Source organism: Fibrobacter succinogenes, assembly GCF_902779965.1.
GTDB classification, from domain to species: domain Bacteria; phylum Fibrobacterota; class Fibrobacteria; order Fibrobacterales; family Fibrobacteraceae; genus Fibrobacter; species Fibrobacter succinogenes_F.
The window spans coordinates 171,685-213,795 of the sequence record NZ_CACZDK010000001.1; the positions used below are offsets into that span (position 1 = coordinate 171,685).

At 48.1% G+C, this 42,111-nt stretch carries 35 protein-coding genes, 1 tRNA gene and 1 pseudogene (1 of these 37 only partly in view); 23 read left to right on the plus strand and 14 right to left on the minus strand.

Annotated features, from left to right (window positions below; translation table 11 throughout):
- A protein-coding gene (locus HUF13_RS00745; protein WP_304038669.1) for a bifunctional diguanylate cyclase/phosphodiesterase crosses the window boundary here: on the plus strand, positions 1 to 1,207 show its 3' portion. It extends 740 nt beyond the left edge of the window; only the last 1,207 of its 1,947 coding nucleotides appear in the window; the start codon falls outside the window, past its left edge; the stop codon is at positions 1,205 to 1,207.
- On the opposite strand, the gene HUF13_RS00750 is transcribed toward HUF13_RS00745, so the two are convergent.
- A complete protein-coding gene (locus HUF13_RS00750; protein WP_173473348.1) occupies positions 1,204 to 2,037 on the minus strand; it encodes a TatD family hydrolase in 834 nt (277 codons plus the stop codon). The two genes, HUF13_RS00745 and HUF13_RS00750, sit on opposite strands and share 4 nt — an antisense overlap.
- A 172-nt stretch (positions 2,038 to 2,209) precedes the next feature.
- On the minus strand, positions 2,210 to 2,677 hold the full coding sequence (gene greA, locus HUF13_RS00755) for a transcription elongation factor GreA (protein ID WP_173473349.1): 468 nt from the start codon (positions 2,675 to 2,677) through the stop codon (positions 2,210 to 2,212).
- 176 nt (positions 2,678 to 2,853) lie between these two features.
- On the opposite strand from greA, the gene HUF13_RS00760 reads away from it, so the two are divergent.
- The 4 genes and pseudogenes from HUF13_RS00760 (at position 2,854) to HUF13_RS00770 (ending at position 6,151) form a co-directional block, all read left to right on the plus strand.
- Complete coding sequence (locus HUF13_RS00760) at positions 2,854 to 3,843, plus strand: fibrobacter succinogenes major paralogous domain-containing protein (protein ID WP_173473350.1); 990 nt, start codon at positions 2,854 to 2,856, stop codon at positions 3,841 to 3,843.
- A gap of 177 nt (positions 3,844 to 4,020) precedes the next feature.
- Positions 4,021 to 4,194, plus strand: coding sequence for a hypothetical protein (locus HUF13_RS00765; protein ID WP_173473351.1), 174 nt, complete (start codon positions 4,021 to 4,023; stop codon positions 4,192 to 4,194).
- 130 nt (positions 4,195 to 4,324) lie between these two features.
- Positions 4,325 to 4,807: pseudogene (locus HUF13_RS17525) on the plus strand (DUF2062 domain-containing protein); the annotation flags it as partial.
- Positions 4,808 to 4,906: 99 nt separating this feature from the next.
- Positions 4,907 to 6,151 (plus strand): DUF1015 domain-containing protein, encoded by a 1,245-nt coding sequence (locus HUF13_RS00770; protein WP_369697068.1) that lies wholly within the window; start codon positions 4,907 to 4,909, stop codon positions 6,149 to 6,151.
- 116 nt (positions 6,152 to 6,267) lie between these two features.
- On the opposite strand, the gene HUF13_RS00775 is transcribed toward HUF13_RS00770, so the two are convergent.
- Genes HUF13_RS00775 through HUF13_RS00785 form a run of 3 tightly spaced genes read right to left on the minus strand, consistent with a single transcriptional unit; the run spans position 6,268 to position 10,864 of the window.
- Positions 6,268 to 7,659 (minus strand): DUF1302 family protein, encoded by a 1,392-nt coding sequence (locus tag HUF13_RS00775; protein ID WP_173473353.1) that lies wholly within the window; start codon positions 7,657 to 7,659, stop codon positions 6,268 to 6,270.
- Positions 7,656 to 10,055, minus strand: coding sequence for an RND family transporter (locus HUF13_RS00780; protein WP_173473354.1), 2,400 nt, complete (start codon positions 10,053 to 10,055; stop codon positions 7,656 to 7,658). Before HUF13_RS00780 ends, HUF13_RS00775 begins: the two co-directional genes overlap by 4 nt.
- A 20-nt stretch (positions 10,056 to 10,075) precedes the next feature.
- The gene (locus HUF13_RS00785; RefSeq protein ID WP_173473355.1) at positions 10,076 to 10,864 is read right to left on the minus strand and encodes an outer membrane lipoprotein-sorting protein; all 789 of its coding nucleotides are present in this window, start codon (positions 10,862 to 10,864) and stop codon (positions 10,076 to 10,078) included.
- Between the two features lie 352 nt (positions 10,865 to 11,216).
- Between HUF13_RS00785 and HUF13_RS00790 the strand changes: the two genes are divergently transcribed.
- The 4 genes from HUF13_RS00790 to HUF13_RS00805 all read left to right on the plus strand — a co-directional run bounded on the left by HUF13_RS00790 (position 11,217) and on the right by HUF13_RS00805 (position 14,524).
- Positions 11,217 to 12,200, plus strand: a complete 984-nt coding sequence (locus tag HUF13_RS00790) for a diaminopimelate dehydrogenase (RefSeq protein WP_173473356.1) — start codon at positions 11,217 to 11,219, stop codon at positions 12,198 to 12,200.
- 181 nt (positions 12,201 to 12,381) lie between these two features.
- Entirely contained in the window at positions 12,382 to 13,158 is a 777-nt protein-coding gene (locus HUF13_RS00795) for a hypothetical protein (protein ID WP_173473357.1), read from the plus strand.
- Positions 13,159 to 13,265: 107 nt separating this feature from the next.
- A complete protein-coding gene (locus HUF13_RS00800; protein WP_173473358.1) occupies positions 13,266 to 13,763 on the plus strand; it encodes a hypothetical protein in 498 nt (165 codons plus the stop codon).
- Between the two features lie 140 nt (positions 13,764 to 13,903).
- Positions 13,904 to 14,524: a hypothetical protein gene (locus HUF13_RS00805; RefSeq protein ID WP_173473359.1), complete on the plus strand. Its 621-nt coding sequence runs from the start codon at positions 13,904 to 13,906 to the stop codon at positions 14,522 to 14,524.
- Here the strand turns inward: HUF13_RS00805 and HUF13_RS00810 are convergent, their stop codons facing one another.
- Together HUF13_RS00810 and dnaA are read right to left on the minus strand one after the other, a co-directional pair.
- Positions 14,525 to 15,700, minus strand: a complete 1,176-nt coding sequence (locus HUF13_RS00810) for a tyrosine-protein phosphatase (protein ID WP_173473360.1) — start codon at positions 15,698 to 15,700, stop codon at positions 14,525 to 14,527.
- A 27-nt stretch (positions 15,701 to 15,727) separates the two neighbouring features.
- Complete coding sequence (dnaA, locus tag HUF13_RS00815; protein WP_072830510.1) at positions 15,728 to 17,053, minus strand: chromosomal replication initiator protein DnaA; 1,326 nt, start codon at positions 17,051 to 17,053, stop codon at positions 15,728 to 15,730.
- A gap of 307 nt (positions 17,054 to 17,360) precedes the next feature.
- Between dnaA and HUF13_RS00820 the strand changes: the two genes are divergently transcribed.
- From HUF13_RS00820 to HUF13_RS00845, 6 genes are all read left to right on the plus strand, one after another.
- Entirely contained in the window at positions 17,361 to 17,837 is a 477-nt protein-coding gene (locus HUF13_RS00820) for a hypothetical protein (RefSeq protein ID WP_304038671.1), read from the plus strand.
- Positions 17,838 to 17,989: 152 nt separating this feature from the next.
- Positions 17,990 to 19,078, plus strand: a complete 1,089-nt coding sequence (locus HUF13_RS00825) for a squalene/phytoene synthase family protein (protein WP_173473362.1) — start codon at positions 17,990 to 17,992, stop codon at positions 19,076 to 19,078.
- 194 nt (positions 19,079 to 19,272) lie between these two features.
- Positions 19,273 to 19,833, plus strand: a complete 561-nt coding sequence (lspA, locus tag HUF13_RS00830; protein ID WP_173473363.1) for a signal peptidase II — start codon at positions 19,273 to 19,275, stop codon at positions 19,831 to 19,833.
- 210 nt (positions 19,834 to 20,043) lie between these two features.
- Complete coding sequence (locus HUF13_RS00835) at positions 20,044 to 21,324, plus strand: RluA family pseudouridine synthase (protein ID WP_173473364.1); 1,281 nt, start codon at positions 20,044 to 20,046, stop codon at positions 21,322 to 21,324.
- Positions 21,325 to 21,468: 144 nt separating this feature from the next.
- Positions 21,469 to 22,896 (plus strand): UDP-N-acetylmuramate--L-alanine ligase, encoded by a 1,428-nt coding sequence (gene murC / locus HUF13_RS00840; RefSeq protein WP_173473365.1) that lies wholly within the window; start codon positions 21,469 to 21,471, stop codon positions 22,894 to 22,896.
- Positions 22,897 to 23,013: 117 nt separating this feature from the next.
- Positions 23,014 to 24,270 (plus strand): amidohydrolase, encoded by a 1,257-nt coding sequence (locus HUF13_RS00845; protein ID WP_173473366.1) that lies wholly within the window; start codon positions 23,014 to 23,016, stop codon positions 24,268 to 24,270.
- Positions 24,271 to 24,313: 43 nt separating this feature from the next.
- Here HUF13_RS00845 and HUF13_RS00850 read toward each other — a convergent pair whose 3' ends face one another.
- From HUF13_RS00850 to nadB, 3 genes are read right to left on the minus strand one after another with little or no spacing between them, the layout of a single operon-like run.
- The gene (locus HUF13_RS00850) at positions 24,314 to 25,051 is read right to left on the minus strand and encodes a CvpA family protein (RefSeq protein WP_173473367.1); all 738 of its coding nucleotides are present in this window, start codon (positions 25,049 to 25,051) and stop codon (positions 24,314 to 24,316) included.
- A 12-nt stretch (positions 25,052 to 25,063) separates the two neighbouring features.
- A complete protein-coding gene (locus HUF13_RS00855; protein ID WP_173473368.1) occupies positions 25,064 to 26,113 on the minus strand; it encodes a serine/threonine-protein kinase in 1,050 nt (349 codons plus the stop codon).
- Between the two features lie 22 nt (positions 26,114 to 26,135).
- A complete protein-coding gene (nadB, locus tag HUF13_RS00860; RefSeq protein WP_173473369.1) occupies positions 26,136 to 27,716 on the minus strand; it encodes an L-aspartate oxidase in 1,581 nt (526 codons plus the stop codon).
- A 158-nt stretch (positions 27,717 to 27,874) separates the two neighbouring features.
- Here nadB and HUF13_RS00865 point away from each other — a divergent pair, with 158 nt between their 5' ends.
- Entirely contained in the window at positions 27,875 to 29,806 is a 1,932-nt protein-coding gene (locus HUF13_RS00865) for a peptidylprolyl isomerase (RefSeq protein ID WP_173473370.1), read from the plus strand.
- Between the two features lie 138 nt (positions 29,807 to 29,944).
- Positions 29,945 to 30,017: transfer RNA gene (locus HUF13_RS00870), tRNA-Glu, on the plus strand.
- Between the two features lie 463 nt (positions 30,018 to 30,480).
- On the opposite strand, the gene HUF13_RS00875 is transcribed toward HUF13_RS00870, so the two are convergent.
- A complete protein-coding gene (locus HUF13_RS00875) occupies positions 30,481 to 31,530 on the minus strand; it encodes a hypothetical protein (RefSeq protein WP_173473371.1) in 1,050 nt (349 codons plus the stop codon).
- A 133-nt stretch (positions 31,531 to 31,663) separates the two neighbouring features.
- Here HUF13_RS00875 and HUF13_RS00880 point away from each other — a divergent pair, with 133 nt between their 5' ends.
- Entirely contained in the window at positions 31,664 to 32,362 is a 699-nt protein-coding gene (locus tag HUF13_RS00880) for an OmpA family protein (protein WP_173473372.1), read from the plus strand.
- Between the two features lie 410 nt (positions 32,363 to 32,772).
- Here the strand turns inward: HUF13_RS00880 and HUF13_RS00885 are convergent, their stop codons facing one another.
- The 3 genes from HUF13_RS00885 to HUF13_RS00895 form a co-directional block, all read right to left on the minus strand.
- A complete protein-coding gene (locus tag HUF13_RS00885) occupies positions 32,773 to 33,606 on the minus strand; it encodes a S1 RNA-binding domain-containing protein (RefSeq protein WP_173473373.1) in 834 nt (277 codons plus the stop codon).
- A gap of 108 nt (positions 33,607 to 33,714) precedes the next feature.
- Positions 33,715 to 34,248, minus strand: a complete 534-nt coding sequence (locus HUF13_RS00890; protein ID WP_173473374.1) for a DUF5662 family protein — start codon at positions 34,246 to 34,248, stop codon at positions 33,715 to 33,717.
- Between the two features lie 28 nt (positions 34,249 to 34,276).
- A complete protein-coding gene (locus HUF13_RS00895) occupies positions 34,277 to 35,872 on the minus strand; it encodes an ABC-F family ATP-binding cassette domain-containing protein (RefSeq protein WP_173473375.1) in 1,596 nt (531 codons plus the stop codon).
- Between the two features lie 131 nt (positions 35,873 to 36,003).
- On the opposite strand from HUF13_RS00895, the gene HUF13_RS00900 reads away from it, so the two are divergent.
- From HUF13_RS00900 to HUF13_RS00920, 5 genes are all read left to right on the plus strand, one after another.
- A complete protein-coding gene (locus HUF13_RS00900) occupies positions 36,004 to 36,870 on the plus strand; it encodes a CAP domain-containing protein (protein ID WP_173473376.1) in 867 nt (288 codons plus the stop codon).
- Positions 36,871 to 37,033: 163 nt separating this feature from the next.
- On the plus strand, positions 37,034 to 37,810 hold the full coding sequence (locus HUF13_RS00905; protein ID WP_173473377.1) for a hypothetical protein: 777 nt from the start codon (positions 37,034 to 37,036) through the stop codon (positions 37,808 to 37,810).
- Between the two features lie 9 nt (positions 37,811 to 37,819).
- Positions 37,820 to 39,616 carry a PCMD domain-containing protein gene (locus HUF13_RS00910; protein WP_173473378.1) on the plus strand — a complete coding sequence of 599 codons (1,797 nt, stop codon included), beginning with the start codon at positions 37,820 to 37,822 and terminating at the stop codon, positions 39,614 to 39,616.
- A gap of 63 nt (positions 39,617 to 39,679) precedes the next feature.
- On the plus strand, positions 39,680 to 41,170 hold the full coding sequence (locus tag HUF13_RS00915; protein WP_173473379.1) for an ABC transporter substrate-binding protein/permease: 1,491 nt from the start codon (positions 39,680 to 39,682) through the stop codon (positions 41,168 to 41,170).
- Positions 41,160 to 41,906: an amino acid ABC transporter ATP-binding protein gene (locus HUF13_RS00920; protein ID WP_173473380.1), complete on the plus strand. Its 747-nt coding sequence runs from the start codon at positions 41,160 to 41,162 to the stop codon at positions 41,904 to 41,906. The genes HUF13_RS00915 and HUF13_RS00920 overlap by 11 nt, the downstream gene beginning before the upstream one ends.
- Positions 41,907 to 42,111 lie beyond the last annotated feature (205 nt).

Sequence of the window (42,111 nt, forward strand, 5' to 3'; positions counted from 1 at the left end):
TTCTTATTCTATCAATATTGGTGATAATGTTCTTCGTACGATTGCAGACCGTTTAAAATCGATTGCTCGCCCGGATGATTGCGTGGCTCGTATTGGACCTGATGTTTTTGCTCTTATTTTACACAATATCGAAAGCCGCGATCCTAATGATGATTTGATTCCGCTTGTTCGTAATATTCATAATAAAGTCAAAGCTCCAATTCTTTTAGAAGGCAAGGATCTTTATATTAGCGTCTCGATGTCTATTGTGATAAATCAAGATGTCGATTGCGTTGAAGATATTCTTGCCAATGCAAACGCAAGCCTTCGCGATATGAAGAAAGGTATTAACCACGGCGGTATCCAATTCTTTAGCGGTGGTATTCGCGAAAAGGCGATGAAGCTTTATAAGCTTGAGTTCGAAATTCGCAGAGCAATTCAGGCTCAAGAATTTGTTCTCATGTACCAGCCAATTGTCGATATTCGTGCCGGAAATAAAATTGTCGGATTCGAAGCGCTTGTGCGTTGGAACCAGTCTGAACGTGGTATTATTTCTCCTGCTGAATTTATTCCGATTGCCGAAGAAACGGGGCTTATTGTGCCGATGGGCGCGCTGATTTTGCGCATGGCATGCCGCCAGACAAAGCTTTGGGTCGATATGGGCTATAAGGATATTCAAGTTGCGGTGAACTTCTCGGCAAAGCAGTTCTCGATGGACTCGATGGTTGATGATGTGCGTCGTGTTTTGACCGAAACGAACTTGAATCCGCGTAATTTGAAGCTTGAGATTACGGAATATACGGCAATGTGCGAAGCCGATAAGACAATTGAAATTATGCGTGCTCTTTCGAACATGGGCATCCAGATTTCGATTGATGACTTTGGTACCGGTTATAGTTCGCTTTCGTACTTGAAACGTTATCCGGTGCATACGCTCAAGATGGACAAGTACTTTGTGGACCATGTGGCCGATAACGAAGAAGATGCCGCTTTTGCCCGCATGGTGATTGGTATTGCAAAGTCCTTGAATTTAGACCTTATTGCAGAAGGTGTGGAAACTAAGGAACAGTTGGACTTCCTTTATTGCGAAGGATGCCGCTTGATTCAGGGATTCTACTTTAGCAGACCGCTTAATACGGAGATGGCGCTAGAGTATATGAAGAATCATTATAATGTTCCGGTGCAGGGTTCCACCTTCGAAACGGAACAGGAAGCCGTTAAGGTTTAAATCCCATAACACTTTCTTGTGTTTTCACGACAGTGCTTGTAGAGATCTTCTACGGGCACGTTTTTTATTTCGGCGAGTTTGTCGGCAATGAACGGAATGTAGCCGGAATGGCAGGGCTTTCCGCGGAAGGGGACGGGCGCCATGTAAGGGGCGTCGGTCTCCAAAAGCATTTGACCGAGCGGTACGAGCGCTGCTGCGTCTCGGACGTTTTGTGCGTTGTTGAACGTGACGATTCCCGTGAATCCGACGAAGATGTTTGCGTCTAGCTGAAGGAGTTGTTCGACGAATTCTGGCGTGCCTGTAAAGCAGTGGACGTGAATGTTGCGGTTGTGGAGGCTCGCGGCGCGGAGCACGGCGAGGGCGTCGTCATCGGCTTCGCGGAGGTGGAGTACGAGTGGCTTGCTGCTTTCGATGCCGAGTTGCAAATGGCGTTCGAAGAGCTTGACTTGAGCGGCCTTTGTTTCGGCGCCGTAATGGTAATCGAGGCCGAATTCTCCGCAGGCGACGCATTTGGGGTGGGCGAGGTATTCGAGAAGTCGAGTTTCGTCTTCGGCGGTCTCTGTTTCTACATACTCGGGATGGATGCCGTAAGCGGTGTAGACGAATGGATATTTTTCGCTGAGTTCGCAGGCGCGGTCAAAGTCAGCCGGGTCGCAGGCGACGTGGATAAATGCTTCGGGTTGTGCAATCTTGGAGGCTGCCGCTTTTTCTTTGGCGGAGCTGCGTTCGGTCGTGAATCTGGCGGTTTGGAAACGTTCGAGAAGCGCGTCAAAGGATTCGCCCGCATGGCGCTCGTAAGAGTCGATGTGACAATGAGTATCGATGAACATGATTTAGTAGACAGTAGGAAGTAGACAGTTGGAAGTGGTTGGTGGTTAGGGGCGTCATCCTTGGCCGAGAGGCCGAGGATCCATACAGTTTTTATTACAATGTATGATTCTCCTTCGGAGAATGACTGCTAAAAACTCATGCTCAAAGCGACCGTAGGGAGCGAGCTCATAGCTAGTAGTTTACTTCCAGAATCTCGTAAACAATTTTTCCGCGGGGGGCTTGGACTTCGATGGTGTCGCCGGCTTTTTTGCCTTGGAGCGCTTCACCGATGGGGGACTTCATGCTGATGCGTCCCTGGAGCGGGTCGATTTCCTTGTCGCCAACGATGCTGTAGACCTTTTCGCGCTTGGTTTTCTTGTCAAGCATCTTGACTGTTGCGCCAAAGCGGATGGAACCGTCCTTGGTAGCGGCGTTTTCGACAATCTGTGCACCATCCAGAATGCGGTCGAGTTCACGCAAGCGGCGGTCAATTTCGCGCACGCGCATACGCCCGTAAGTGTAGGCGGCGTTTTCGCTGCGGTCGCCTTCGGCAGCAGCGGCTTGCACCTGGTTGATCATTGCCGGGCGTTCGACATATTTGAGATGTTCCCATTCTGCCTTGAACTTTTCAAAGCCTTCTTTCGAAATCAAGTGTTTCATGGGGGAAAATTTAGAAAAAGTGTATAGTGATTAGTGGTTGGTGGTTAAGGAACAGTAGGAAGTAGTCGGTAGGAAGTAGGAAGATTTTATAATCGCGGCAAAGCCGCCTAACTATTACTGTTTACTAATCACTAATAAAAACTATATTTGGTAAAAACTTTGTTTGAGAGTGTTTTATGTTGTTGAAGAATTTGTGGTGTGGAAAGACGTCTTTGCGTAGGTGCGTGGCTGTTGCTGCTGTTTCTAGTTTGCTTGTGCTTGCGGCCTGCGGTGGCGATAGCGGTACTAGCGCTTCAAACAACGATGGAACGTCTGATTCTGAAGAGATTCAGAGTTCTTCTAGCAGCACAAAAGTTGAATCATCGTCCAGCGTCATTCTGAGTGGCGATAGCCATGAAGAATCTAGTAGCAGTTCATCATCGAGTTTGAAGTCTGTTTCATCTTCTAGCAAGCAGTTGAGTTCCTCTTCGAGCGGGAAAAATGGTGATGGCTGGAGCTGGGACGTGCCGAAGGAAGATCGTTTGAATCCTGAAATAGCCTACGACTCAATGACGGATTCCCGCGATGGTCAAATCTATAAGACTGTGAAAATTGGTAATCAGGTCTGGATGGCTGAAAATTTGAACTATGCCGATAGTGTCAAAACTCCGAGCTTAATAGGTAAAAATTGGTGCTATGCCAATAAGGCTGAAAATTGTGCCGTGACTGGCCGCCTTTACACCTGGGCGGCGGCGATTGACTCGGTGAAGCTCGCGACTGATGCCGGCAATCCGCAGGACTGCGGTTTGGACAAAAGCTGTACTCTGCCTGATACGGTGCAGGGCATTTGTCCGCCGGGCTGGCATTTACCGGAGAAAAAAGAGTGGGATACTTTGCTTACCAAAGTCGGTGGGGAAGCAACGGCACTCAATGTTCTCAAGTCGCAGACGGGGTGGTTTCGTAAAGGCAACGGCTCGGATGATGTGGGCTTTTCCGCACTGCCTGCTGGCGACAGGATCAACAATGGCAATTTCTTCGACATTGGCAAACTCGCCGGCTTCTGGAGTGCTTCTGAGACAGATTACAACTACGCCAATGCCTTGGACTTGGGCTACTGCAGCAACTATGCGGCCCTGGGTTACTACAACAAGAGCTTCGGTTTTTCTGTTCGTTGCCTGAAGGACTAGTCGGGGCGTTACGGGGCTGGCGATTGAAGCCCCGTTCGAGGGGGTGATGGAAGACTTGCCCTTAGAAGGAGGTGCCCGCTCGGTGGCGGGCATGACAATAGGGCTAGGCTGCAATCAGGGGGAGACTTCCCCCTTTTATAGAACAAGACATTACTAGATTGCTTCGCTTCGCTCGCAATGACGTGCGAGGCGAATGCTGCAGAACCGCTTGCGTGTTCTATTGCTGAGCCGATACCGTCATGCGCACTGCGCAATGATGTGCAAGGTTATACAGCACGAACGCTTGCATTCGTATTGGATAACCGCAGCAGTCATGCGCTCTGCGCAATGACGTTTCCTGCTGCCAACTAAGTTCTGTCTACTTCCTACTTCCTACTTCTTACATCCTACTTCCTACAACCTTCATTCGATTGTGATTTCTACCACTTTCGTTTAATCTTGTAATTTACTATCTTTGGCGCAAATAATTAAAAGAGGTGATATGGTAAGAAAAAAACGGTCCGAATCAAAGTATAAGCGATTGAGCCGTATTTATTATAATCGAATGTTTCCGCGTAGGCAAGATGCGATTCAGGTGGCATGGTCGGTTGCAGCTGGGGTGTTTATTGGCATTTGGCCGACGATTGGTGTCGCCATTATTTTGACGGTTGCGTTTTGTGCGCTTTTCCGGTTGCCGAAGGTGCCGGGGATTGTTTCGTCGTTTGTGGCAAACCCGCTGACTCAGTTCGGTTTTTTCTATCCGACGGGTTACATGCTCGGGTGCAAAATTGTCCATCCCGAAGCGATTAAGTTTGACTTTTTGGAAGAATTTCAGGGGCTTTCCTTCAAAAATTTCACGACGGTTATCGGTCATTTGTGGAATGATGCTGCAGACCACCTGTTGGCGTTCATGATTGGCATCACAATTGTTGCTGCGATTGGCGGAGTTATCTTCTTTTTTCTAGCTTATTTCATCGTAAGTTACAGAAAGAAAAAATGGATTGCGGCAAAGACGGGTTATATCCATAACTTGATTGCCGAAGATGAAGTTTTAATCAAAGAAGCACACAAAGGAAAGAAACCTATGATGCACATCTATCCGTTCAAGGCTTTGCGTCCGGTGAACCCGGCTGAAGCTGAGACCATCTCTGCGCTCCCTTACGACGTGATGAACCGCGCCGAAGCCAAGGCTATGGCTGAAGGACTCCCGCATTCTTATTTGCGCGTGACCCGTGCCGAACTTGAACTTCCGGATTCCGTTGACGCTTACGATCCGAAGGTTTACGCTCATGCTCGTGAAAATCTTGACAAGATGATTGAAGACGGTGTTATTGCCTTCGACAAGAAGCCTTGCCTTTATGTTTATCGTCAGACCATGAACGGTCGTGAACAGTACGGCCTTGTTTGCTGCGTTCCGGCTGCAGATTATTTCAATGGCACGATCAAGAAGCACGAACTTACCCGCGCAGACAAGGAAGAAGATCGCTTGCGCCATGTGCTTGCTACGAATGCCAACACGGGTCCGGTGTTCCTCACTTATCGCGATAACGGCCAGTTCGATATTTTCGGTGCCGTGACCAAGCGCAAGCCTGTTTACGACTTCGTGAGCAAGGGCGATGGCTTTGGCCACACGGTTTGGGTCATCGATGATGACGCTGAAATCGAAGCTATTCGCAAGTCCTTTGAATCTGTGCCGGTGAGCTATATTGCTGACGGTCACCACCGCAGTGCTGCTGGTGCCCGTGCAGCCAGCTACCGTGCCGAACAGAATCCGAACAACACGGGCAACGAAGAATACAACCGTTACCTCGCCATCCTCTTCCCGAGCACCCAGCTCAAGATTCTCGATTACAACCGCGTCTTGAAGGACTTGAACGGTCGTACTCCGGAACAGCTCATGGAAGAAATGAAGCTTGTGTTCGACATTGAAGAACTCGATTCTATGCAGAGCCCGGCCAAGCAGAACCAGGTGAACTTCTACATGGGCGGCAAGTGGTATGCTTGCACGTTTAAGGACAAGTTCCTCAAGAACTTGGGCCCGGTCGATAGCCTTGATGTGGCTCTCCTCCAGAAGCTCGTGTTGAAGCCGCTTTTTGACATTGACGATCCGCGTACATCGAAGCGCATCGACTTTGTCGGTGGCATCCGTGGTCTTGGCGAACTGGTGAAGCGCGTCGATAGCGGTGAATGCGCCTGCGCCTTTGCTATGTACCCGACCACGCTCGATCAGCTCATGAGCATTGCTGACGCTGGTGAAATCATGCCGCCGAAGAGCACGTGGTTCGAACCGAAGCTCCGCGACGGTCTCTTGGTCCACACGCTCGACTAATTGCTAGCAGGTCGCGCGGCTTTGTTGCATGAAAATTGCGGCATTGCCATACAAAATGCGCGGCCTTTGCAAAAGCGAAATTGGGAAATCCTCGAATGTATCGGGGATTTTTTTGTTTAGAACGAAACTTTACCTTTGAACGTGACACTACTGAAATCGCGGTATTGGCCGTACATTCCATCCTTGCCGTCAGGGCCTTTCAAGTATAAATCGCCGATAAGGCTGAGGGTTATGGCGTCAGTTAGTTTGTAGTCGAATTCGAATTCGCTTGCTGTAGAGTAGTTACACAAATCAAGTGCCCCAGAAGCTGAAATGGTCAGGGTCTCGTTTAGGAGTGTCTTTTCTATGCTGAGGGTTGCTTGGTGTTCATACTGCTTGCGGTCCAAGTATTTTCTGTACTTGAAAACAACATCTGAAATGTATTGCGCGGTAATCGTCCAGCCGCCGCTCAATGTCCAGTCGAAACCGACAAGGCTTACAAGCTGGTGCCTTTGCTTGCTCGATGTAACCTTTTCTTCGTAGAAAAATTGCTCAATTTGGTAATCTGCGGTTGTCTGGATATGCCGCATAGGGAAGAACGCCGTTTCTAGACGGAATACAAAATCACCTGCTGGGATTGCTGCATCGGCGCCAATCATGGACATGCGTTTGTACTTGCCCGTAACATCAATCATGCCGACATCCTCTGCGGATTCCGGGGATTCATAAAAGTAGGGCGAGTATTTGATAAATGGCGTGTCATCCCATCCGTAAAACCCATACAAAGATAAGTCTGCTACAGATGTGTAGAAGCTTGCACGAAGTGCATATTCGCCATTGTTAATGTCTTTGTGGGGAAGTTCAAAATCGTCATAGAAAAAGGGGCAAAAAAATTGAATTCCGTCCATTTGGTCTGGGAACGAGTGTGCACGGAGCGGATTTTTGGCGGCGATCGGTAAAATGCTCGGCGTAAAGAAAGGAATGTAATAGGCATCGACTTGAGCTTTGTCAGTCAAGAGCGATAAACGCACTGCATCGATTCCGAGTTTAGATTCGTTATAATCGTTTGCGACAACTCTTGATTCATCAAAGGGACTTACGACATCTGCAATTTGAATGTCATCGGCTTTTCCCCATGAGACTATCTGGCGACCGATACGGAGCGCGAATATTCCGTTTTTCCAATCGATATAGGCTTCTTTTAGCCTTAGTGCGAAAGATCCGTCTTCGTCGATGAATCCGGACATTCCGTTAGAAGATTGGCTTCCTATGGCGTCGTGGATCAATTGGCCGTTCACATAGATCATGGCATCGTCGTAGAACGCCTTGACGGAGCCATCGAAAATGGTTTGGCCGAGCAAAAAATCGCCTTTCTGCTTGTGGGCGTTTGGGAGGCCTATGCCTGCTTGGGTTGTGAGGCTTCCGCTAAATGCGATTTCTTGCGCGTGAAGCGTTGGGGCTGAAAAGTGAGCCATTGTTGCAAATGCTATGGCTGGGATTGCCGTTGTGAAAAAGGAATGCTTATTCATACTTCCTCCTTTTCTTTGCCAAAGGGGTTTGCTACGTGCAATAGAGCGGGTGTAATTGTGTAGTCCGCAACCAACGCACTTGAAAGACCAACGATAACGAGAACTCCGAGAACCGCCAAGAAGTGCATGGGGCTAAACAGATAAACGCTGAACATGGAACACAAAATAATGGTCGTCAGGAACATCGTTGCTCCGATTTCGCGGAAGGTTGTTTCCATGGCCTTTTCGCTAGAACCCATTTGTTCATGTTTCATTTTCAGGTGTGTTGTTAAATGGATGGTGTCGTCAACGGCAATGCCTAAAACCATGGGCATCACGGTGATGGTGCTGAAGTCAAGGGCGTAATTGAAATACCCCATGACGCCACCCACGAGAATGACCGGAGCCACGTTCGGAATCATGCCGATAAGGCCAAGCTTAAGGCTTGAGAATGCGAATACGAGCATGATGGCGATGATGACAAGCGAAAACCCGAAGGACTTTAAGCCACCAAAGACAATGCGGTTGCTCATTTCGGAATAGCGAATCATGTCGCCAAGCAAGGTGCATTTTGCGCCTGGGAAAAGTTTGGCAAGTTTTGCTTTCAAAGCGTCCATATTGGCAAGGGCTTCTTCCGTTGCAAACTGCGTCATGTCCACGCTGACAACGGTTGTCTTGAAATCGTCATCCATGGCATCGCTAAAGTCGTTATGCATTTCAATCGATGAAAGTTCCATTAACTGTGCAAGAATGTATTCGTCTTCGGGGACAGTGTACATTGAATCTTTGCCCTCGTTGAGGGCGCGGTTCATTTCTTTCAGGATGCTTGTCGCCGAGGCAACGCGAGCCTTTCCGCCCGACCATTTGGTGAGCGAGAGCGTTCCGAGATAATCTTCAAGCTGCAACAGCGCTTTCATGTTTTCGGGTTTCTTGAATGCGCCTTCTTCATCGTAAGAAATCATCACTGAATAGCTGTACTGATTGCCTAGTTTTTTCTTCAGCATTTCCTTGGTTTTTTGGATGTAGGGCATCTTGTCGCCTGTGATGGTCAGGTAATCTAGCTGTGCCGTGATTTTGAACATCCCCGGAATGAATGCGGCGATAACCAATGCGCAAATGACGATGAATGATTTCTTTCTGTTGTAGACAAATTTAGACCATTGTGAAAAGTAAAGATCCAACTTTGTTGCTCCATTAACATCCAATGCTTGGGGCGTGCAGTCCTTACCGAATGAAAGTAAAATTGGAATAAGGACAGTAACGTAGATGTAAATTGCAAGAACGATAAGAGCGGATGTTTTACCCATCCATTCAAGTGGCTTCATGTTCACGAACAGGAAACTGATAAATGATGCCATGGTCGTAAGAACCGTGAACAGCACCGGCCATCCGCATTCCTCGACGCACTTGATGGCTGATTCCTTGCGCTTGCCTGTACGTCTAAAATGCAGCTTGAACATCTTGATGTAGTGTACGGAATAGCCAACCGCAAGAGCCATGCCAAGAACAACCGGCAATGTTACCAGTGCGGAGTCTGCTTTTTCTCCAAAAAACGACATGGCTCCAAAAACTGAGGCGATTGCGCTGATTGTAGCTACAGCCGGAACAATCACGCCAAACACGTTGTGTAGGCAAATTGCCAAGAACAAAAGCATTACGATAACGCTGCAGATGACTCTTACACCGTATTCGGGGACTTCGTAACGGTCTTCGTTCGCGCTGTCGTAAGGCATACCACCACCATAAAGCATGAATCCTTTGTTCTGGAATTCTTCGCTTTCGATAATGTTCATCAGCTTGTAGCCGATGTCTGTTGAAACTTCGTCAATTTCGCCATTGTACTTTTCTTCAAGCTCTTTTCCAGCGAAAGGATGGAGCGAAAGAGAAATCCATGTTTCTTTGCCGTCATCGCTGACAAGCGAATTGATGAGTGCGTTCGTTTTTTCGCTACCGCGCATCACGAGGGCACGCGCTTTTGCAAGCTCAGCGGAATCTGAAGGGATGCCGTTTCCGTAAGGCTTTACAATCGAAAATCCTTCGTCATTGCCGACAGGAATATCTACTTCGACGATAGATGTCAGGCGGTCTGCAAACGGAATTTCATCACGCATGCGGTTGCCTATTTTTTCGATGACCTTCAGTATTTCTTCGCTAAAGACATCGCCTTCGCCTTGCTTTACAATAAGAACGCCGACACCGTTCAGGTTCCCGAATGTTTCTTCGTATTTTTTGGTGTTGATGGTGATTTCGTCTGAGTTGCCGAACCAGCCTTCTTCGCCAAGAGCAAGCGAAAAATTGCTCAAGCCTAAACAGCAAACGACCGTGACGATAAGCAAAGTGGCAAGAATCTTAAAGCGGTTGCGAATTTGCGCCTGTCCGACCTTGCCGAAAAATTCGTTGAACTTTTCGACTTTCATGATTAGCTGTCCTGGTTTGTTTATTTCACCTGTTCGCGTTCGAGTGCGCTTACGGTAAAGTAACTTTCATTGACCTTCTCATCGTATTTGAGGTTCTTGACTTCGTAGACAGTTTTGTGGTTTGTTTGGACGTTCGTCATGGTCATCTTGAGCGTAGACCAGTAACCGTTTACTTGCTGGATATTATCGGCGGTAAGCGTTTTTTGCAAGCGGTTCTGCTTGTCGAAATATTCTCCCTTTTGTACAACATAGGTTTTCTTGTTCACCCAGGAGACGCGGCGGCTTATTTTTGCCTTCGGGTCTTTAGCCTTGGCTTCTAGAATCCAACAGTCGATGCCGTTTATTTTTTCTTCGCCGAGGAGGGCGAAGTTGTCCTTGGAGAGACTGCGGTTGCCAAGGTCGTCGTATGTGAAGTCGGTTCCCTGGAAGTCGTCGTCCTTGCTTGAACCGGAAACGCGGCGCACCTTTTTCATGGCTGGAAGGTAGATCCAGCTGTCGCTATCGACGGTAGAGCCGTCGGCTTTGTCGGGGTAGTCGTAGGTGAGGTAGCTGATGCCCGCCACGTCGCGCGGCGTTTTGAACATGAGAACGGTCTTGTCGGTTGTGCCGTCCTTCATGGTGTAGGAGACGATTTCGCGGTTACGGGTCTTGCCGTTTTTATCAATCAATGTCACGGAAATGAGGCCGGAAGATGTTTTTCCGGAGGGCAAGTCGTGGACTTTTTTGGCGATTTCGCTTGCAGACTGCGCAAAACTGGTTGTGAAAAGCAGAAAACTAGCGCTAAGGGTGCTTAAAAAAAGATTTTTCATTTTTCTCCTTCAAAAAGTCCAAAGGCGGTTTTTGTGAAAATCGCTTGACTCTTTTGTAAGAAAATTATATCAATTTGCGCGGATTTGAAATTTTTTTTGAAAAATTTTATTCCGAGTTGTATTTTTATCTGAAAAACGTTTGCTTTTCTTCTGCGTTGGGGTTTTAGGGGCGGAGCCCCTAGGCGGTGGATTGCTTCGGCCCCTTACTGGGGCTTTTTCTAAGCTCTAAGTTCTAAGTTCTGCCAACTTTTTCATACCTACTAATATTACATGAATTTCCTTCCTACTTCCTACTTCCTACTTCCTACTTTCCTATATTTTCCACGCAAAAATTTTTAACAAGGATATTCTTATGGCAAAGATTGCTATTCTCGGTTACGGTAACCTGGGTCGCGGTGTGGAATGCGCCGTGAAGCAGGCTCCGGATATGGAACTCGTCGCGGTTTTCACTCGTCGTGACCCTGCTACGGTCAAGATTCAGACGGCAGGCGTTCCGGTGTTGAACGTTTCTGAAATGGAAGCCTGGAAGGACAAGGTGGACGTGCTCATCATTTGCGGTGGCTCTGCTACGGACCTGCCGGTGCTCACCCCGAAGTACGCTTCTATGTTCAACGTGATCGACTCCTTCGACACCCACGCCAAGATTCCGCAGCACTTCGCTGCTGTTGACGCTGCTGCCAAGGCTGCCGGCAAGATTGCTATGATTTCTGTCGGTTGGGACCCGGGTATGTTCAGCCTGAACCGCGTGTACGCCCAGTCTATCCTTCCGGAAGGCAAGGACTACACGTTCTGGGGCAAGGGTGTTTCCCAGGGCCACAGCGATGCTGTCCGCCGCATCAAGGGCGTGAAGAACGCGAAGCAGTACACCTGCCCGGTGGAATCTGCTCTCGAAGCTGTGCGTAGCGGTTCTATGCCGGAACTTACGACTCGCCAGAAGCACACTCGTCTCGTTTACGTTGTTGCAGAAGAAGGTGCTGACAAGGCCTACATCGAAAACGCCATCAAGACGATGCCGAACTACTTCGATGAATACGACACGACGGTCAACTTCATCAGCGAAGAAGAATTCAACAAGAACCACAGCGGGCTCGCTCACGGTGGTTTCGTGATCCGTACCGGCAAGACCGGCATGAATCTGGAACACACGCACGTGATCGAATACAGCCTGAAGCTCGATTCCAACCCGGAATTCACGACGAGCGTTCTCGTGGCTTACGCCCGCGCAGCACTCCGTATGAAGGCTAACGGCCAGACCGGTTGCAAGACCGTACTCGACGTGCCGCCTGCATACCTCAGCACTCTGAGCGACGACGATCTCCGTGCTCATTGCCTGTAATTGGTAGAAATTGGTCGAAATTGTTCCTCTTTGTGTTATGCAAAGGGGAACTTTTTTTATTTTATGAAGTGAGTCGTTTTATAGACGTTAACAGGAGAAGAAAATTTTGCGTAATTTTTTGAAAAAATTCACCACAATTGTTGTGCTATTTTTATGTTGTTCGTTTTTCGAATCTTGCGCAATGATTTTTTCTGTAAGTTCGCCTAATCTCTCGCAATCCGAGTATGATGTTTTGCGTGTGAGCAATCCTAAAATGGCCCAGTGCTATGAATCGCATTTTAGGGGTGGCATGTTGGCGTTGGATCTTTTGTTTTGGCCGTTTATGATTGTTGATGCTCTTGGTGGTCATTATACTTACTATGCTTATGAACCTGAATATTGCCAAGTCACGCCCTTTGAGGAAGCGAAACCGGCGTATGATCCTTGGGGAGAACCTCCGAAGATTACAAGCAAGGTCAAGTCCGACCAAAATACAAACAAAAAAATTGAGCCTGCCGTAAAACCGCAGCCGCAAAAGAAAAAACCGTCTCGTCCGATTTTCGTAGCCGTTCTTGAATCGACTTCTGGTGGAGTTCTTAAACTTCATGAAGCCCAGTTTATAACAAATGTGTTGAGAGAAGAAGCGGTTAGGGCTTTGTATTCGAAACTGAATGTTACCATTATGACTCGTGAGAATATTATTGAAATGCTCCCGCCTGATAAATCTCTTGAAGAGTGCGAAGGGGCTTGCATTGTTGAAACTGGAAAAAATATCAGCGCCGATTATGTTTCGCAAGCGAGAATCGGAACGTTTGGAAAAAATTTGACGATTTCTGTTGAGCTTTATCGAACTTCCAATAACAAGTTGATTGCTAGCTTTAATTCGAAGGCTCGCGATATTGATGCGCTTGAAGAAGATATTCGTGCAAAGGCGGCGGGTATGTTCTATGAAGTTATTCGTGAAGAAACTGAAAAGTAATATTTAATGAAACATTGAAATCGCTTGATTTGCGATTGTAAAAAGTCTACCGTTAAAATTTTCGGAGGGCTTTTTTCTTTTTATAGTTTATATTTATGAGTATGAGAGTGTCTATAAAATTGTGTTTGCTTACTTACGTGTGGCTTTGTTGCTGCTACATGGCTTGTGATCCTGCGTATGATTATGATTACAATCCTGGGTATGTTAAAGCTCTTAAGCCGGCTGACGTGGATTCTTTGGAAATGCGAGTCTACAGCAATGATTCGCTGATTGCTACCAAATATAGCCGTACCTCTGAAAATGGCGGGGAAGCCAGTTTCTTTTTCGCTGATTATTGCTATGGTAAGGAGCATGCTGGCAAAAGCTTCGATTTTACCATTGCTATTGTTTTTTTCTGCGGCGACAAGAAAGTTGATCTGCCCACATACAAGGTTAAAACAAAGACCGATTCCAGTGGATTTGCGGATGAAGTAAAGTTCTACATAGCTGAATTTGATGAAAGAAAGGTCAGCGGCGATTATTCGCTTGAGACTTTCCTTGCTCCTGAAGATACTGCTTGCGGTAAGTTCGTGAACTATGCCGTCCTCAATGTCAAGGAGGAATGATGAAGCGCATTGCCGTACTGATTTTTTGCTTAGTGGCGTATTCTGCAGCGGGTTTATTTGAAGTTTCGCCGCAAGACTGAAAATTCCTCCAGATTCTTCATCCGTATTTTGAACTTTCCGTTGGTGGAATGTATTCGGTAATGGATTACAAGACCAAATCAAAGACAAACTATTATCATGACTTAGAACGTGATGAAATGGTTTATGACAAGGACCTTTATTACGATATCTATTCTTTTGAAGGGGGCGGTCCTCTGCTTGATTCTAAGATTGGTATCGGTTTTGCAAGACGGGTTGCCTTGTATTTGAGTTTTGGCTGTTTTTGGTCTGCTGGGGAACATCGTTATAAGATTTATTCGCGTGACAAAGAGGAATATTCCGAAGAAGATGCTAGATTCAGATTCTTTGGGGGATTGGGACTCAAATGGTATCCTGTTGTAAATGAACAAAATCCTCTTAATGGATTTTTCCTCGGAACGTCTTTTAAACTTGTTTCCCTTTTCGGAAACGAAAAATCAAGGGAAAAGTACGGAATGTACTATGTCGAGGGTGAATCTTTTATCGAGTTTGAAATAGGAAAGGTCTGGAATATTTCGGATTCCTATTCGTTAGGCTTTTCTGTAAAGGTTGCAGGTGGTTTCGGAGGTGAAACAGAAAAGGTTGATGGCTTCCGAGTCGATAAAAACAGGGAACAAAAGGATGATGATATTACGCTAAATAGCAAGCATATCGGAGCAGTTATTACGTTTGTCCGGAAATAATTACTTTAACTTTTCTTTCAACGCAGAAATTTCTTCCGAAGTCATTCCCAGTTTTTGCAAATATTTTTCTGTAGCGTCCGCCCAATCGGCTTTGTCTGTATTGGGAACGTCAATCCCTTCGGCGTGGTAGACCGATTGCAAATTTTTTAGAACGACTGCTTTGTAAAAATCGATTTGATGTGCGTTTAAGGAGACTTGCATGTCATCAATGACCGTGAAGTAGTTGATGAATGTCTGGGCGTAGTCTGCTTGGATTTCTTCGGCAGTGGCGCCCATCAGTGCTTCTAGAACGGCGATTGTAAAGCCGGTACGGTCCATGCCGTAGGTGCAATGCACTAAATAGGGTGCTTCATGTTCAATCATGTAGCGGAAACCTGTTGCAAGCCCTACTTTGAATGGCATGGAATAGAATTGTACGGGCATCGACAAGAAGACGGCGTCTTGCGATGAGTAATAGGAACTATCAAAGTTCTGGTAAGATCTAGCGTAAATTTCGGTATCTGTTAAATTGATAAACGTGGCGATGCCGGCTTCTTTTGCAAGTGAATCCGCATAGTGGTTGCGACCGATAGAGTAGTCTATGGGACTTGATGAACGGTATAGTTTGTTTGCGCCCATGCCTGTAGTGTGGACTTTTCGGAAGTTGGCGAAATCTTGAATTGAAAGTTCGGGGTAACTTTCTTTGTATAAACTCATGTATTGAACATGCCGCATTATATCAATGCCGAAAAGATAGCCGCCTTTGTCTTTCATCTTCACGGTGACTTTTATGGGCGTCTTGACGTCGGATATTTTAAGGACTTCAGCGGCTTCGCCGTAATGGATGGCTAGCATTAGGCGCTCGGCACCGCTCACTGCAGAAAGCGAAAAACCTGCGATGGGGACGTCATTGGTTGATTCTACGACAGGCATTTCGAGGGTGTCGTAGCCGACGATTGCAACAGTTACGATATCGCCAATTTCGAATTCGGTTAAAAATGAATCCGCCGGATAGTCGAGGAAAAGGTCGGTGGATAAGAGCTGACCTGTGCTGTCTCCCCAAATAGAGGTGTGAAGTTCACCCTCCTGTTTAGTGGGGGTAGTGAACGAAATTTCTTTTACGACAAAAGCCGGATTTGGCTCGCTACAGGCGATTAAAAACAGTGCGCAGAAAACGATTGCTGTAAAATGTCGCACTACTCCCTCGCCTTTACATTCTAGATCCTAATCGTGGATGGTATTCTTCAGGCTTTCGATCAAGCGTGCAAAACTCGGATCGGTTTCCATCTCTTTCTTGACGCTCTTGATGGCGTGAACGACGGTGGAGTGGTCCTTGCCGCCAAAACGGGAACCGATGCTCTGCAAGCTGATGGGGGAGAGCTCGCGCATGAGGAACATGGCGACTTGGCGAGCCTTCGAGATTTCCTTGGTGCCGCGTCCCGGTTCGATGAGCTTGGTCTCGGGAACTTCGTAGTGCTGCGATACGGCATGGAGCACGGCGTCAAGGCTTACGCGGCGACGGAGCGTCGGAGCAATTTCGGTGACGACCTTCTGTGCGATGTTCATGTCGATGTCGTGGCTCATGAGGCTCGACTGGAGTGTGAGCTTGATGATGGCGCTTTCGAGGCAGCGCACATTGCTTGCGATATTTTCGGCGAGGTAACGGATGACTTCGTCGCTGATTTCGAGGTGGCGTTCTTCGGCCTTTTTGTGGAGAATGGCTTCGCGCGTTTCGACGTCTGGCGGTTGGATGTCAACGGTTAAGCCCCAGGAGAAGCGGCTCACGAGGCGGTCGGAGAGGTTCTTCACTTCGGCGGCGGGTGCATCGGAGGTGAGCACGATTTGCTTGCCTGCCTGATGGAGCGCGTTAAAAATCAAGAAAAATTCGTTTTGCGTTTCGTACTTGCCAGTCCAGTTCTGGATGTCATCGATCAAGAGAATGTCCACTTCGTTGCGGTAGAAGTCCGACATTTCAGTGATGCGCTTTTCTTGCAGGCACTTCATGTACTGCTGCGAGAAGTCTTCGGACGTGAGGTATATCACACGCTTGGTCGGATCTTCTTCGAGAATGTAGTTCCCGATGGACTGGAGCAAGTGCGTTTTCCCAAGGCCTGACGAACCGTAAATAAATAGCGGGTTGTATTGCGTTCCGTCCGGATTCCTGGCTACAGCGAGAGCAGCGTTGAAGGCGAGTTGGGCTTTGTCACCAGGGACGAAATTTTCAAAACGGAAACTGCCCGAAAGCGGAACGCTCGGCTTGATAAATTCGCGGAAAGAATTTTCCGAAGCGCTTGCTTGCGGCTGGTACACGTCTTGCGGCTGGAATTCGAATTCTACCGGAGCTTCGTCGTGTGAAACATCTTTCCATGCGAGGCGGATGAGATCCTTGTAAGCGGCATAGACTTTGACATCAAGTCCGGGGGGCACAGCGATAACGGCATGCCCTGGAGTCTGGCTTACGAGCTTGGTCTGTGCAAAATATGTCTTGAATACCGTATCCGACAGCATTCCATGGAGGTAGTTCAAGCATCTTTCCCATTCAACCTGCATTATTCAATCCTCATCCGATTAGATTTATCATCTATCAACAACTAGGCGTAATAATTTAGCTAATTCTTCGGGATGTTGATAGATGCGTTCAGAAATAAACCTAAAATATTTCTTACTTAAATGTAAATGAAAATTAACACAAAACTTTAGGCTCTTATGGCCGTGCTCGATGCCTTGAAAATTCGCAAAATTTCTATTTTTTGCTACGATGGAATTGAATACACTTGTGGATTATTGTTTTTGGACCCCCGTTCTTCTTTGGGTGGGTCTCCATTTTTGGTTTAGGAATGTCTCGTATGTCGTTTTTATGAAAGAAAAACTGAATCGGGGCGAAAAATGGGCTTACGTTTACAATGGGTACGTTAAACACCCCGGCCGGGTGAGTTTTTTGCGTTTTTGCGATGTGGTTTTTACGCTTGTGGCTTCGGCGGCGACTGCGATTACAGTGGTGTGGTTCTTGCAAAAGTTTGGGCTTGGAAAGTACGCCTATTTTGGATTTTTGTCGATGCTTCTTTGTTTTGCGATTGCCTACTTGATGAAGCGTAGGACGGAATTTAAGCTCACGGATTTGTTCCAGTCGGCTTTTTATTTGGAATATCGCTGGGTAAATTACGAAATCCAGCGCAAAGGAATCACGATGTCGGAAGAAAATGTGAGAGACCGCGCGGGGTTGAGCTTTGCGCACAAGCTCCGCAATGCCGAAAATCATCGTGTTTTTTGGAGGTATGTCAAGGCGATGGCAAAGTCCAAGAAAGTTCCCCCGGAAATGTTTGAGGTTTATTAGTTGGCAGAACTTAGAGCTTAGAATTTAGTAGGTAAACAGGAATGTTTTAAGTGGTTAGTATGCAGTGGTTAGTAAACAGGAATGTAAAAAGAACATTTTAATTGCAATCCTAACCACTAACCACCAACCACTAATCACTAGAAAGAGCATGTATGATTGATAAATTGGATTCTTTAGATGTGGGCGAGAAGGTGCTCGAAGGCAAGGCGGCATGGAAGTATGCCGAAGATATCTTGCAGCTCGTTTCGCGCACGTTCGCGCTGAACATCCAGGTTTTGCGTGGCAAGTTGCACCGCAGTATTTTGCTTGCGTACCTCTATTTGCGCATTGCGGATACTGTTGAAGATGATCCGGATATGATGGCTCATGAAAAGGACCGTGTGCTTGCGCTGTTTGCCGATGTGTTCAAGACGGGCGAACTTGAAACGGAAAAGATTCGTACGTTTGTGGATGCCTTGCCTAAATCTTGGCATGGCTCTGAAGACCCGAATAAGGATCTTTGCGTTAAGTCCGAAATTGTGGTGCCGCTTTTGAAGTCGCTTCCCAGGAATTACCAGAAGCCGGTTTGCGATGTTGTGATTGAAATGTGCGGTGGCATGGCGAAGTTTGCGCTCCGCCAGGAGGCTGCTCTTTCGGCGGGTTGGTTCACGCTGGAATCGGTTGAAGAACTGGATGAATACTGCTACTATGTGGCGGGAATTGTCGGGAAGCTATTGACTAAGCTTTTCTCTGCCGATACGTGCCTGATTAGCAAGGAACGCGAGGCGGAACTTTCGAAGCTCGACGTGAGCTTTGGACTTGCGCTGCAGGTGACAAATATCGTGAAAGATTGCGTCGAAGATTCTGGTCGCCGCGTCTGCTTTATTCCCGAAGAAATTTGCCGCCGTCATGGTTTTGATCATTCGAGCGACTTGTTCAAGGCGGGTGCTGATCCTCAAAAGTGCGGCGCGGTGCTTTCAGAACTTGTCGAAAAAGCTTGGCATCATTTGGACGATGCAATTGCGTACACGAAACTCATCCCGAACATCAAGATGCGAACGAGGCTCTTCTGCCTTTGGCCGCTTTTTATGGCGGCGGAAAACTTGCGCTTGATTGGTGATGGTGTGTCGGTTTTCTCTTCGGACAAGAAGGTGAAGATTACGCGCGATACCGTGAAGCGGATTGTCAAGGAAACGTCAATGCACTTCTATTCGGACAAGTGGATTGATGAAGCTTACGCGAGGATTAAGAGGAACGTTTAGACGAAAGACGAGAGACTAGAGACGAAAGACGAGAGTGGTTCGACATAGTTCGACAGGTTCACTAACCGAGCTCACCAACCGATTGTCATCCTCGACCGTTAGGGAGGGGATCCAGTGATAAAAGGATCGATATCGTCATTGCGAGACCCGCAGGGGCGAAGCAATCTATAAAAAGGAATTTTATGCAAGGTAATATGAAGTTTTATAACAAGTGGCCATTTCATGTGGCAGTGATTGTTTTTAGCATTGTTTCTGACCAGCTGACGAAGCTGTGGGCGGTTTCGCGTTTTACGGACGAAGCCGGGAATTTTACGTACGAGAAAATTCCTGTGATTGGTGAAGTTGTGCGTTTCCAGCTTGTGTACAACAAGGGTGCTGCGTTCAGTAGCCGTCCGCAAGACTTGTTGCCGTTCTTGCCGCCGTGGCTGTTCTTTTTGTTGATTTCGATTGTCGCCGCTTTTGCGCTCGCATGGTTCTACAAGTCCATCGACAAGCGCGATTACTTGAGCCGTTTGGGTGTGGTGATGATTCTCGGTGGTGCTGTTGGCAACTTCATTGACCGCATGCGCATGCAGCAGGTGGTGGATTTTATCGACTGCGATTTCCCTGATTTTATCATGACACGATTCCCGACGTTTAACGTGGCGGATTCATTCGTGACCGTCGGCGTTGCGCTCGTGATTCTGTCGCCTCTAATCTTGCGCAAGTTGCATAAGCAAATTAAGGATGAAAAAGAGGCTGAACTTAAAACTTAAATGTAAGGCTATGAGCACGGACCTTGCGGTCCTTTGAGCTATGGGGTATGGGCTTATAACATCAAATTTTAGCCCCAGTGCTCAAGGTCAACAAGATTCTACCAACAGCAACAATGTTATTTTAACTTTTAACCCCATACCTCACAACCCCATACCTCAAAGCGGCGAAGCCGTCCTAACCACTAACCACCAACCACTAACCACTGATTCATGAATTACATTGTAAACGAAGACAAAAATGGTGAACGTATCGACAAGTTCCTTGTTGGCGTTATGGAAAATGTCTCCCGCACGGATGTGCAGAAGCTGATTGAAGCGGGCGAAGTCAAGGTCGGCGGTGGCAAAGTCTCCAAGAACTTCCGCGTTGAAACGGGGATGGCGGTTGTCGTTGAAAAGATGATCGAAAAGGAATCTTCGACGCTTGAACCTGAAGATATTCCGCTGAACATCGTTTACGAAGACGACGATATCGTGGTCATCAACAAACCGCGCAATTTGGTGGTGCATCCGGGTAATGGCGTGAGCAAGGGAACGCTTGCTGCAGCGCTTTTGTACCACTTTAAGGAAAATCTTTCATCTGTGAATGGTCCGCTCCGTCCGGGTATTGTCCACCGTTTGGATAAGGATACGCCGGGGCTTATGGTGGTCGCGAAAAACGATGCGGCCCATAGGCATTTGGCGCACCAGCTCGAAACGCGTACGCTTCACCGCACGTATAATGCACTTGTGTGGGGTTGCCCGCGTGACCTCGAAGGAACGATTGACGCTCCGATTGGACGTAACCCAAAGAACCGCCTCAAGATGGCGGTGGTGAAGGGCGGTAAAGAAAGCCGTACGCATTACGTTGCCAAGCAGTTCTTTGCGATTGCAACGCTTTTGGAATTGCAGTTGGAATCTGGCCGTACGCATCAGATCCGCGTGCATAGCCGCTACACGGGCCATCCGGTCGTGGGTGATCCGCTTTATGATGGTCGCGATGAAAGCTTGAACCGCGTGCCGCCTCTGATGAAGCCGGTGGCCGAAAAGGTTCTTGAAATTGCTCCGGCGCAGCTTTTGCAGGCCGTGAAAATTGAACTCATCCATCCGCGCACGAACAAGAAGCTTACGTTCAAGGTGCCGATGGAAGAGCCGTTTGCAAATGTGCTCAAGCTCTTGAAAAAGGAATGCCCGGCATCGGCGCCAGTGTATGACGAAGAAGAAGGTTTCCGCGATTTCGATGCGCAGATTCGTTTTGAAGAAGACGATGATGAATTTGACTGCTATGACGAACCGCTGGAGATTTCGCCGGATGAAGCTGCTCCTGTGAAGGAACGCAAGACTCGCGCCCAGCGCCTCGCTGAAAAGGCTCAGACTGCTGCAAAGCGTCGTGCCGTTGCTGCCGAACGCAAACTCATCAAGCAGATGAAGGCCGCTCGCCGCAAGGGAATCGCACCCGAAGATTTCGTGGAACCGGGATATGAACCCACAATTGACCCGGAACTGTTGGGGTAGTGGTTAGTAAACAGTATTGCTATGAAGAATGTTTTATTTTGAGAGTCATCCTTCCTACCGTCTACTTCCTACTGTCTACTTGTTCCTAACCACCAACCACTAATCACTAACCACTAATGACTATTGACCAATAACTAATAACCAATGACTAATTCTTACTTCTTTATCGGTGTTGCGGGCGTGGGCATGAGTGCCATCGCGCAGTATTTGGTGGGCAAGGGCGTTGCTGTGAGCGGTAGCGACCGTCAATTTGGCGAGTTCCTGAACGGAAATGCCGAGAAGCCGCTTGTCATGAGCCAGCTCGAAGATTGCGGAATCAAGTGCTTTGCGCAGGACGGTTCCGGCGTTGTCGAAGGTCTTACCGCCGTCGTGGTGAGCACCGCTATTGAAGATACGAATCCTGATTTGAAACGAGCAAAGGAACTTGGCGTTCCGGTGATGCACCGCAGCGAAATGCTTGCGAAGATTTCGAAGGAAGCGCGCACGATTGCGATTAGCGGCACGAGCGGAAAGTCAACGGTGACCGCGATGGTTTACCACATTCTCGATTACGCTGGACTCCAGCCGTCCGTGATGACGGGTGCTGGCCTCGTGAACTTGCAGGCTCAGGGCAAGATTGGTAACGCCGTGAGTGGCAAGGGGCAGTGGCTCGTTGCCGAAGTCGATGAAAGCGATGGAACGCTAGTTCGCTATGAACCGGAAATCGGCGTCATTCTGAACATCGATAAGGACCATAAGGAAATCTCCGAGCTCGAACAAATTTTCTTGAAGTTTAGCCAGAATGTCTTGAGCGCAGGGCACATCTTGATAGTGAACGATGCGCACCCGCTCGCCAAGAAGTTTAGCGCCGGTCGTGAATTTGACTTTGGCTATGAAAGCTATGTGAGCGTTCAGGGAATTGATTTCAAGTCGGCCGGGACGCATATCCAGTTCCGCGTGCGCCATGGCAATGAACTTGTGAAGTTCGAAATTCCGCTGCCGGGCAAGCACAATATGGAAAACGCCTTGGCTGCAACTGCAGCGGCTCTTCGCGCGGGCGTTTCGCTCCACACATGTGCCGATGCGCTTTTGACTTTCCCGGGCGTGTTCCGCCGTCACCAGATTTTTGGAACGTTCAACGGCATTACGCTTGTTGATGACTTTGCTCACAATCCGGCAAAAATTGCGGCAAGCATCAAGAGCGCCCAAGACTTTACTGAAGGCCGCGTGATTGCTTGGTTCCAGCCCCATGGCTTTGGTCCAACGCGATTCTTGCGCAAGGACCTGGTTGAATTTATTGCAAATACGCTTCGCCCGATGGATATGGATTTTGACCGCAAGAACGATGTGATGTTCTTCAGCGAAATCTATTATGCTGGTGGAACGGTCACGCGCGACATTAGCGCAGGGGACCTTGCGGACGACTTGATTTTAAAGGGCTGCGAAGCCATTTACATTGCCGACCGCAACGAGTGCGCGAAGAAAATGCTAGAATATGCAGAGCCGGGTGACACGATTTTGTTGATGGGCGCTCGCGACCCGAGTTTGCAGGACTTTGCCTTCTCCGTGAAAAAACTTCTTGAAGAACATTAAGTGAACAAAGTCATTTTCTGTGAAAAAACTTTTAGAAGATTGATAAGTAAACAATGTCATTCTCCGTAAGGAGAATCCATAAATGTCTATATTATAGTATGGATGGGGCTCTCTTCGATGAACAAAAAGATTGTTTTAAAAAATGTTTTCTTTGATGGCGCGAAGCGCGACATCTTGATTGTCGGTAATCTCTTTGAAAAAGTGACGCGTCCGCTAGAACCTGCGGATTACGAAGGCGCTGAAATTGTCGATTGTTCGCACTTTGCGATTATGCCTGCGTTCTATAATGGACATACGCATGCGGCAATGTCGCTGTTGCGTGGCTTTGCTGATGACATGGAACTTCACAAATGGCTCAACGAATACATCTGGCCAACTGAAGCAAAACTCACGGCTGACGATATCGCTGTTGGGAGCCGCTTGGCGATTCTCGAAATGATTAAATCGGGAACGGTTTTCTTTGCAGACATGTATTGGCATCGCGAAGAAACGATGCGCGTTGTCGAAGAAATGGGAATCCGTGCGGCGATTGGCGTTACATTCGCGGAACCGTTGATGTCTAAGGATGCTTGGGCGAAGAACGTTGAATTCTTGAAGAATCACACGGGCGAATCGGAACGTGTGCAGCTCGTGGTAATGCCGCATGCGATTTACACGGTGGGCGAGAAGAAAACGGCGGAACTGATCGAACTTGCTCATGCTGAAAATTACAAGATCCATACGCATTTGTCTGAAACAACAGTTGAAGTCAAGAATTGCGAGGTCCAGTACAAATGTACGCCGGTGGAATTCTGGAAGCGCTTGGGCGGCTTGAATTCGAATTTCTCGGCGGCGCACTGCACGCATTTCACGGCGTCTGACCGCAAGATTTTTGCAGAATCGGGAGCGACCGCAATTCTGAACCCGTGCTCCAACATGAAGTTGAATAGCGGTATTCCGCAGGTTGCCGAAATGCTCAAGGATGGCATGAAGCTTGGTCTTGGCACGGATGGCGATTCTTCGAACAACAGCCTCGACATGCAAGAAGAAATGAAAAACATTGCGCTCCTCGCTAAGTACCTGGGAACAGCAGAAACGCTCCCGGCTCACGAGGCTCTTAAAATGGCAACGTGCAATGTGGCTCAGTTCTTTGGAATCAACGCTGGGTGCATTGCGGAAGGCTATCTCGCGGATTGCTTGCTTTTAGACCTCAACAACGAGCGAATGGTGCCTTGCTACAATGTGTATAGCAATTGGGTGTATGCCGCCAATTCTGGCGCCATTGATTCCGTGATGTGCAATGGCAAGTTCGTGATGCGTGGCCGCCACGTCGATGGGGAAGAAAAAATTCTTCGCAACGCTCGCGAATGCGCGGCTCGACTCGCTTCGAAATAACAATTGTCATGCCCGCCACCGTGCACTGTGCGGGCATCTCTATTTATGGTTTCTTCTTAGAAGCGCTCGAATCTTTGGATGCGCTGGATTTGCCTTCTTCGAAGGTCTTTATAGCGGCTTCCTTGGCGGCGATGGCGGCGTCTTTTGCTCTTTCGGCAGTCTCGCTAACTTTATTTGTGAGGCTGTCTGCTGCGTTTTTGACGGCTGCCTTTGCGCTGTCCGCAGTTTGTTCGGTAGAGCCTTTGGCTTTGTCTGTAATTGTCTTGGTGAGCTCGCTTGCTTTTTCTTTTGCCATCTTACGGAGGTTTACTTCGTCAGAGGAATAGCCCATCGTTTCGAGCGAAGACTTGTAGATGCTGTAAGAAATGGCATCGTTCCTCAAGTTCTTGAGGTTCCCTTCGACGGGGAGCAAGTGCAAAATCGTGAGCAAAACAAAGCAGATGAGTACGGCCTTGATGAGTCCGAACAAAAGTCCAAGAATTCGGTTTGTTTTCCCGACAATCGTATTCTTGATGGAATCTCCGACCAAGTGCCCGATAAACGTGAACAGCAAGAACGGAACCAAAAAGCCGATGCATGTGCAGATGAGGTGTGATGCAAAATCGCCAAACGCGAAATTCCTTACAAAAAAGTCACCGAAAAGACTTTGTGCAAAGTAAGCGCCGAAAATTGCAGAGACCCAAGCGCAAAATCTAAATACGCTTCCGAGTAGTCCGCGCCATAATCCGAGGGCGCCAAAAACAAGCAGACAAGCGCTGCAAGTAATGTCTATCCAATTCATTGGACTAATCCTCTAAGTCGCAAGCTGGATGGCAATAAAAGCTGCCGTCGCAACACTCACTCCAAGTATAAATCCTATTCCATACTTAAATGTAGTTTTTTGCGGCTTCGGAGACATAACGGTTTCGATGGGTTGGTCTTCGTTTACCGTATCTGCCCACTCGGCGATGTATGGAGTCATGTCGCGCGGGTATTCCTTCATGATGTCGGCAAGTTCGTTGGCTGCATCGCAGGCCGAGGACGGGCGCTTGCTTGCTCGCTTATTGAGGAGTTTCAAGACGAATTTGCGGAGAGGCTTGGGAACGTCATCCGGGAAAACTTCCAACTTGAATTTCATCTTGAGGATGTTTTCACGAGTTTCTTCGAAGTCCTTGCCGCGGAAAAGATTTTCGCCGATGAGCATTTCGCTGGCGATGATGCCAACGCTATAGAGGTCACTTGCGTAATTGACCTTTTCGCCCATGATTTGCTCGGGGCTCATGTAAGCGGCGGTGCCGATGATGCATCCGGTCTGCGTGAGTTCCTTGCCGATTTCGAGTGGCGTGTCGGTATGGGCAATGCCAAAGTCCAAGAGGCGAACGCGTCCGTCCTTATCGATCATCATGTTCGCTGGTTTTAAATCGCGGTGCGTGACTCCGTTGCGGTGGGCGTGGCTCAATGCGCTCAAGAGTTCGTACAAGATAGTCTCGACAACCCAAACTGGCGGTCGCTTGTTCCTCAAAAGTAAATCCTTGAGGCTTGAACCTTGTACGTATTCCATGGACATCGTGTAATTGCCGTCGCTGTCTTTCCAGAGGGCATACGGCTGGATGATGCTCGGATGGTTCAAGTGGGCGAGAATGCTCCCTTCTTGCAAGAACCGCTTGATGTACATTTCTTGCTGGTTCAAGTTCGAATGGAGTCTTTTGGCAACGACGAGGCGGTCGAGCGAAGGGTCCCTGCAAAGCCACAAACTACCCATGGCCCCGCTGTTCAGGGCTTGGATGGGCTTGTATCCGCCAATTTTTGACGGTAGTTGGTCCTTGACTTTTTTCCTCGATTGTGTTGCCTTGACTTCTTCCATGCGTCCCTATATAGAAAAAGATTTATTTCTTGTCGCTCAGGTAAATGCTCTGGTGCTTTGTCTTCGGGTCCTGATTGGGGTAATCGAGGATGTAGTGAAGACCGCGAGATTCCTTGCGACGGAGAGCTGCAATGAGGATCATCTTGGAAACCTGCAATGCATTGAGGAATTCAAGGAAGTGTAAGTTTTCTGTTTCTTTGTTCTTAATCGCCGTATCGACATCTTTCTGGAGTTCTTCAATGACCTTGAGGCCTTGGTTGAGGCCTGCAACCGTGCGTACGATGCCGCAGTGGGTCCACATCATGTCCTGAAGCATTTTCTTGCGTTTCTTCCAGTAGGCGGCCTTTGCGAAGCTGACGGTTTCCTTCTTGGATTTGGATACGTTCAACTTTTCCTTGGCGATGCCGCTCTTTTCGATGTCATCGACAGCGCGGATGGCAAAAACAACGCTTTCCAAAAGCGAGTTAGAGGCGAGACGGTTTGCTCCGTGAACGCCTGTTGCTGCAACTTCGCCGCAAGCATAGAGTCCCTTGATTTCTGTGCGAGACCAAGTATCGACGAGAACGCCACCGCACATGTAATGGGCTGCCGGGACGACTGGAATCCATTCCTTCGTGATGTCGATGCCAGCATCCATGCACTTAGAATAAATGTGCGGGAAGTGGCTCTTGATGTCTTTGGGCGTGCGACCGGAAAGGTCGATAAACATGTGGTCCTTGCCGAGTCGTTGCATTTCGCTGTGGATGGCGCGGGCAACGATATCGCGGGGGGCGAGGGAATGCAGCGGGTGCACCTGGTTCATGAATTCTTCGCCCTTGTCGTTCTTGAGGATGCCGCCAAAACCGCGAACCGCTTCGGAAATGAGGAACGGCTTCTTGAACTTGGGGGCGTATAAGCTTGTGGGGTGGAACTGCATGAATTCAATGTCTTGGAGGGCAGCACCTGCGCGGGCGGCAATCGCCATGCCATCGCCACAGCTGTCGGGCGGGCAAACCGTGTACTGCCAAATGCGACCAGCACCACCTGTAGAAAGGATGGTTGCCTTGGCGTAGATGCTTTCGACTTCACCGGACTTCTGGTGAATAATCTTTGCGCCGATGCAACGCTTGGCCTTGCCTTCGCCTTCGCAAATCAAGTCCTTGATGTAGCAGTTTTCGAGGTAGTCGATGTTCTTTTGCTTGTGGAGTTCGCAAAGGAGCGCGCGCATGATTTCTTTACCAGTGAGGTCTGCGGCGTGCAAAATGCGGTGGTGGCTGTGTCCGCCTTCGAGGTGAAGGTCGAATTGCGATTTATCCTCGGGCGATGGTGTGAACTCGACGCCCCACTTGACGAGCTGCTTGATGGTCGAAGGCCCGCTCTTGGTCAGGATGTTGACCGGTTCTTTTTTGCAGAGGCCTGCGCCGGCTTCGAGCGTGTCTGCAATGTGGAATTCAAATTTGTCTGATTTTTCAGTAACGGTAGCGATACCACCCTGGGCGTAGTTTGATGAGCCGTCCGGCTTTGCTCCTTTGGTTAGGATAACTACGTGGAAACCTTTTTCTGCCGCATGGAGAGCTGCGCTCAATCCAGAAATGCCGGCACCCAGAACCAAAATATCGTACATGAGATACTCCAAAGGAATTGATGTATTTTTTTATGTCCAATAAATAGAAAAAATAGGGATTTTCGGCATTATATTTGGCTTGCAATTTCGATAAAATAAAATGCAAACATTTTTTTTTGCTATTTTTCGTGCGACAAAATTTTAATGGAGTTGTCTCTATGTTAACGTGGATTAATGAAAAAGCCAAGTGGGTAATTGTGATCTTTGCTGCCGGTATCGCCATCGGTCTTTTGGCCATGGACCGTGTTCCGGATCAGGGACGTAGCTATCCTATCGGCATTGTCAACGATACCAAGATTTCTTACACGGACTTTGATTCTCGCGTGAAGATGATCGTGCAGAACCAGTACCAGAATCAGCACTTGGATGACGAACAGTATTCCCAGCTTCGCGCTCAGGTGTTTTCTAGCTTCGTCCGCCAGGCTTTGTTTGCCGAACAGTTCGAAAAGGCCGAACTTAGCGCCTCGGTTGCAGAACTCAAGAACGAGTTCAAGCGCAATTCCGATGCTGTTCGTGCCCGCTTGGTTCAGGAAGCTCAGGCTCGCCTCTATGCTATCCAGCAGCAGGCTACTTCTCAGGAAGACCTGATCCAGCGCTCTCAGGCTTACCTCTCGTCTCTCCCGAAGTTTCTCACGGACACGACTTTCAACAAGGCTGATTATGACGCTTGGATTGAAACTCCGGCTGCATACCGCTGGAGCGCAATGCTCATGCTCGAAGATGAAATGAAGAACAACACCATTCCGGCTCGTCAGCTCCAGACTTTGATTGGTGCTTCTGTTCATCCGACCGCTCTCGAAGCCAAGTGGAGTGTTGAACGCCGCATGACTGATTACGAACTGCAGGTGGCGGTTGCCCCGAGCTCTAACTTTGTTGTAGATTCCAACTCCGTGGATAGCGTGATGGTTGCAGGCTACTTCAAGGCTCACATGGATAGCTTCTTTGTGCAGAAGGATATGGCTCAGTTCCAGTATGTTTCTATCCCAGTCGAAGCAACTGCAGGCGACGATGCTAGCATCCGTGAATATGCAATGACGCTTTACTACCAGCTCACCGATTCTTCTTCGACTACGACATTCGAAGATATGGCTCGCGTTTCTTCTGAAGATCCGGGCAGTGCCGAAAAGGGTGGCATCTTGAGCGATGATTTCGTTGGCCGTGGTGCTTACGTGAAGCCGTTCGAAGACGCTGCTTTCGCTCTTGATTCTGGCAAGATTTCTGAACCGGTTCGCACTCAGTTCGGTTACCACATCATCAAGTCTTACGGTAATGTGAAGAACGCTAAGGGTGAAGTCGAAAAGGTCAAGGTTGGCCACATTCTCCTCACTGTGACTGCTTCTTCTAATACTATTGATAGCCTTGAAAAGATTCTCACGAGCATCAAGAAGGATGTCGATGCTGGTTCTGACTTGCTCACCGAAGCTCAGGCTCGCGGTCTCGAAGTCAAGACTTCTGAATGGGTATCTAACGATGGCAACATCGCTGCTCTCGGTTACATCAAGGGCCTTACCTCTTATGCATGGCCGAACGAAAACCTCCCGAAGGAAGAAAGCGAAATTTCTGGCGTGCTCCGCAACAACAAGTGGGTTGCTATTGCTAAGAAAATCGGTACTTTCAAGGCTGGTGAACGTAGCCTCCCGCTTTACTACAATGATATCAAGGAAACGCTTCTCAAGCAGAAGTCTGCCAAGGCTGCTGAAATCTACCTGAACTCTGTTGCTGCTCAGGTCAAGGCTTGGAATCCGGCTGATACCGCTGCAAAGATTGAAAAGATCGAACTTGAAACTAAGAACGCTTCTGTCGATGGCTTTGTTCCGGGCTTTGGCTACGGCAATGCTCAGATCGCTCGCGTTGTGGGCAAGGCTAAGGTCGGTGAATGGACCGCTCCGGTTGTTGCTGAAAACGGCGCCGTGATGCTCAAGGTCGTTTCTAAGAAGACTCCGAAGATTGAAGATGTTGAAGAAGCTATCAAGCAGGATGAAGAAAACTCCTACCGCTTTGGCGTGATGACAGCTTTCAATGATTACGTCACGAATCTTGAAGCTTCTACGCCGGTCAAGAGCAATCTCGACTTGTTCTACAGAGACTAGTGTTCGTGCCTACGGCACAGTTCCGAGTTCTGAGTTACTAGAATTGTATTTCAAGAATCTCTAGTAACTCTTAACTATAAACTAGTAACTAAAATTAGTTGACGGAATACGCTTAATTTGCTATAATGTGCCGCACTTGCCCCCATCGTCTAGTGGCCTAGGACTCGGGATTCTCATTCCCGCAACAGCGGTTCGAGTCCGCTTGGGGGTATAAAAACGTCCAACCAAAGGTTGGGCGTTTTTACTTTCCGCCCAAGGGGTATAAAAAGTCAGCCTGGGGGCTGGCGTTTTTACTTTCCGCCCAAGGGGTATAAAAAAGTCTAACCGAAAAGGTTAGGCTTTTTTTGTAATATGAAAGTCTTGCGGGCGGGGCCCCAGCTCGGAGTTGACGCTTACGCGTCCGTGGCAGCATTCAGTCATGTGAGTCTGCGAGCAGCCTCCCGCGACACTCATTTTGCACACTTTTGCGAAGGCCGCACGGGCCCCTCCCTGCACCCTCCCCATCCTTGGCCGACGCTCCATTCTCACAACGATAAAATTTTTCTTAAAGTAATTGGTATTCTCGCTTTTTCACTTATTAATGTAAAAAGCCAGGGCTTGTTACCCTGGCATTTCAAATGCTTTTCGCAAACTTCGCGCAGTTTAGTTAATATGCCCGCGCGTTTTGGCGTTTATTACTTGATTGTGCTGGTCAAGCGGAAGGCGAAACCGACATCGCTGATTTCGTTACCGCTGTAGACGCTGAACTGGAGCTTGGATTTGCCAACCTTCTTGGCCCATGCAACGGTCCATGCCCAATCATCGATTTTCTTGCCTCCAGTGAGTGAAGCGCGGTCGTTGATGTGTTCCCATTCCACATAGAGGCTGCTCATGAGATAGCTCATAAAGCAATCTTGATACGGAGCGAATTCAGCGCCGAGGTAGAACGGGTGGTAAGATGCGGACTTCAAATACTTATATTCCGGAGCGACAAAGTTAGATACATTTTCCTTGTTTCCATCGTCTTGTGTGAAAATGTAGCCGTATTCACCGTAGAAGCGCAAGACTTCTACCGGATTGAAACTTAAGTAAGTGGCCAGGCGGTGTGTAACGTAGGCTGTATTTTGTATCGGGTCGATGGCGTTTACGCGGTAGGCGAACTTAGCTTCGAGCGGGAAATCAAATTTGAGGTCTTCTTCAATGCGGATGTAGCCCGTGTTGGCCTTGTTGTCGCGGGTGGCGAGCATTGCGGAGAAGTTGGAATAGCCGGTTTGCCAGCCGAATTCGATGGCGTTGTGGCTATAGTCGCGCATCCAGAGGCCGCGAGCTGTGAGGTCTTTATCGATATAGGTACCGAAGTGAGTGGATTGGGACCAGTCCGTCTTCCAGTGACCAATCTTGAGATTGAAGGCATGGTCGTTGTAAGCCCACTTGTAGTTTGCCCAATAGAGGTCCGCGAGAATCTTGTCGTAGCTCGTGGTCTTGCCATCGCCGTCCTTGATCTTGTTGCCGAACTGCGGTGCAAAAATGCGAAGCATCACGAGAGCGTCGAAGTTTTCGCTCTTGTACTGTCCGCCGATGTTGGCGCGGATCCAGAAGGAACTCAGGTTGTTGTCTTTGTCTGCGATCATCTTGGTCGCCTGAGTCTGGACGTTACCCTTGAGGCCAAATTCTCCGTCAGCTGCAAATGCGGTTGTAGCCATGCCGGCAACTAAAAGTGCGCTTGCAATTTTTTTGAAATTCATAGGATCTCCGTATAATTGTTCGTGCGAAAATCTAGAAATTTTAGGAATTATTTAAAGATTATTTGAAACTAGGCCGTTCAATTTTTATTTTTAACATGCATTTTTTGCATCGATTTTATAACGGAGTACTAGAATGAGATTGATTTCCCGCACCCTGCTTTCGGCTTTGGTTGGTGTATCCTTTGCCGCTGCCGGAAAGCTTGCCCCGAACAAGACACACGCTGTGTTGAACGTGACCTACACGAATAACGAGGATGTTCCGCATGCGAAGAAAAAACTCACATTTGTGGGGCAGAACAAGGGCAAGAAGGTTGTTGTGACGACTGACGTGTATGGCGAAGCTAGTTTCCATATCCCGCGTGAAGATACTTACACCATCCTCTGCGAAAGCTTGACGGGCCCTTTTGAATGTGGCGAAACGCCGTATGTATCGCGCACGGCTAGCACGGGTGGGATTACGGTCGTCTTTGATGATACTCGTTCTGAACTTACGGGCGTTACGTTCAAGGCCGGGAGCGCCGAACTCGTTCCGGGTTCTTTGAAAACGCTCAATGCAGCCATTGCGGGCCTCAAGCGTAATCCGAAGGCTAAGATTGAGGTCGAAGGACACACGAGTAGCGAAGGCGGTGAAGAACTCAATCAGAAGCTTTCTGAAGATCGCGCCAATAGCGTTCGCGATTACATGATTGAAAATGGAATCGAAGCGGAACGCGTGACCGCTGTGGGCTATGGTCCGAGCCGCCCGAAGGGTGACAATTCGACTGAAGCGGGTCGCCGCGCCAATCGCCGCATTGAGCTTAAGGTGCTCAACGCCGACGAAGTGAATTTTTAATTTGTTTGAATCGCGCGGAAAAGCACGAATTTGAAAAAAGCGCTTTTTTTACGTAAAAATTTGAGGATTTTCTCGAATTTTTACGTAATTTTTTTTATGTTGTCTGCTAATAATTGGGCAAAAATTGATTTTGGGGGTATGAAATATGCCCTGAATAGGGGTAAATTTCAAAAAAAGTACCCTGAAAACATCTTCAGAGGTACTTATTTTTAATAAAATTGATTAGTTTGTACGGAAATTTACGTAAAAATGAGCTAAAATCAAATTTTTTTACGTAAATTTAGGCATTTTTTAAGAATTTGCGTTACAGAACCCAATTTTTCGCTTTAAACTGCGCTCTTTATATCGCGCAATTTAAACTGCGCACTTTATATCGCGCAATTTAAACTGCGCACTTTATATCGCGCCATTTAAACTGCGCGGATTCCGTCTTCTTCAATCACGATTTTTTCTTCGCGGAAGAGCGATCCGATAATCTTCTTGAACGCTTTCTTGGACATGCCAAACTCGCGACGGATCGTTTCGGGATCGGTGTGGTCGCCGTAGGGGAGGAATCCGCCTGCTTCTTCGAGCTTCTGCAAAATGGCGTTCGGGCTTTCGCTCTTCATCATGCCCTTGTATCCGACCGGAGTCAAGTTGAGCGTAATCTTTCCGTCGCTCGTGAAGCGCTGGATAAATCCCGGCATCGTATCGCCGATGTAGATGCGTTCCATGCCGGGCGTCATCATGAGGCGTCCCGTGTAGCGGTAATCTACAAGGCAATCGACGTAATCTGGCGTGACTTCGTAAGCGGCAAGTTCAACGCGTTGCCCGATGTGCAAATCGTTCGTGTCCGGGTCGATAAAACTCTTGATTTTTTCTGTGGCGATAATGCGCCCACTCTTTTCGTCTTCGAGCACAAAGACAACGCAGCGGTCGCCTTTCTGCAATTCGCCAAGCTGTTGCTTGAAGGGGAGGAACAAGTCCTTGTTGAGGCCCCAGTCCAAAAACGCGCCCACGCGGTTCACTTCCTTGACCGTGAGCACGGCGAATTCGCCCACTTGTGCGAGTGGCTTGTCGAGCGTTGCGATGGGGCGGTCTTCGGAGTCCGTATAAATGAACACGTCGATGATTTCGCCTTCGACGAGTGTGAATTTGTTGCGGTTGCCAGGGAGGAGCACGCTGCCGCCGGTTTCAAGTTCCAGGTAGTAACCTTGCGGTGTGATGGATTCCACGCGGGCGCGGTTGATTCTTCCAAGTTCCATAATTTGCCTTTCCGTTCTGGTATCCCGCAGGGCGGGGGTAAAGTCGCGAACATTCGCAATACGTTAATGTCATGCCCGCCACCGAGCGGGCATCATGTTTAAATATACTTATTCCGTCGGCAGTTCCTTGCAATGCCGCATGAACCTGAGCGTTTCTTTTTCTCCATCCGTCGCAAGCTTCTTGAGCAAAAACAGCAACTTCTTGTAAGTCGTTTCCGTCATTTTTTCGTGGGCGGTACTTTTTGTCAAATACAGGAGCGGAGCTTCTTGCGTGTAAGTTTCCTTGTTGTACGTCTTGGAAGCGGCCACGCGGTCGCAGAACATTTCCTTGATGTAGCGGTCCGGCATGTCCATCGGCACGATTTTCTTTGTCTTCATGTCGTAATCGTACCAGAATTCAAAGTGGTGCTTGTTGCGCCCTTTATGGTGCATCCACGCGAGGCTCATGCCCGTGTCGCGGCGCTCGCCGTTGTTTGGCGACTCCTTGCCCGTGTAGTATTTTGCACCTGGAATAAATTCGGTGGGGCTGTACTTTGACAAATCGTGGAACAACCCCTGCAACCCGATACCGGCTTTAAAGCAAAGTCTGACGACCTCGTTTCGATGTTTTGTAATCGTGATAAAATGCCGAATCGGATGCATTGGTCTAACTGCCGCGAAGCGGCGCTAGTTATTTCTTCTTAGTCTTCTTGGTTTCGAGCCATTCGTCGAAGGTAATGCTGCGGTCCACAACACCGTTCGGCGTGAGTTCCAAAACGCGGTTAGCGACAGTTTGGACAAATTCATGGTCCTGAGAGCAGAAGATGACCGGACCCTGGAATGATTTGAGGCCGTTGTTCAAAGCGGTGATGGCTTCCAAGTCGAGGTGAGCTGTCGGTTCGTCGAGGAGCAAGCAGTTTGCGTTCGAAAGCATCATCTTCGAAAGCATGCAGCGCACCTTTTCACCACCGCTGAGCACGTTTGCGCTCTTGAGGGCTTCTTCACCGGTAAAGAGCATACGTCCAAGGAATCCGCGGATGAACGTTTCGTCCTGTTCCTTGCTGTACTGGCGCAGCCAATCCACGAGGGAAAGGTCTGTCTTGAAGTAAGCGTCGTTGTTCTTCGGGAAGTAGTTATAGCTGATGGTGTTGCCCCACTTGAGCACTCCTTCCGGTGCCTTGATTTCTTCGGCAATGAGCTGGAAGAATGCGGTCTTGAGCGTGTCGAATTCACCGACGAGAGCGACCTTGTCCTGGTTGCCGAGCGAGAAGTTCAGGCCCTTGCAAATGATGCCGTCGCCGCCATCAACAGTGGCGTTCTTGACTTCGAGAACGATCTTGCCCGGTTCGCGGTCCATCTTGAAGTTCACCCACGGGAACTTACGGCTCGATGCCGGCATTTCTTCGACTGTCATCTTGTCGAGGAGTTTCTTACGGGATGTGGCCTGCTTGGCCTTAGCGGCGTTCGAAGCGAAGCGGCGGATGAACGCCTTCAATTCTTCAATCTTTTCTTCGGCGCGGCGGTTCTGGTCCTTGCGCTGTTTCTGGGCGAGCTGGCTTGCTGCGTACCAGAATTCGTAGTTACCGCCGTAAATGTTGATCTTGCCGTAGTCGATATCGCAAGTGTGCGTGCAGACGGCGTTCAAGAAGTGACGGTCATGGCTCACCACGATCACGATGTTTTCAAAGCGTTCGAGGTAATCTTCGAGCCAGCCGACGGTTTCCAAATCCAAGTGGTTCGTCGGTTCGTCCAAAAGCAAAATGTCTGGGTTGCCGAACAACGCTTGGGCGAGGAGTACGCGAATTTTCTGGCCGCCGTCGAGGTCCGACATCAAGTTGTAGTGGAATTCTTCAGGAATACCCAGGCCCTTGAGGAGCACTGCTGCGTTGGAGTCGGCTTCGTAACCGCCGATTTCACCAAAGCGCGTTTCGATTTCCATGGCCTGCATGCCCTGTTCTTCGGTCATTTCAGGGAGGGCGTAAAGTTCGTCGCGCTTCTTGCTCAGTTCATAAAGTTCAGGGAAACCCATCATCACGGTTTCGAGGACTGTGTTGTTTTCGTAGGCGAAGTGGTCCTGCTTGAGGACGGCGATACGTTCGCCTGGGTCCTTCGTGACTTCACCCGTGTTCGGTTCGAGTTCGCCCGAAAGAATCTTGAGGAATGTGGACTTGCCGGCACCATTTGCGCCGATAACACCGTAGCAATTGCCGCGCTTGAAGGAAAGGTTCACTTCCTTGAAGAGGACGCGGCTACCATATTGAAGACTGACATTAGAAACATTAAGCATGGCGCCAAAGATAGTAAAAAATGGGGGTGTATTCTAGGGACCGCGAACCGTAAATGTGACGAAAATAGCGCTTTTTTACCACTATCGAGTTAAGTTTATTATATTACGATAGAATAAATATAAGGCTTATTATGAAAAATACTTTGTTTAAAAATTTTTCTCTTTTGAAACTCGCTGCCGTTACATCGCTTGCTCTTGCGTTTATGGCATGCTCCGATAACTCTAACAACGTGACGTTTGTGATGTATGACGATGATGGAAATGAATATCCCGTACCATCCGATATTCTAAAATCTTCTTCTAGCGTAAAAAAGAATTCGAGCTCGTCCTCTGTTGCGGCTACATCGAGTTCGTCTGCAAAGACTGCGGCTAGTTCTTCCTCTGTAGACCGTGCGACTAGTTCTTCATCCGCAAAAGCAGTAAGTTCGTCGTCTGCTAAATCGACAGCGAGTTCTTCTTCTGCAAAATTGTCGAGCTCATCTTCAGAAAAGAAGCTTGCAAGTTCCTCCTCTGAAAAAGCACCGGCATCATCTGCGGCATCGTCTTCTTCAACTGGCTCTTCGTTCTTCAACGAAAATTGGCGTGAAGCTTGCCTTGACAAAATCAACGAATATCGTGCTACTGAAAATTTGGAACCGCTTACCTTAGCTCCCGAAGAAAAACAGACCTGCACCGACAAGCAAGCGGGTGATGACCTTGCCGAAAATAAGGCTCATGGACATTTCCGAGCTTGCGAAGAATGGGCGCAGAACAGCGGCCCGAACTTCAATACATCTTGGCGCAAAACGGCGACCGAAGCCACCGATGCATTCCTCAAGATGATGTGGGAAGATGAAAAAGCTCTGGTGCTAAGGGGTGAACGCGATCCCGATAAAAAAGAGGATTATTCCTATATCGGTCACTACCTCAATATGAAGGGCAATTACAAATCAGTCGCTTGTGGAATTTCGCTCACAGAAGACGGTAAAAAAGGTTGGTTAAATATAAACTTCTTCTAATGTGAAATCGTAAAAAATAGATATAGCAAAAAAGTAAGCTGTCCCCGTGCGAATCTTTGCTCGGGGATTTTTTGTCAAGTAAAAAACACTTTTTTGTGAACTTAAATTTTTTATCTTTGTGATTATGATCAATAGATTCTTTTTTTGTGTGTTATGGGTTGGATTGGTTGCTTTTGCTAATGCTGCAAATTCTGTGTATATCGCTTCTTCGCTGCCGACAAATACCGCTGAGTCGGATACTGTCAAAACAAAGACTGCGAAAAAAGGAGGGCTTCTCGGTAGCCTTTTCCCTGTTGAAAAAGATGAGGCGATTTCTCGTGGAAATTTCCTCACGGGCGCAACGCTCTTTTTGCTCCAAGGCAATTCAGACGATGATGCTTTGAATATTCTCTTTGGTGATATTTACAAAGCCGAAGGTTACACATTTACGGCGGAAGCTTTTGGCGGATATTTTATTCGTGATGCCATGGCGGTTGGATTGCGCGCAGGTTTCAGTCGCACTTTTGTCGATGTCGATTATTCGATTCTCGAAGATTTGGCCGATATCAAGGAACACCGCAAGTATGTGAGCAATGGTTTTTTTGTGCAACCGTTCCTAAAAAATTATTTGAAGGTTTTTGATTCGAGAACGATTTATTTCTTTAATGAAACTTCGTTGACTGCTGAATATTCCTATGGAATTTCGCAGTCAGATGATGGTGAGGATATTTCGAAAACGCGAAATCATGGATGGACTTTTAAGTTCGGTATCAATCCGGGCCTTTGCATTATGGTGTTGGATCGTTTGGCTTTTGAAACATCGGTGGGCTTGCTTGGCCTGAGTTCGTCTTGGTTGGTCGTGGAAGAAAATGGTGAACGTCGGAGCGAAGTTTCTTACAACATTGTGAATTTTAAGATAAACTTATTGGCGCTTGATTTTTCGCTGGTCTATTTCTTCTAGGAGCTTGTCATGATGTTTGAAAATTTTAATCGAGCAAAAGTTGATCGTTGCGCATGCGCCCTGCTATTGTTCTTTGGAATTTTTTCGATGGCCTTTTTGAACGGTTGCTCTGCAGATTACGATACTTTTGGTGCTTCGGATTATCGCGTGTTGACTGAAATTTCAGTTGCCGAACAGGATGGTTCGCCTGCGGTTTATCCGGATGTTCATCGCATGGAATTTGATTTAGTGGCTTCGCCGGAATCGCTTAGGACATGGGATTCTGTGACGATCGAATCGATTGACATGAGTCATTTTGCTACTCTCCATTTGGCAAAGGACAATGTGTCTGATTTTCCGACGGATTCTTTGAAATTGGATTCGCTTGCCGAAAAGGTGTCGGTTTCAGAAAATGCAATTAAGGTTGGCAATAAAATTGCAATGCCTTCGAATCATGTAATTTATGTTGTTGTTGTTTCTGAAAGCGGCAAGAGGGCTATTTGGCAGTTGAATTTTAATATTCCGAATGTGAAACCAGAAAGTAGTTCGGCTGCAAAAACGAGTAGTTCGACTAGTTCCAAATCGAGTGGATCAAAGGGCGGCGATTCTAGTAAATCTAGCTCTTCGAATAAATTTTCGTCTAGCTCTGGTGCGGTTTCGGCATCGTCTAGTTCCGCAAAGTCTGCGGCGTCCTCAAACAGCTCGACAAAGTCCGGTGAATCTAGTAGTTCTGCATCATCTGTAGCAAGTTCTTCTGCATCGAATTCTGCATCAAGTAGCGCGACGATTCTCGCTTCTAGCAACTCTACGGCTTCATCAGCTCCCAAAATCCTAGCGCTTTCAATTGCTGGCCGGACGGCTGTTGTCAACGAAGAAAGCAAATCGATTCGCGTTGACGATCTTGATTTCCGCACGGACTTGACTTCTCTTGAACTTTCTGCATTAGAACTTTCGGATGGTGCTACTGCAAATGTTGAAGTGGGCAAGCCTTACGATTTTGGCTCGGGCATCTCGGTGACGGTCGAAAATGCCGAAGGCAAAAGCGAAACGTACTCCGTCAAGGCTGGCTATCAATTGCCGGGCTCGAATTTCAATTCCTGGAAGGGCGATGATGTGATACCTGATTCTATTTGGGGTAGCGCTAATACGCTTGTAACGACGTTGAATAAAATAACATCGGGCACCATGATTGGTGCAGAAATTAAGACGAGTTCTGCTCTTACAAAAACGGCGAGTGGAAGCCTCTATACAGCTGTTTTCAACCCCAATGGTGTCGGATTGCTTTCGATGGGAAATGCTAAGACATGGCCTGATGGCAACGAACTTTTGGACTTTGGCAAACCGTTTGCTGCACGTCCCGAATTTATGGAAGTCAAATTCAGTTACGAGGGCAAAGGCGATAGTTGTGACATTTACATTCTACTTGAAAACCGCACGGGTGATAAAAATGTAAACCGCAAGTCGAGTGACGTGAACAAGCTGGTGGCTTCAGCGTGGTTTCGCTCTACGAAAGCAGACAATTCTGGCCGCGAAAATCCAGATGTCGTGAGCGTTTCTGAACCGGACGAAAATGGAATGCGCACGCTTCGCCTCAAGCTCAAGTATGGAGAACCGCTCGCAGGTTCTCCGATTGAACGCTCTTCTGTGTTCCTCACCAAGCTTGAATCTTCGAATAAATCTGCAATCTATAACGGCCTTGTGCAAGGAACGGGGGAGGAGCCCGTGACGCATATCCGTGTGGTTTTTGCTTCGAGTGCCAATGGAAACCACTATGAGGGATCAAAGGGCGCGACTCTTATCGTAGACGAAATGAGGTTGATTTATTAAATAAAACTCACATGGGTTCCCAAACTTTCGGCTTTTAACTAACTTTAAAATTAAGGTTAAAAAATGATACGAAAGTTATATTTCCCACTCCTCATTGCGCTTGTTTCGCTGTTTACATCATGTGAAAGCGAGTCGAGCGTTATCCCCAATAGGGTCCATTCTATTAGCGATCTCGGCCACAAAAAAGTGGGCGTGCAGATTGGAAACACAGCTGACATTTACGCTTCGGATTTCGGTGGCGATACGGCGAAAATTGACGTGGAACGCTACACGAAGCTTGCCGATGCTGTGCAGGCTTTGATGCAGGGGAAGGTCGATGCGGTCATGAGCGATGATCAGCCGGCCAAGGCTTTCGTGCGTCAGAATCCGTCGCTTCGCATTCTCGAAGAAGTTTTTGTCGAAGAGATGTATGCGGGCGTGGTCGCGAAGGGCAACGAAGCACTGCTCGATTCTGTGAATCAGGCAATTGCGCAGATGAAGTTCGATGGCGTTTACGATTCGCTTTTCAATACCTACATCAATCGCAACGGCAATTATCATTATCAAAAGAAGGTGACCGAAGGCCCGAAGCTTGTGCTTTCGACTAATGCACAGTTCCCTCCGTATGAGTATTACGAGAACGCGAAGGTCGTTGGTCTTGATATTGAAATTGTCAACTACATCGCGGATTTCATGCACCGTACGGTAGAAATCCAAGATATTGAATTTGATGCGATTATCAATGCGGTTGCTTCGGGTAAGGCGGATGTCGGTTTCGCGGGTTTCACGGTTACCGAAGAGCGCAAAAAGTCCATCAACTTTACGACTCCTTACACGCTTTCTAAAGTTGTCGTGATTGTTCGTGGCGACAAAGCTGTTGAAAACGATGAAAGCTTTAGCGACCATCTTTATAAGAATTTCGTGAAGGATTCTCGCTGGAAGTTTATCGTCGAGGGTCTTCGCAATACGCTTATCATTTCGTTCTTTGCGGCTCTCCTCGGCATTATGATTGGTTTTGTGATTGCGCAAATCCGCACGAACAACGAATTTAACGGGCGCTATAAAGTCTTGAACTGGTTTGCAAAAGCTTACCTCGCCGTGATTCGCGGAACGCCGATGATGATCCAGTTGCTCATCATTTATTACATCGTTTTTTCGTCGGTGAATGTCAACAAGATTCTTGTCGCGATTGTCGCGTTTGGTGTGAACTCCGGCGCTTACGTTTCTGAAATTATCCGCAGTGGTATCAAGGGCGTAGATCCGGGACAGATTGAAGCGGGACGCAGCCTTGGTCTCAAGTTCCGCACGGTGCTTTACCACATCGTTTACCCGCAGGCTTTCAAAAATTCTCTTCCTGCGCTCACGAACGAATTTATCTCGCTCATCAAGGAAACGTCCATTTGCGGTTACATCGGCCTTACCGATTTGACTCGCGGCGGTGATATCATCCGCAGCATGACTTACGAAGCTATGCTCCCGCTCCTTGCTGTGGCTGCAATTTACTTTATACTTGTCGCCGGGCTTTCGGCTTGTGTTGCAAAACTTGAAAAGAGGTTGAAGAAAAATGAACGCTAATGCTGAAACTTTAATCCAGGTCAAGGACCTTTGCAAATCTTACGGTGACAAGCAAATCCTCAAGGGCATTTCTCTTGATATCCATCGTGGTGACGTGATTGCGATTATCGGACCTTCGGGCTGCGGTAAATCGACATTCTTGCGCCAGTTGAATTTGCTTGAACATCCGACGAGTGGCGATATTCTTTTGGACGGCAAGAGCATTTTGGCGAAGGGCGTTTCAAAGCCTGAAATTCGCGAACGCGTGGGCATGGTGTTCCAGCAGTTCAACCTGTTCAAGAACATGACTGCTCTTAAGAATATCATGTTTGCTCCGGTGAAGCTCGGACGCCTTTCGAAAGCGGATGCCGAAGTTCGCGCGAAAGACCTTTTGAAACGCGTTGGCCTTTTGGAACGTGCCGACCATTATCCGGCGCAACTTTCTGGCGGTCAGCAGCAACGTGTGGCAATTGCCCGTGCAATGGCGATGCAACCCGAAGCAATCCTCTTTGATGAACCGACGAGCGCTTTGGATCCTGAAATGGTCGGTGAAGTGCTCAAGATCATGAAGGACCTTGCAAAGTCTGGCATGACGATGATTGTCGTGACGCACGAAATGAGCTTTGCCCGCGAAGTCGCAAACCGTGTGCTGTTCTTTGCTGATGGTTACGTCAAAGAAGACGGCACTCCCGAAGAAATTTTCGACAATCCGAAGGACTCGCGCCTCAAGGAATTCTTGTCTGCGTTAAAGAAGTAGCTTTGCTAAGGTCCCTGAGCTTGTCGATGGGCGCGGCACTCCCGCATTGCTTTGTCATCCCGACTTATTTCTTCGTCATCCTGACGCCGAAGGCGGAAGGATCCAGTTAAGTCCTTTAGGTAAGAAGCCGATGCGTAGCATCGGCTTTAACAACCACCCGCTATGCGGGTGAGATTAGAGCTTAAGCCATTACGAATAGAAGAGA

Bases quoted from the DNA above. Each gene is read 5' to 3' on its own strand.
- HUF13_RS00750 (WP_173473348.1), bottom strand. From the start codon at position 2,037: ATGTTCATCGATACTCATTGTCACATCGACTCTTACGAGCGCCATGCG.
- greA (WP_173473349.1), bottom strand. From the start codon at position 2,677: ATGAAACACTTGATTTCGAAAGAAGGCTTTGAAAAGTTCAAGGCAGAA.
- HUF13_RS00760 (WP_173473350.1), top strand. From the start codon at position 2,854: ATGTTGTTGAAGAATTTGTGGTGTGGAAAGACGTCTTTGCGTAGGTGC.
- HUF13_RS00765 (WP_173473351.1), top strand. From the start codon at position 4,021: ATGACGTGCGAGGCGAATGCTGCAGAACCGCTTGCGTGTTCTATTGCT.
- HUF13_RS00770 (WP_369697068.1), top strand. From the start codon at position 4,907: ATGATGCACATCTATCCGTTCAAGGCTTTGCGTCCGGTGAACCCGGCT.
- HUF13_RS00775 (WP_173473353.1), bottom strand. From the start codon at position 7,659: ATGAATAAGCATTCCTTTTTCACAACGGCAATCCCAGCCATAGCATTT.
- HUF13_RS00780 (WP_173473354.1), bottom strand. From the start codon at position 10,055: ATGAAAGTCGAAAAGTTCAACGAATTTTTCGGCAAGGTCGGACAGGCG.
- HUF13_RS00785 (WP_173473355.1), bottom strand. From the start codon at position 10,864: ATGAAAAATCTTTTTTTAAGCACCCTTAGCGCTAGTTTTCTGCTTTTC.
- HUF13_RS00790 (WP_173473356.1), top strand. From the start codon at position 11,217: ATGGCAAAGATTGCTATTCTCGGTTACGGTAACCTGGGTCGCGGTGTG.
- HUF13_RS00795 (WP_173473357.1), top strand. From the start codon at position 12,382: ATGATTTTTTCTGTAAGTTCGCCTAATCTCTCGCAATCCGAGTATGAT.
- HUF13_RS00805 (WP_173473359.1), top strand. From the start codon at position 13,904: ATGGATTACAAGACCAAATCAAAGACAAACTATTATCATGACTTAGAA.
- dnaA (WP_072830510.1), bottom strand. From the start codon at position 17,053: ATGCAGGTTGAATGGGAAAGATGCTTGAACTACCTCCATGGAATGCTG.
- HUF13_RS00820 (WP_304038671.1), top strand. From the start codon at position 17,361: ATGAAAGAAAAACTGAATCGGGGCGAAAAATGGGCTTACGTTTACAAT.
- HUF13_RS00825 (WP_173473362.1), top strand. From the start codon at position 17,990: ATGATTGATAAATTGGATTCTTTAGATGTGGGCGAGAAGGTGCTCGAA.
- lspA (WP_173473363.1), top strand. From the start codon at position 19,273: ATGAAGTTTTATAACAAGTGGCCATTTCATGTGGCAGTGATTGTTTTT.
- HUF13_RS00835 (WP_173473364.1), top strand. From the start codon at position 20,044: ATGAATTACATTGTAAACGAAGACAAAAATGGTGAACGTATCGACAAG.
- murC (WP_173473365.1), top strand. From the start codon at position 21,469: ATGACTAATTCTTACTTCTTTATCGGTGTTGCGGGCGTGGGCATGAGT.
- HUF13_RS00845 (WP_173473366.1), top strand. From the start codon at position 23,014: ATGAACAAAAAGATTGTTTTAAAAAATGTTTTCTTTGATGGCGCGAAG.
- HUF13_RS00850 (WP_173473367.1), bottom strand. From the start codon at position 25,051: ATGAATTGGATAGACATTACTTGCAGCGCTTGTCTGCTTGTTTTTGGC.
- HUF13_RS00855 (WP_173473368.1), bottom strand. From the start codon at position 26,113: ATGGAAGAAGTCAAGGCAACACAATCGAGGAAAAAAGTCAAGGACCAA.
- nadB (WP_173473369.1), bottom strand. From the start codon at position 27,716: ATGTACGATATTTTGGTTCTGGGTGCCGGCATTTCTGGATTGAGCGCA.
- HUF13_RS00865 (WP_173473370.1), top strand. From the start codon at position 27,875: ATGTTAACGTGGATTAATGAAAAAGCCAAGTGGGTAATTGTGATCTTT.
- HUF13_RS00875 (WP_173473371.1), bottom strand. From the start codon at position 31,530: ATGAATTTCAAAAAAATTGCAAGCGCACTTTTAGTTGCCGGCATGGCT.
- HUF13_RS00880 (WP_173473372.1), top strand. From the start codon at position 31,664: ATGAGATTGATTTCCCGCACCCTGCTTTCGGCTTTGGTTGGTGTATCC.
- HUF13_RS00885 (WP_173473373.1), bottom strand. From the start codon at position 33,606: ATGGAACTTGGAAGAATCAACCGCGCCCGCGTGGAATCCATCACACCG.
- HUF13_RS00890 (WP_173473374.1), bottom strand. From the start codon at position 34,248: ATGCATCCGATTCGGCATTTTATCACGATTACAAAACATCGAAACGAG.
- HUF13_RS00895 (WP_173473375.1), bottom strand. From the start codon at position 35,872: ATGCTTAATGTTTCTAATGTCAGTCTTCAATATGGTAGCCGCGTCCTC.
- HUF13_RS00900 (WP_173473376.1), top strand. From the start codon at position 36,004: ATGAAAAATACTTTGTTTAAAAATTTTTCTCTTTTGAAACTCGCTGCC.
- HUF13_RS00910 (WP_173473378.1), top strand. From the start codon at position 37,820: ATGATGTTTGAAAATTTTAATCGAGCAAAAGTTGATCGTTGCGCATGC.
- HUF13_RS00915 (WP_173473379.1), top strand. From the start codon at position 39,680: ATGATACGAAAGTTATATTTCCCACTCCTCATTGCGCTTGTTTCGCTG.
- HUF13_RS00920 (WP_173473380.1), top strand. From the start codon at position 41,160: ATGAACGCTAATGCTGAAACTTTAATCCAGGTCAAGGACCTTTGCAAA.